37 protein-coding genes (1 of these 37 cut by a window edge) are annotated in these 43,229 nt (G+C 58.1%); 30 read left to right on the top strand and 7 right to left on the bottom strand.

Features of this window, described 5'->3' with window-relative positions:
- On the bottom strand, positions 1-562 hold the 5' portion of the coding sequence (locus ACR0I8_RS09405; RefSeq protein ID WP_170690615.1) for a prephenate dehydratase. It extends 272 nt beyond the left edge of the window; the window shows 562 of its 834 coding nt (coding positions 1-562); its start codon is at positions 560-562; the stop codon falls past the left edge of the window.
- Positions 563-682: 120 nt separating this feature from the next.
- On the opposite strand from ACR0I8_RS09405, the gene ACR0I8_RS09410 reads away from it, so the two are divergent.
- The 5 genes from ACR0I8_RS09410 (at position 683) to ACR0I8_RS09430 (ending at position 7,054) form a co-directional block, all read left to right on the top strand.
- Complete coding sequence (locus ACR0I8_RS09410; RefSeq protein WP_170471271.1) at positions 683-1,198, top strand: c-type cytochrome; 516 nt, start codon at positions 683-685, stop codon at positions 1,196-1,198.
- Between the two features lie 171 nt (positions 1,199-1,369).
- The gene (locus tag ACR0I8_RS09415) at positions 1,370-3,277 is read left to right on the top strand and encodes an extracellular solute-binding protein (RefSeq protein ID WP_170690613.1); all 1,908 of its coding nucleotides are present in this window, start codon (positions 1,370-1,372) and stop codon (positions 3,275-3,277) included.
- A gap of 1 nt (position 3,278) precedes the next feature.
- Complete coding sequence (locus tag ACR0I8_RS09420) at positions 3,279-4,373, top strand: microcin C ABC transporter permease YejB (RefSeq protein WP_170460207.1); 1,095 nt, start codon at positions 3,279-3,281, stop codon at positions 4,371-4,373.
- Complete coding sequence (locus ACR0I8_RS09425; protein WP_170552545.1) at positions 4,374-5,480, top strand: ABC transporter permease; 1,107 nt, start codon at positions 4,374-4,376, stop codon at positions 5,478-5,480.
- Positions 5,477-7,054, top strand: a complete 1,578-nt coding sequence (locus ACR0I8_RS09430; RefSeq protein WP_170690612.1) for an ABC transporter ATP-binding protein — start codon at positions 5,477-5,479, stop codon at positions 7,052-7,054. The genes ACR0I8_RS09425 and ACR0I8_RS09430 overlap by 4 nt, the downstream gene beginning before the upstream one ends.
- A 19-nt stretch (positions 7,055-7,073) precedes the next feature.
- Here ACR0I8_RS09430 and ACR0I8_RS09435 read toward each other — a convergent pair whose 3' ends face one another.
- Both ACR0I8_RS09435 and hemN read right to left on the bottom strand, forming a co-directional pair.
- Positions 7,074-9,002, bottom strand: a complete 1,929-nt coding sequence (locus tag ACR0I8_RS09435) for an elongation factor G (protein ID WP_170690610.1) — start codon at positions 9,000-9,002, stop codon at positions 7,074-7,076.
- A 214-nt stretch (positions 9,003-9,216) separates the two neighbouring features.
- Positions 9,217-10,572 carry an oxygen-independent coproporphyrinogen III oxidase gene (gene hemN, locus ACR0I8_RS09440; protein ID WP_170690608.1) on the bottom strand — a complete coding sequence of 452 codons (1,356 nt, stop codon included), beginning with the start codon at positions 10,570-10,572 and terminating at the stop codon, positions 9,217-9,219.
- 61 nt (positions 10,573-10,633) lie between these two features.
- On the opposite strand from hemN, the gene fnrL reads away from it, so the two are divergent.
- Positions 10,634-11,377, top strand: coding sequence for a transcriptional regulator FnrL (gene fnrL / locus ACR0I8_RS09445; RefSeq protein WP_170375417.1), 744 nt, complete (start codon positions 10,634-10,636; stop codon positions 11,375-11,377).
- 73 nt (positions 11,378-11,450) lie between these two features.
- Here fnrL and ACR0I8_RS09450 read toward each other — a convergent pair whose 3' ends face one another.
- Positions 11,451-12,290 carry a universal stress protein gene (locus ACR0I8_RS09450; RefSeq protein ID WP_170690606.1) on the bottom strand — a complete coding sequence of 280 codons (840 nt, stop codon included), beginning with the start codon at positions 12,288-12,290 and terminating at the stop codon, positions 11,451-11,453.
- A 193-nt stretch (positions 12,291-12,483) separates the two neighbouring features.
- Here ACR0I8_RS09450 and ccoN point away from each other — a divergent pair, with 193 nt between their 5' ends.
- The 11 genes from ccoN to nusG all read left to right on the top strand — a co-directional run bounded on the left by ccoN (position 12,484) and on the right by nusG (position 22,584).
- On the top strand, positions 12,484-14,091 hold the full coding sequence (gene ccoN, locus ACR0I8_RS09455) for a cytochrome-c oxidase, cbb3-type subunit I (protein WP_170690605.1): 1,608 nt from the start codon (positions 12,484-12,486) through the stop codon (positions 14,089-14,091).
- A 14-nt stretch (positions 14,092-14,105) separates the two neighbouring features.
- The gene (gene ccoO, locus ACR0I8_RS09460) at positions 14,106-14,834 is read left to right on the top strand and encodes a cytochrome-c oxidase, cbb3-type subunit II (RefSeq protein WP_170375411.1); all 729 of its coding nucleotides are present in this window, start codon (positions 14,106-14,108) and stop codon (positions 14,832-14,834) included.
- A gap of 11 nt (positions 14,835-14,845) precedes the next feature.
- Entirely contained in the window at positions 14,846-15,052 is a 207-nt protein-coding gene (locus tag ACR0I8_RS09465) for a cbb3-type cytochrome c oxidase subunit 3 (protein ID WP_170375409.1), read from the top strand.
- Positions 15,049-15,912, top strand: coding sequence for a cytochrome-c oxidase, cbb3-type subunit III (gene ccoP, locus ACR0I8_RS09470; protein ID WP_170690603.1), 864 nt, complete (start codon positions 15,049-15,051; stop codon positions 15,910-15,912). Before ACR0I8_RS09465 ends, ccoP begins: the two co-directional genes overlap by 4 nt.
- A gap of 415 nt (positions 15,913-16,327) precedes the next feature.
- Positions 16,328-17,206 (top strand): LysR family transcriptional regulator, encoded by an 879-nt coding sequence (locus ACR0I8_RS09475; protein ID WP_170690601.1) that lies wholly within the window; start codon positions 16,328-16,330, stop codon positions 17,204-17,206.
- A 99-nt stretch (positions 17,207-17,305) separates the two neighbouring features.
- Positions 17,306-18,733: a cytochrome c oxidase accessory protein CcoG gene (ccoG, locus tag ACR0I8_RS09480; protein WP_170690599.1), complete on the top strand. Its 1,428-nt coding sequence runs from the start codon at positions 17,306-17,308 to the stop codon at positions 18,731-18,733.
- A gap of 2 nt (positions 18,734-18,735) precedes the next feature.
- Positions 18,736-19,194 (top strand): FixH family protein, encoded by a 459-nt coding sequence (locus ACR0I8_RS09485; protein WP_170460237.1) that lies wholly within the window; start codon positions 18,736-18,738, stop codon positions 19,192-19,194.
- A 4-nt stretch (positions 19,195-19,198) separates the two neighbouring features.
- Positions 19,199-21,376 carry a heavy metal translocating P-type ATPase gene (locus ACR0I8_RS09490; protein ID WP_480703066.1) on the top strand — a complete coding sequence of 726 codons (2,178 nt, stop codon included), beginning with the start codon at positions 19,199-19,201 and terminating at the stop codon, positions 21,374-21,376.
- Between the two features lie 5 nt (positions 21,377-21,381).
- Entirely contained in the window at positions 21,382-21,540 is a 159-nt protein-coding gene (gene ccoS / locus ACR0I8_RS09495) for a cbb3-type cytochrome oxidase assembly protein CcoS (protein WP_170375394.1), read from the top strand.
- Positions 21,541-21,641: 101 nt separating this feature from the next.
- Positions 21,642-21,839, top strand: a complete 198-nt coding sequence (secE, locus tag ACR0I8_RS09500) for a preprotein translocase subunit SecE (RefSeq protein ID WP_170690596.1) — start codon at positions 21,642-21,644, stop codon at positions 21,837-21,839.
- A gap of 211 nt (positions 21,840-22,050) precedes the next feature.
- The gene (gene nusG / locus ACR0I8_RS09505; protein WP_117872965.1) at positions 22,051-22,584 is read left to right on the top strand and encodes a transcription termination/antitermination protein NusG; all 534 of its coding nucleotides are present in this window, start codon (positions 22,051-22,053) and stop codon (positions 22,582-22,584) included.
- Between the two features lie 35 nt (positions 22,585-22,619).
- On the opposite strand, the gene ACR0I8_RS09510 is transcribed toward nusG, so the two are convergent.
- Positions 22,620-22,997 (bottom strand): winged helix-turn-helix transcriptional regulator, encoded by a 378-nt coding sequence (locus ACR0I8_RS09510; RefSeq protein ID WP_170690595.1) that lies wholly within the window; start codon positions 22,995-22,997, stop codon positions 22,620-22,622.
- A 114-nt stretch (positions 22,998-23,111) separates the two neighbouring features.
- On the opposite strand from ACR0I8_RS09510, the gene ACR0I8_RS09515 reads away from it, so the two are divergent.
- From ACR0I8_RS09515 to rplA, 3 genes are all read left to right on the top strand, one after another.
- Positions 23,112-23,828 (top strand): glutathione binding-like protein, encoded by a 717-nt coding sequence (locus ACR0I8_RS09515; RefSeq protein ID WP_170690593.1) that lies wholly within the window; start codon positions 23,112-23,114, stop codon positions 23,826-23,828.
- Between the two features lie 254 nt (positions 23,829-24,082).
- Positions 24,083-24,532: a 50S ribosomal protein L11 gene (gene rplK, locus ACR0I8_RS09520; protein WP_113791694.1), complete on the top strand. Its 450-nt coding sequence runs from the start codon at positions 24,083-24,085 to the stop codon at positions 24,530-24,532.
- Between the two features lies 1 nt (position 24,533).
- Positions 24,534-25,232, top strand: coding sequence for a 50S ribosomal protein L1 (gene rplA, locus ACR0I8_RS09525; RefSeq protein WP_170375389.1), 699 nt, complete (start codon positions 24,534-24,536; stop codon positions 25,230-25,232).
- 66 nt (positions 25,233-25,298) lie between these two features.
- Here rplA and ACR0I8_RS09530 read toward each other — a convergent pair whose 3' ends face one another.
- Positions 25,299-26,258 (bottom strand): phosphotransferase, encoded by a 960-nt coding sequence (locus ACR0I8_RS09530; protein WP_170690591.1) that lies wholly within the window; start codon positions 26,256-26,258, stop codon positions 25,299-25,301.
- Between the two features lie 434 nt (positions 26,259-26,692).
- Here ACR0I8_RS09530 and rplJ point away from each other — a divergent pair, with 434 nt between their 5' ends.
- From rplJ to ACR0I8_RS09560, 6 genes are all read left to right on the top strand, one after another.
- Positions 26,693-27,211: a 50S ribosomal protein L10 gene (rplJ, locus tag ACR0I8_RS09535; RefSeq protein ID WP_170690590.1), complete on the top strand. Its 519-nt coding sequence runs from the start codon at positions 26,693-26,695 to the stop codon at positions 27,209-27,211.
- A 79-nt stretch (positions 27,212-27,290) separates the two neighbouring features.
- Positions 27,291-27,665 (top strand): 50S ribosomal protein L7/L12, encoded by a 375-nt coding sequence (gene rplL, locus ACR0I8_RS09540; protein ID WP_008204003.1) that lies wholly within the window; start codon positions 27,291-27,293, stop codon positions 27,663-27,665.
- 250 nt (positions 27,666-27,915) lie between these two features.
- On the top strand, positions 27,916-32,052 hold the full coding sequence (gene rpoB, locus ACR0I8_RS09545) for a DNA-directed RNA polymerase subunit beta (protein WP_170690588.1): 4,137 nt from the start codon (positions 27,916-27,918) through the stop codon (positions 32,050-32,052).
- Between the two features lie 50 nt (positions 32,053-32,102).
- Entirely contained in the window at positions 32,103-36,344 is a 4,242-nt protein-coding gene (gene rpoC / locus ACR0I8_RS09550) for a DNA-directed RNA polymerase subunit beta' (protein ID WP_170471243.1), read from the top strand.
- Positions 36,345-36,487: 143 nt separating this feature from the next.
- Positions 36,488-37,561 (top strand): pyridoxal-phosphate dependent enzyme, encoded by a 1,074-nt coding sequence (locus tag ACR0I8_RS09555; protein WP_170690586.1) that lies wholly within the window; start codon positions 36,488-36,490, stop codon positions 37,559-37,561.
- A gap of 128 nt (positions 37,562-37,689) precedes the next feature.
- Positions 37,690-38,559: a DMT family transporter gene (locus tag ACR0I8_RS09560; protein WP_170690585.1), complete on the top strand. Its 870-nt coding sequence runs from the start codon at positions 37,690-37,692 to the stop codon at positions 38,557-38,559.
- On the opposite strand, the gene ACR0I8_RS09565 is transcribed toward ACR0I8_RS09560, so the two are convergent.
- On the bottom strand, positions 38,544-39,359 hold the full coding sequence (locus ACR0I8_RS09565; protein ID WP_170690583.1) for a putative rhamnosyl transferase: 816 nt from the start codon (positions 39,357-39,359) through the stop codon (positions 38,544-38,546). The genes ACR0I8_RS09560 and ACR0I8_RS09565 overlap by 16 nt on opposite strands.
- 398 nt (positions 39,360-39,757) lie before the next feature.
- Between ACR0I8_RS09565 and rpsL the strand changes: the two genes are divergently transcribed.
- From rpsL to ACR0I8_RS09585, 4 genes are all read left to right on the top strand, one after another.
- Positions 39,758-40,129 (top strand): 30S ribosomal protein S12, encoded by a 372-nt coding sequence (gene rpsL, locus ACR0I8_RS09570; RefSeq protein WP_005621086.1) that lies wholly within the window; start codon positions 39,758-39,760, stop codon positions 40,127-40,129.
- 15 nt (positions 40,130-40,144) lie between these two features.
- The gene (gene rpsG, locus ACR0I8_RS09575) at positions 40,145-40,615 is read left to right on the top strand and encodes a 30S ribosomal protein S7 (RefSeq protein ID WP_039529242.1); all 471 of its coding nucleotides are present in this window, start codon (positions 40,145-40,147) and stop codon (positions 40,613-40,615) included.
- Between the two features lie 18 nt (positions 40,616-40,633).
- Entirely contained in the window at positions 40,634-42,751 is a 2,118-nt protein-coding gene (gene fusA, locus ACR0I8_RS09580) for an elongation factor G (protein WP_170375372.1), read from the top strand.
- Between the two features lie 60 nt (positions 42,752-42,811).
- Positions 42,812-43,229, top strand: a 418-nt coding sequence (locus tag ACR0I8_RS09585) for a GTP-binding protein (RefSeq protein WP_480703070.1), incomplete at its 3' end; no start/stop codon positions are given.

A 43,229-nucleotide genomic window follows, 5' to 3' on the forward strand; every position in this document is an offset into this window, starting at 1 on the left:
CGCCCCGACGCGACAGGTCGGCCTCGGGTGACATAACCAGAAAACGCGTGGTGTTGTCGCCATGATCCTCGATATGGCGGGCCAAGACGTTCAGGCCGTAGATCTCTCCGGCCAGTTCACTAGCCAGAGCGGCGGAATGGATTTCACCCGCCTCGGACACCTCACGCGCGGCGCGGGCGTTGTCGGGGCTGACGCGCCCATGAATACCGTGCTGGCGCAGGAAGCCCGCGCATTGGGGCAGCAGCACCAAATGGGAATGCGCCTCGGTGATGTCGTCCAGCGTCGCACCGGGCACGGCCAGCAGGTTGATGTGGACACGCACGAAGGCCTCATCAATGATTTGCAGACCACTATGCGGCAACAGCCGGTGGATATCGGCCACCCGCCCATAGGTCGTGTTTTCGACCGGCAGCATCGCCAGATCAGCCGCACCGGAACGAACTGATTCGATCACATCCTCGAAAGTACGGCAGGGCAGCGCCTCCATATCGGCGCGCGCGTTGCGGCAGGCCTCGTGGCTATAGGCGCCGGGTTCGCCTTGAAAGGCAATGCGTTTAGTCATTTGGTCGGTCCCGTGCAACAAGTTACAAAATTGGGCGTTTCGTCGCGGTGTCTATACCTTGCCTCTCGCAAGGGGAAGCCTTAGACACCTTTTCAGACAGCTGAAATGGACTAGCGATCAATGTTCGACACGATGACAGTTACCAAGGCCGCTGCGGGCCTGTTCGGCACGTTCCTTGTGCTGCTTCTTGCCAAATGGGGTGGTGACATCCTGTACCATTCGCATGGGGGCCATGGGGATGCACAGGCTGCCTACATCATCGAGACCGAAAGCTCGGGTGAAAGCGCCGATGGCGAAGAGGTGGTCTTTGAAGACCTGCTGGCCGCCGCAGACCCTGAAAAGGGCGCCAGAGTATTCCGCAAATGTACTGCTTGCCACAAGTTGGAAGACGGTGCGAACGGCACCGGACCCTACCTGTACGGCATTGTAGACCGGCCTGTTGCGTCGGCCAAAGGCTTCACCGGCTATTCGGCGGCGATGCAGGCGCATGGTGGCAACTGGACCCCCGAAGCGCTTGATGCCTTCGTTGAAAGACCCAACGCATATATCTCGGGTACATCCATGAGCTTTGCTGGCCTGAAAAAGCCTCAAGAACGCGCTGACCTGATTGCCTATCTGCAAACCATTGGCAACTGATTGCCATCACGTTTGCGAAAAAACCCAAAGCCGCTGCCTTGTGCAGCGGCTTTTTTTATGTCGAAAATCTTCACAAAGCGTTCACGCATTCTAAACTTGAATCAGCCAGGACTGGCGATTTAGCTGGCGGAACAAACATAGATGACGACAACAATCCAGAGGATGAGCCATATGAAACCCCTCCTGCCTGCTGCGCGCGACATGAGTATTCGGCATTGGGGGGTGGTCTTAGGGTTGGTCGCCGTGACGCTCGGATCAGCCGAGGTCGCCCAAGCAAATGATGAAAACGTTACAACCAGTCACGGGTACTCCTATTTTGGAAATCTGGACTACCCGGCGGACTATCCGCATCTGAATTACGTCAATCCCGACGCTCCCAAGGGCGGTGAGATGTCACTGGCAGCGTCTGGAACCTTTGACTCGCTGAACCCGTACTCACGAAAGGGTCGAAGCGGAGCGTTAACCACAATCCAATATGACCGCCTGTTTGAAAGCGCGGATGACAGCGTCGGTCAGTACTACGGTGTTCTGGCGGAAAGCCTCGAGTACGACGAAGGGCGTAACTACGTCATTTTCAACTTGCGCCCTGAGGCCATGTTCTGGGATGGAACACCGGTCACGGCTGAAGACGTTGTTTACAGCCACCGTTTGTTTATCGAGCAGGGCCTGCCGTCTTACGCGCAGGCTGTCGGGCGTATGGTCACCGGGGCTGAGGCGCTGGATGATCACACCGTGAGGTTCACTTTCAACCCAGAAGTCACACGCCGTAGCTTGATCGAAACCGTAGGATCGACGCCCGTTTTCTCGAAAGCGTGGTTTGAAGCTGACGAGTCGCGTCGCCTGGATGAACCTCGGCTGGAAGTGGCGGTCGGTTCGGGTCCATACAAGCTGGACAGTTATGACATCAATCGTCGTATCGTCTACAAACGCCGCGACGACTATTGGGGCAAAGACCTGCCATTCAACGTAGGCCGCAACAACTATGACACTATTCGCGTCGAGTATTTCGCTGACCAGACTGCCGCGTTCGAAGGTTTCAAGGCGGGCGAATATACGATGCGGATCGAGAGCGATCCCAAGCTCTGGGCGACAAGCTATGACTTCCCCAAGCTGACAGAGGGTTCGGTTGTGCGCGACGAAATCATGGATGGCAGCCCGCCGACGCCGTCTGGTTTTGTGTTCAATCTCGGCAAGCCCCAGTTCGCAGACAAGAATGTCCGCAAAGCGTTGGCTCTGGCGTTCAACTTCGAATGGGCAAACGAATCCCTGTTGTTTGGCTTGAATTCACCGCGCAACTCTTTTGTGCAAGGCACACCGCTTGAAGCGCAGGGCACCCCATCGGGCCCAGAGCTGGCCTTCTTGGAAACGCTTGGCGATGCCGTCCCAGCCGATTTTCTATCCGAGGATGTCGTCGTTGCTCATGAATCCAACCCAGCACGCCTGAACGACCGGCGCAACCTGCGCAAAGCGTCGAAGATGCTGGACGAGGCGGGCTGGCCCGTGGGCGAAGGCAACGTGCGTCGCAATACCGAAGGGCAAACACTGAAGGTGAATATCCCATACCCTTCGAACTTGCCGACATCGACGGCGACGATGATCGAAACCTATGTTCAGAATCTTCAGGCACTGGGTGTAGATGCATCTGCTGAAAAGGTTGATCCGGCACAATATACATTGCGTAGCCGAGAGCGCGACTACGACATGGTCTATTCCACGCGGTATGGTTCGTTCCTGTCGACCGGCGGCGGATTGAGCCAGATGTATGGGTCCGAAGAGGCAGCCTTTAGCCTGTTCAATCCCGCTGGCCTGGCAAGCCCGTTGGTCGACGCGATTATTGAAGCGTCTTTTGAAACCGACAATCAGGCTGATCAGGACGCAGCACTTATGGCTTTGGATCGTGCCCTGAGGTATGAGTTTTTCGTGATCCCCGTGGGATACATCGCGGACTACTGGACAGCCTATTACGACATGTACGAATACCCTGAGAACCTGCCGCCCTATTCGTTAGGTCATTTGGACCTTTGGTGGATCAACCCCGAGAAAGAAGCCGATTTGAAGGCAAAAGGCGCGCTGCGATAAAATGGGCGCCTATATTCTAAGACGCCTGCTTTTGGTCATTCCGACCTTGCTGGGCATAATGGTCGTCAACTTCACGCTGGTGCAGTTTGTTCCGGGTGGACCCGTTGAACAAATCATCGCTCAGATCGAAGGACAGGGCGATGTCTTTGCGGGCTTCGCCGGGGGTGGAGACGCCGGTGCCGGGTCCGAGCCTGCAGGCGGTGTCTTCGACGACAAATATGTGGGCGCGCGCGGCCTGCCTCCGGAGTTCATTGCCGAATTGGAAAAGGAATTCGGTTTCGACAAGCCGCCGCTTGAGCGTTTTCTTGGAATGATGGGCAACTATCTGACGCTCGATTTTGGCGAGAGCTATTTCCGGTCGATCAGCGTGATTGATTTGGTGCTGGAAAAGATGCCCGTGTCGATCTCGCTGGGTCTATGGTCGACGCTGATTGCCTATCTGGTTTCGATTCCGCTAGGCATCCGCAAAGCAGTCAAGGACGGGTCGCGGTTCGATACCGTGACGAGCGGCGCTATTATCGTGGCCTACGCGATCCCCGGTTTCCTATTTGCCATCCTGCTGCTGGTGCTGTTTGCGGGTGGATCCTACTGGCAGATCTTCCCGCTGCGAGGGCTGACCTCGGACAATTGGGACAGCCTGAGCCTTTTGGGCAAGATTGCCGACTATTTCTGGCATATCGCGCTGCCGATCATTGCCTTGACCATTTCGGCCTTTGCGACGCTGACGCTGCTGACCAAGAACTCGTTTCTGGATGAGATCAAGAAGCAATACGTCATGACTGCGCGCGCCAAGGGATTGGGGGAACGCAAGGTCCTCTATGGTCATGTCTTCCGCAACGCGATGCTGATCGTGATTGCGGGTTTCCCGGCGGTGTTCATTGGTGTCTTCTTCGGCGGCTCGATCATTATTGAAACGATCTTCTCGCTGGATGGTCTGGGTCGCCTCGGGTTCGAGGCCGCGGTGGCGCGGGACTATCCGGTGATCTTCGGCACTCTGTTCATCTTTGGTCTGATGGGGCTCGTTGTGGGTATCATCAGTGATCTGATGTATGTGCTGGTCGATCCGCGTATCGATTTCGAAAAGCGGGAGGGGTAAATGGCGCTGTCCCCTCTCAACCAGCGACGTTGGCGCAATTTCCGACGCAATGGCCGTGCCTTTTGGTCTCTGATCATCTTTTCGGTGCTGTTCGGTCTGTCCCTATTCGCCGAGTTCATTGCAAATGATAAACCGATCCTCGTGCAATATCGTGGTCAATTCTACACGCCGATTTTTAACTTCTATCCCGAAACTGAATTTGGCGGCGATTTCCAGACCGAGGCGATCTATCGCGACCCCGAGGTCCGCTGCTTGATCGACAGTGGCGGGATCGAGGACTGTTTCGACGACCCCGAAGGTATCATCGAGCAGATCGAGGCAGGGACTTATCAGGCCGAAGGGTTCGAGCGCGGCTGGGCGATCTGGCCGCTAATCCCTTATTCCTACAACACCAGTGTCGATCGCCCTGGTGCGGCCCCCTTGCCGCCGAATGGTCAGAACCTACTGGGGACGGATGATACCAAACGGGACGTGCTGGCGCGGGTGATTTATGGTTTCCGCCTGTCGATCCTGTTCACGCTGATGGTGACTGGTGTGGCCAGCCTGATCGGTATTTTCGCCGGGGCCATTCAGGGCTTCTTCGGTGGCTGGCTCGACCTGATTTTTCAACGGGTCATCGAGATATGGTCCGCGACCCCGTCGCTCTATGTCATCATCATTATGTTCGCCATTCTGGGCCGAAGTTTCTGGCTTCTGGTGGCTCTGATGATCCTGTTCAGTTGGACCGGACTTGTGGGCGTTGTGAGGGCCGAGTTTTTGCGGGCGCGAAATCTGGAATATGTGCGCGCCGCGCGGGCGCTGGGCGTGGGTAACATGACGATCATGTTCCGCCACATGCTGCCCAATGCGATGGTTGCGACGCTGACCTTCATGCCCTTCATCGTGACTGGCACGATTGGCGGGCTAGCCTCTTTAGATTTCCTTGGCTTTGGCTTGCCATCCTCAGCCCCGTCGCTGGGCGAACTTACTTTGCAGGCCAAACAGAACCTGCAAGCCCCGTGGCTGGCCTTCACCGCCTTTTTCACCTTCGCCATCATGCTGTCGCTGCTGGTCTTCATTTTCGAAGGCGTCCGCGATGCATTTGATCCCAGAAAGACCTTCTCATGAGCCTTTTGGATGTAAACAACCTCAAGGTCTCATTCCGCCAGGACGGCGAGGTATCAGCTGCGGTCAAAGGCGTCTCCTTCACCGTGGATCGGGGGGAAACGGTTGCTCTGGTGGGTGAGTCTGGTTCGGGAAAATCGGTGACGGCTTTGTCGACCGTGTCGCTGCTGGGCGACAGCGCCATGGTCGAAGGTTCGGTCAAATACGACGGGGCCGAGATGATCGGGGCGTCGGAGGACAAGCTGATGGAGGTGCGCGGCAACGATATCAGCTTCATTTTTCAGGAACCGATGACCTCGCTCAATCCCCTTCACACGATCCAGAAGCAGATGGCGGAATCGCTGGCTCTGCATCAGGGCTTGGCTGGGGATGCCGCGCGCGACAGAATTGTGGAGTTGCTGAACAAGGTTGGCATTCGCGACCCTGAGGATCGTCTGGATAGCTATCCGCACCAGCTTTCGGGCGGGCAGCGGCAGCGTGTGATGATCGCAATGGCGCTGGCCAACAAACCGGATGTTCTGATCGCGGATGAACCAACGACCGCCTTGGATGTGACCATTCAGGCGCAGATCCTCGAACTATTGGCCGAGCTGCAGAAATCTGAGAACATGGGGATGCTGTTCATCACCCATGATCTTGGCATTGTACGTCGGATCGCCGACCGGGTCTGTGTGATGAAAGACGGTGAGATTGTCGAAACCGGGATCACGGCTGAGATTTTTAACAACCCACAGCACCCTTACACGCGTAAATTGCTGGAGGCCGAGCCTTCGGGGCACCCCGACCCCGTAGACGCAGGTGCGGAAGAGGTCGCCCGAACCGACCACCTCAAGGTCTGGTTCCCGATTCAGCGCGGCTTTCTGAAACGCACGGTCGGCTATGTGAAGGCCGTCAACGATGCGACGTTCAGCGTGCGGGCCGGGGAAACCCTTGGGATTGTCGGCGAAAGTGGCTCGGGCAAGACGACGATGGCGCTGGCCATCATGCGGTTGATCGCGTCCGAGGGTGGGATCACCTTCCGCGATCAGGATGTTCGCCGCTGGTCCACGCGAGAGTTGCGGCGCCTGCGCAAGGACATGCAGATCGTGTTTCAGGACCCGTTCGGCAGCCTGAGCCCACGTATGACATGCCAGCAGATCATCTCCGAGGGACTCTCTATTCACAACGTCGACCCGCATCGCGCCCCGCGCGAGCTGGTTGCCGAGGTGATGACAGAGGTGGGCTTGGACCCGGCCTCAATGGACCGCTACCCGCATGAGTTTTCGGGCGGGCAGCGTCAGCGGATTGCGATTGCACGGGCAATGGTTTTGCGCCCGAAACTACTGGTTCTGGATGAGCCGACAAGCGCGCTGGACATGACGGTACAGGTTCAGATCGTTGATCTCCTGCGCGATCTGCAGCGGAAATACGGGCTGGCGTATCTGTTCATCAGCCACGACCTGAAAGTTGTGCGAGCGATGTCCCACAACGTCATCGTCATGCGTAACGGCGACGTGGTTGAGATGGGCGCATCCGAGGATTTGTTTGAAAATGCGCAAACAGATTACACCCGTGAACTTATTGCGGCGGCGGGCTAAGGCCCGCCTCGCGTTTCCCTCAAGCGCTGGCTTTCTCGCGATCGGCGGATTTGGGGACCGGTCCGCGCAACTCTTCATAGTGATCGAAGCTCAGATTGACCCACCCCGTTCCCCGCGTGGCACTGGCGAGAGTTCGGTGCAACTCATCTTGCGCCACGGCCGGAAGTTGGGCGTTGAAGATTTCCCAACCTGAGGCATTCGGATTGCCCTCGAACCCCAATACCTGCCCTTGCAGCGAACTGATCGTGGGAACCAGATCTCCGACGAAATCTGACGGCAGATGAATCTCGGCCGTGAGAATCGGCTGCAGTACCACGGGCTTGGCCTGCGGTAGTGCCTCACGCACTGCGTTCTTGCCCGCCGTCCGGAACGCGTAGTCCGAACTATCGACATTGTGGTGTTTGCCGTCGCTGAGGGTGATTTTGACATCCACAACCGGGAAGCCTTCGGGGCCTTGTACCAAAGCGTCTTTGGCCCCGTGCTCCACGGATGGGATGTAGTTCTTCGGTACCGCACCGCCCTTCACAACCTCTTCGAATTGAAAGCCCGAGCCACGGGGTAGAGGTGCCACCGAGATCACCACATCTGCAAACTGACCCGCCCCGCCTGATTGCTTGCGATGACGGTGGCGATGTTCGATGGGCGTGCGGATGGTTTCGCGATAGGCGGTCTCGACCGGGTCGGTTTCGATCTCGATCCCGAAATCCTCTAGCAGCTTTGCCGTCACGCGACGCATGTGTTGCGGACCCTGCGAACCCAGTACGGAATGACCGCTCAGCTCGTCTTGTTCCATATGCAACCCCGGGTCTATCTCGACCAAACGGCTCAGAGCGTTTGACAGGCGCACGTCGTCGCGCTCATGCGCGGGTGAGACGACCTGCCGGTGCGCAACTGGATGCGAAGACGCCCAGTCCGGAAGCGGTGTGGCCGACCGGCTGTCATAGATGTATCCGGGGTTCAGGTGATCAGACTTGACCGCAAGCCCGATCTGTCCGGCCTCCAACGCACCGATCTGTGTTTTGGCGTCCAGGCTCGTCAAATTGCCGACCGTTTCGCCTCCCAAAGCCTCGTGCGCTTTGACACCATCGCCCAGCCCACGCAGCACGGTGATCTTGCCGATATGTTTCTTCACGTCGGCAAAGCCAGCAATCGCGCGTGCATTGTCCGCAGCCTCATCTCGCCCGGCGGCGATATCGAACTCGGGCGCTTCGTGCCGCAGGGCTTTCATCAAGCGTGTGAGCCCATTGCCATGTTGCGCGGCCCCCAGGCAGGCCGGAATCAACTGGTGATTTTGCAGGACCTGAGCGGCCAGATCGTAAATTTCGGCGCTGGGGGGCTGCTTGTCTTCGATCAGTTGCTCCAGAAGATGGTCATCGAAATCCGAAAGCGTTTCCAGCAATTCAGTGCGGGCTTCCTGTTCGCGGTCCTCGACGGATTGAGGCAGTTCGATCAAGGCCGAGGGCTGGCCCTCTTGATATTTCCACGCACGTTCCGAGATCAGATCGACCGCGCCTATGATTGTATCGCCGTCACGGATCGGGACCTGCCGCAAGGCGATGTGATGGGTGCAATAGGTCTGCAAGGCCGCGATGATGTCGCGGATACGGCCGTTGGGGTTGTCCATTCTGTTGATGAACAGAAAGCAAGGAATGCCTGCCTCTTCCACGAGCCGCAGGTACGGCGCGCATAGTACGGCCGCATCGGGGTCTGGCGGGACGACGACCACGGCGGCGTCCGAGATCGCCATGGCTGGTCCCACATAGGCCAGCGCATCGCCGCCGCCATCAACGTCAACCGCGCACCACGGTTCGTCCAAATAAGAAAAACCGTGCAAATGCACGGTTCCGGAGATGTCGAATGTTGTCGGGCGCCCGTCGAGGCGGCTGATGGCCTCGACCAGAGTGGATTTGCCCGATTGACTGGGGCCTAGGACGGTGAAAACGCGCATATGTGCTGTCCCTCTTTCAGGTTGCAGAGTGGCTGCACGAAAGGGGCTGCCTTGCGCAAATGCGTTGGCATGGTTTGTCTGCGGAATTGCCTGCCTCGGGCCGTGGACTTGGTCGAAGACCCACGCCCCAAGTGTGGAGAAAACACCAGCCTTGCGTCAACCCCCCGTTCGGGATCGGCTTAGGCCCGCCGAAAACCGGGCCGCTTGCTCAAGGTCAGATCGCAGAGCTATGTCCGGCTTTGCTCAGGTCATAGGCATCGAAACTGCGCGCGATCATTCGGGTCAGAGCACGCGCCTCGGACGGGATGAACAGCCCGTCATTGGTGATGCGCAGCAGGCCGTCAAATCTTGCGTTCACCTCACCATACATCTTGTTCAGCTCTGCGCTGGATACATCATGGCTGCGCAGAATCTCGGCCGAGTCGACCCGGAAATCGCACATCAACGCTTCGATCAAGCGGGCGCGCAACACGTCCTGTCCCTTGAACGAATGCCCACGCGAGGTCGAGAACTGACCTTCACAAATTGCCTTGGTATGGGCCGAGGTCGCGGGGTTGTTCTGTGCGTAGCCCTGAGGAAAGCGCGAGATCGAGCTTGCTCCGACGCCGATCAGAACCTCGGCCTGATCGTCCGTATAGCCCTGGAAGTTGCGTTTCAGTTGGCCCGCTTTCAATGCTTTGGTCAGCCCGTCTTGTTGCGTCGCAAAGTGGTCGATTCCGATTTCGGCGTAATTGTCCCACATGAACAGGCGGCGGGCGGTGTCGAAAAGATCCAGACGCTGCTCGGGTGTTGGCAAAGCCTCGGACGGGATCAGTTGCTGCCGTTTCGCCATCCACGGCACATGGGCATAGCCATAAAGCGCGACGCGATCCGGGCTGAGCGACAGAAGCTTCTGCACGCTTTCAGTCATCCGCGCCTTGGTCTGATGCGGCAGGCCAAACAGGATATCGGCATTCAGGCTGGTGATCCCGCGCGCGCGGATCATATCCACCGCATCCCGCGTGGTATCGTAGCTTTGGATGCGCCCGATGGTTTTCTGGATCTCATCATCGAAATCCTGCACCCCGATCGAGGCGCGGTTCATGCCCGCGTCTGCGAGGACATCCAGACGCGCTTCGTCAATCTCATTCGGGTCGATCTCGACCGAGAACTCGGCATCCGGTCCCAGCGGCACGATATCCAGAATGTAGCGCGCCAGATCGCGCATCAGGTCGGCATTCAGCAGGGTTGGGGTGCCGCCGCCCCAATGCAGGCGGGATAGAACCACCCCCTCGGGCAGGCGCGCAGCCAATAGGTCCAGCTCGGCCTTCAGCACGTCGACATAGGCGACCACGGGGCTGTCGGTTTGCGTGCCTTGCGTGCGGCAGGCGCAGAACCAGCATAGACGCCGACAGAAGGGGACATGGACATAAAGCGAAATGGCGCTGCCGGGTTTAATCCGGGCGATCCAGTCACCAAAAAGATCAGCCCCCACGTCATTGCTGAAATGGGGGGCGGTCGGGTAGCTGGTGTAGCGAGGCACCTTCGCGTCAAAAAGTCCAAGCCTTGCCAATTGTGATTTATCTATCATGGAGATACCTTTAAGGGACCCAAGTCTTGGTTGCTTTGATAGAGATCAAGTAGGAAAGCGAATGTCAGTAGAGATAAAGTTTGATCATTCCAACTGTGACGAATGCCCGATTCGTCATCGGGCCGTCTGCGCCCGGTGTGATGCGGATGAGCTGCAGTCCCTTGAAGAGATTAAATATTATCGCAGTTTCGAAGCGGGTCAGACGATCATCTGGTCCGGCGATCAGATGAACTTTGTCGGCTCGGTCGTCTCGGGTATCGCGTCTCTGACCCAGACGATGGAGGACGGGCGGACCCAGATGGTGGGTCTGCTGCTGCCCAGTGATTTTGTCGGGCGACCGGGGCGTGATTCTGCGCCTTATGACGTTCAGGCCACCACAGATGTGGTGATGTGCTGCTTTCGCAAGAAGCCGTTCGAAGGGTTGTTGAGTGAGACCCCTCATATCGCGCATCGTCTTTTGCAGATGACATTGGATGAGCTGGACGCCGCGCGGGAATGGATGCTTGTTCTGGGCCGCAAGACGGCGCGGGAGAAGATCGCCAGCCTGCTTTCGATCATCGCGCGCAGGGATGCGTCGATTACGCAGAAAGGGCTGTCAGGCCCGCTCGTGTTTGACCTGCCGCTGACGCGTGAGGCGATGGCGGACTATTTGGGTCTAACGCTGGAAACGGTGAGCCGGCAGATATCGGCCCTGAAAAAGGACGGGGTTATCGTGCTGGAAGGCAAGCGCCACGTGACCATCCCTGATCTTGGTCGCCTTATGGAAGAGGCCGGAGACGACTCGGACGGAGGTTTCCTCGTTTAGACGCCACCCGCCAGTCACATACCAAAGCGATCGAGCCGCCCCGCAGGGCGGCTTTTTTTGGTTCAGGACGCGATCAGTGTGCCATGAAGACCGGTACAGCGGATTGTTCCAGCATGTTGCGCGTTGCACCGCCAAGGATCGCTTCGCGAAAGCGGGAATGGCCGTAGGCGCCCATGACAATCATATCTGATTCCGTATCCGTAGCGTGGCGGTTCAGAATGTCAGACACCCGTGTCATGGTTTTGCTGAGGACTTCGATATCGCACCTGACACCGTGCCGCGCGAGCATCTGGGACAGCATGCCACCTGGGTCAGAGCGGTCGGGCCCATGCCGTGGCGGGTCGATCACCACGATACGTGCCAGATCGGCATCTTTCAGAAATGGCAGGGCGCAGCGCACCGCACGCATAGCCTCGACGCTTTCGTTCCACGCGATCATGATGTTTTTAGGCTTCGAAACAGGTTGCCCCGCGTTCGGGACGACCATGACCGGAGCGTGACCTTCGAACATGGCGGCTTCGACAATCGGTTCCGCTTCGGCACCGCGCCCTTCGCCATAGGGGTGCGGTAGGACAACCAAATCCGAGAACCGTGCCCGATGGGCAACGTGGCGTCCAATGTCCGCGATCTGGGCGACTCCGTTTTCGGCCGACCACCGCACACCGGTTTTTCCCAGAAAATCCTCGGCATAGCTTAGCAGTTCATCGGCCTCGGCATTGGCCCGGCTGAGGGTTTCCTGAAGGATAAGTGCGTTCGCCCCGGCGTAGTAATACCCTGTCTGACTGCGATCGACGCCCAGGCACAGGGCCTCGGCATGACCATCCTGCGCTTCGGCCAATGCCGCTGCCTGAGACAACGCTGCCTGCGCATTCGTAGTTTCCGTCATGATGGTGAGAATTGATTTGTAAGCCATATCGACCTCGTCTTTCGAGCAGCCGATCCAATGCGACCAGCGCCCCTCCACTTGACAATGGGTGTCACAGAAAACAACGGATTGTCTTGACTCAGATCAAAGCGGCAGAGGGTGTTCTTCTACATTACGGTGGACAGTCAAAAAGGTTCTGTGCGGCACGTAAATCGCGCAGGGCAGGGTAAAGGGACGCAATATGTCGAATTACATCAAGCTGATCGTGCTTGGTCTGGTCGTGCTGTTTGCCGCGATCGGGTCCAATTATGCACGCGATTTGGCGTATCAGGTGCATGCGATACTGGTGATGATCATCGCCGGTGGTCTGTTCATCTGGACGCTTCGAAACACGGATGAGCCAGATATTCTTGTCGATCGCTCCGGCGAGTACATGGACGGCGTGATCCGCTACGGCGTGATCGCAACTGCCTTCTGGGGCGTGGTCGGGTTCCTGGCGGGAACTTTTATTGCGTTCCAGCTGGCATTTCCAACGCTCAACTTCGAATGGGCGCAAGGCTATCTGAACTTTGGGCGGTTGCGTCCGCTGCACACCTCAGCGGTGATTTTTGCCTTTGGGGGCAACGCTCTGATTGCGACCTCGTTCTACGTGGTGCAGCGCACCAGCGCGGCGCGTCTGTGGGGCGGAAACCTGGCATGGTTCGTGTTCTGGGGTTATCAGCTGTTCATCGTTCTGGCAGCAACCGGATATGTTCTGGGTGGCACGCAGTCCAAGGAATATGCCGAGCCTGAGTGGTATGTGGACCTGTGGCTGACCGTCGTCTGGGTCGCCTATCTGGCTGTCTATCTGGGCACGATCATCAAACGGAAAGAGCCGCATATCTATGTGGCCAACTGGTTCTACCTTGCCTTTATCGTGACCGTTGCGATGCTGCACCTGGTCAACAACATGACCATCCCGGTCAGTATCTGGGGTTCGAAATCGGTTATCGTCTGGTCGGGCGTACAGGATGCTATGATCCAGTGGTGGTATGGCCACAACGCTGTGGGCTTCTTCCTGACTGCGGGCTTCCTGGGCATGATGTACTACTTCATCCCGAAACAGGCCGAACGTCCAGTATTCTCGTACAAGCTGTCGATCATCCACTTCTGGGCGCTGATCTTCCTGTATATCTGGGCCGGTCCGCACCACCTGCACTATACCGCGCTTCCCGACTGGGCCTCGACGCTGGGCATGGTGTTCTCGATCGTGCTGTGGATGCCGTCTTGGGGTGGTATGATCAACGGTCTGATGACGCTCTCGGGCGCATGGGACAAGCTGCGCACCGACCCGATCATCCGTATGATGGTCATCTCGGTCGGCTTCTACGGTATGTCCACCTTTGAGGGTCCGATGATGTCGATCCGTGCGGTGAACTCGCTCAGCCACTACACCGACTGGACCATTGGTCACGTACATTCGGGCGCGCTGGGCTGGAACGGCATGATCACCTTTGGTGCGCTGTACTATCTGGTGCCTGTCCTGTGGAAGCGTGAGCGTCTGTACTCCTTGCAGATGGTCAGCTGGCACTTCTGGCTCGCGACGATCGGCATCGTTCTCTATGCCGCGTCGATGTGGGTCACCGGTATCATGGAAGGCCTGATGTGGCGCGAAGTGGATGCCAACGGCTTCTTGGTGAACTCGTTCGCTGACACCGTTGCCGCCAAGTTCCCGATGTATGTGGTTCGCGGTCTGGGTGGGGTTCTGTTCCTCGCTGGCTCGGTGATCATGTGCTACAACCTGTGGATGACTGTGCGCAAGGCGCCGGCTAAAGAGGCCAGCCTGACCGTCGCAGTCCCGGCTGAATAAAGGAGGCCGGAGCAATGGCAATTCTTGACAAACACAAAGTGCTTGAGACCAACGCGACCCTTCTGCTGATCTTCAGCTTTCTGGTCGTGACCATCGGTGGCATCGTTCAGATCACCCCGCTGTTCTATCTTGAGAACACTATCGAGAAGGTGGAGGGTATGCGCCCTTACACCCCTCTCGAGATGGCGGGCCGTGAGATTTACATCCGCGAAGGCTGCTATGTCTGCCACAGCCAGATGATCCGTCCCATGCGGGACGAGGTCGAACGCTATGGCCATTACTCGCTGGCGGCTGAGTCGATGTATGACCACCCGTTCCAGTGGGGATCCAAGCGGACCGGACCTGATCTGGCACGTGTCGGCGGCCGTTACTCGGACGATTGGCATGTTCGCCACCTGCGCGATGCGCAATCAGTGGTGCCGGAATCGGTGATGCCGAAATATGGCTTCCTCGAAAACCGCAAGATCGATGGCAAGTATATCGGCGACATCATGGCGGCAAATGCGGTGGTCGGTACACCTTACACCGACGAGATGCTGGAGAACGCGCAAGCTGACTTCCGCGCTCAGGCCGATCCCGACAGTGACTATGACGGGCTGCTGGAGCGTTACGGTGACAAGGTCAACGTCCGCAACTTCGATGGTCAATCCGACCTGACCGAAGCTGACGCGCTGATCGCCTATCTGCAAATGCTGGGCACGCTGGTCGACTTCTCGACCTTCACGCCTGACGCAAACCGCTGAGGGAGGGTGCAATGGAAGAATATACTCTCCTGAGGCAGTTCGCAGATAGCTGGATGTTGCTTCTGTTGTTCGCCTTCTTTGTTGGCATCATTGTCTGGGTGTTCCGCCCAGGCGCCAGCAAGGAATACAGCGACACCGCCAACATCCCTTTCCGGCACGTTGATGCACCCGCACCGCAGCAAGACCAACCCGCCACATCCGAGGAGGCGCGGAAATGACTAAGACACCTGAAAAACAGCCGGGTGACCCCAATACAACCGGTCACAGCTGGGACGGCATCGAAGAATTTGATAATCCGATGCCCCGCTGGTGGCTGTGGACCTTCTACGCCACGATCTTCTGGGGTGTAATTTACACGATCATGTATCCCGCATGGCCACTGGTTCAGTCGGCAACGGCAGGCGTCATGGGTTGGTCATCTCGGGCCGAAGTCCAGCAAGAGCTGGTCTCGTTCGAAGAGGCCAACGCTCCGTGGAATGCCAAGCTGGTGGACACCCCGCTTGAGGAGATTTCGGCTGATCCTGAGTTGCAGCAATATGCCGTCAACGCAGGCAGCGCTGTGTTCCGCACCTGGTGTGCACAGTGTCACGGCTCGGGCGCGCAGGGCGCGGCTGGCTTCCCGAACCTTCTGGATGATGCATGGCTGTGGGGTGGCACGATGGAGGATATCCATTTCACCGTCAGCTATGGGATCCGGAACGAGGAAAGCGACGATGCGCGCTATTCCGAGATGCCGGCCTTTGGTGAGCTCCTCGAAGGCGAAGAGATCACTCAGGTGGTTCAGTACGTGATGTCGCTGACCAATGCGCAGACCGATGATGCGGCCGCGCAGGCAGGCAAGGTTGTCTTCGAAGACAATTGTGCCGCCTGTCACGGCGAGGAAGGCAAAGGCGACGTCTTCCAGGGCGCGCCGAACCTGACGGATGCCATCTGGCTCTATGGCGGCAGCGAAGAGGCCCTGACTGAAACGGTGACCTACAGCCGTTTTGGCGTGATGCCCCCATGGGATACCCGCCTGACCGAGGCGCAGATCCGCGCCGTGACTGCCTATGTCCACCAACTGGGTGGCGGTCAGTAAGGCTATAAGAATACCTCGGGGCGGCTCGCTGCCCCTTGGTCCCGGCACCGGCTGTTCCATCTGTTCGCGCGTTTCCTGAACAGCCGGTGCCTATTTCCAAAACCATCATTTCCAGAACCATCATAGAGCCATTGGCCAATCCAGAACAGGCCGCGTTTCAAAGGTCCTCTAGATCGACCGTGCGCGGGTGTTTCCTCCACCAATGATGCTCGGGCAACCAGCGCGATTTGTTGCGGGTTGGTTTTGGTGCATCCCTGAGATTTGGCTCGTTGATCCGTGTCGCGGTCATGAACGATTTTGCAAAAACACTCAGCATGAGGCTTTCCTTTCGCGTTTTCTGTATGCGCCTAGGATGATGTTTCCCTGTACAGGATGCGAGCCAATTGCTATTTCTATATGTAAGTTGGGATTACATATGAACTGGTTGAAACTGCCTCCTCTCTCGTCCCTTCGCGCTTTTTCGGCTTTTGCTGAGAAGGGTGGTGTGGTGCAGGCCGGAGCGGCGCTGAATGTGAGTCACGCTGCCATAAGCCAGCAGTTGCGTGTGTTGGAGAAGCACATGGGCGTCGCTCTGGTCCGGCGCGATGGGAAGTCGCTCTCCCTGACACCCGAAGGCGCGCATCTGGCGCGTGCGGTGCAGCTTGGGTTCGGTTCAATCGGCGCTGCCGTGGAAGAGGTGATGAGCGCAGGCGGCGCCCGTCCGGTTCATGTGTCGCTGACACCAACCTTCGCCGCCTCGTGGTTGATGCCGCGACTGCCGGAATTTCAGGCCAAATACCCTGAAATCAGCCTGACGATCGATCCTTCTCCGCATTTGGTGGAACTCACGCCAGGCGGCGTCGATGTTGCGATCAGGTACGGGTCTGGTGGGTGGCCTGGTGTGGACTGCGAAATGTTGCTTGAAACCCCTTTTGTTGTCGTCGCGGCCCCCAGCCTGCTGGGCGGTCGATCAGATTGGACGCCGGAGGAGTTGAGCCAGCTGCCTTGGCTGGAAGAGTTCGGCACCACCGAGGCCTCGACCTGGCTGGCCAGACGTGGAGTGGATCATCCGCCTCAGGGGCGTCGCATCTCGCTGCCGGGGACCTTGCTGCTTGAAGGGCTGCGTGCGGGGCAGGGCGTCACAGCCACGGTGCGACATTTCGTCGAGCAGGACATCAAGGCGGGCCGCCTTGTAGAGCTCCATACCGAGCCTGAAAGCAGCGGATACCACGTTTTGACGGCAAAAACGCCTCTTAGACCGGCGGTAAAGACTTTTGTCAGCTGGTTAAGGCGGCAGGCGGGTGACGCACGGTAAAAGGTGTTTGTCCGATGCGCGTTTTGACCCATGTCAATGTTTGCGCGTCCATGATCTGGAAGAACACACTTCCATAAGACCCATCCTTGGAGCCAGCCAGTGAGCGATTCCGATCCCGCCCCCAGCTTGTATGCCGCCCGAGAACCTATCTTTCCTCGGCGTGTCTCAGGTCCGTTCCGGAACCTGAAATGGATTATCCTGATTGTGACCTTGGGGATCTACTACGTCACCCCTTGGATCAGATGGGACCGAGGGCCCAGCCTGCCGGATCAGGCTGTGTTGCTGGACCTGGCCAACCGCCGCTTCTATTTCTTCTGGATCGAGATCTGGCCGCACGAATTCTACTTTGTTGCGGGCCTTCTGATCATGGCCGGTCTTGGGCTTTTCCTGTTCACATCGGCCTTGGGCCGGGTGTGGTGTGGATATGCCTGCCCGCAGACCGTCTGGACCGACCTGTTCATTCTGGTCGAACGCTGGATCGAGGGCGACCGCAATGCCCGCTTACGCCTGCACCGGCAAGAGAAGATGGACCTCCGCAAGGCCCGTTTGCGTCTGACGAAATGGACCGCATGGTTCCTGATCGGCCTCGCAACCGGCGGAGCCTGGGTCTTCTACTTTGCCGACGCGCCAACCCTTCTGCATGATCTGGTGACCGGCGACGCACACCCGGTTGCCTACACGACCATGTTGATCCTGACCGGCACCACTTTCTTATTTGGTGGCTTCGCGCGCGAACAGATCTGCATCTATGCTTGCCCTTGGCCGCGCATTCAGGCCGCGATGATGGACGAGGACACTCTGGTCGTCGGCTACCGCGAATGGCGCGGTGAGCCGCGTGGCAAAGGCAAGCGCACGGCCGATTCCGAGTTGGGCGATTGCATCGACTGCATGGCCTGCGTGAATGTCTGCCCTGTTGGTATCGACATTCGCGATGGTCAGCAGTTGGAGTGCATCACCTGCGCCCTTTGCATCGACGCCTGCGACGACATGATGGCCAAGATCGGTAAACCGCGGGGTTTGATCGACTATATGGCGCTGAGTGATGAGGCGCATGAGCGCGCAGGTCAGCCACCTAAGAATATCTGGAAGCACATTCTGCGTCCGCGCACGATCATGTACACCGCGTTGTGGTCTCTGGTCGGTTTCGCGCTGCTGTTTGCCCTGTTCATCCGGTCCGATATCGACCTGACGGTCGCGCCTGTGCGCAATCCGACCTTTGTGACTATGTCGGACGGCACCATCCGCAACACCTACGACGTGCGCCTGCGCAACAAACATGGCGAAGAACGTCCGTTCAATCTGTCTCTGACCGGCGATCCGGCCATGTTACTGGAAATCGAAGGCGTTGACGGGCAAACTGTTACTGTGGCCCCCGATACCGCGCAACTGGTACGCGTCTACATTACGGCGGCGCCTGACACGGGGCCTGCGCGTGCGGATACTTCCGCCGTCCGGATCTGGGTTGAGGATATCGACAGCGGCGAACGCGCCTATAAAGACACAAGCTTCAACGGACGAGGGAACTGATCATGTCCGAGCGGAAATTCACCGGTAAACACGCCCTTGCGGTGTTCGTATGTGCCTTTGGTGTGATCATCACGGTGAACTTGATCCTGGCCTATAGCGCGGTCAAAACCTTCCCGGGGCTGGAGGTCAAAAACTCCTACGTTGCAAGTCAGGAGTTCAACGACCGTCTGAAGGAGCATCAGGCGTTGGGCTGGGAGGTGCGCGCAGAAAACACGGGCGGTCTGCTGATCCTGCACATCACCGATGCCACCGGCGCGCCGGTTCAGGTGGCTGAGTTGCAGGCCGTTGTGGGCCGTGCAACCCATGTGCGCGATGATTTCTCGCCCGATTTCACCTTTGACGGGCTTGCCTATGCAACGCCTGCGACGCTGGGCAAGGGGAACTGGAACATCCGTCTGGTCGCCCGCGATCATTCAGGGGCCGAGTTCGCTCAGCGGGTACCCCTGTACGTGAAAGGGTAGGGCGGTGACGGTTCAGCTATCCTCAGGTACGTCGGCTTGTCCGGGGTGTATCGCCGCCCCGGCGGAAGCTGCGCGGCCGATCCCTGAGGATGTTCAGATCGCGTTGTCTCTGCCCGGCATCCATTGCTCGGCTTGTATCGCCAATGTCGAGCGGGCTTTGAACGCCCATCCGGGGGTCGGGGACGCGCGCGTCAACCTGACCCTGAAACGTGCGATGATCAAAGCCGCGCCTGAAATGCGCGCTGCTGATCTGATACCGGTGTTGGAGCACGCGGGTTATGAGGCGCATGAGCTGGACGCTGGTGCCCTGTCGGCCACCAGTGCGAACAAGGCGGGGCGTGACCTGCTGATGCGCTTGGCGGTGGCCGGGTTTGCCTCGATGAACGTGATGCTGCTGTCGGTCTCGGTCTGGTCGGGGGCGACGGACGCGACGCGGGATATGTTCCACTGGATCTCTGCCGCAATCGCCCTGCCTGCGATAGCATTCTCGGCCCAGCCCTTCTTTGCCAACGCTTGGTCGGCCCTTCGCGTGCGTCGGCTGAACATGGATGTGCCGATCGTTCTGGCGATTCTGCTGGCGCTGGTGACGTCGCTTTGGGAAACAGCGCTGAGCGGCGAACACGCCTATTTCGACGCCGCGCTGACGCTAACCTTCTTTCTGCTGGCAGGTCGATACTCAGACTACCGCACCCGCGCCGCCGCGCGGTCCGCGGCTGAGGAGCTGACAGCGCTAGAGGTCCCTCGTGCCCTTCGGCTGATCGACGGCTCTGAAGAAGAAGTCGCTGTATCCGCCCTGGCCGTCGGAGACCTGATCCTTGTGCGGCCCGGAGGGCGGATGCCGGTGGATGGCCAGATTGTCTCAGGCCAGTCTGAATTGGACCGCTCCCTGCTGACGGGTGAGACCCTGCCTGTATTTGCTGAGGCAGGCCAGATCGTCAGCGCTGGCGAGGTCAACCTGACCGGCCCTCTGACCATCCGCGCCACGGCGGTTGGCGAAGATACATCCCTCCATCGTATGGCTGATCTCGTGGCCATCGCCGAATCCGGCCGGTCTAGATACACCTCGCTAGCGGACAAAGCGGCCAAGCTTTACGCCCCCGGCGTTCACATCCTGTCGGCGCTCAGCTTTGTGGGCTGGTACATCTATTCCGGCGACCTGCGCACGGCTCTGAACATCGCGGCAGCGGTGCTGATCATCACTTGCCCTTGCGCTCTGGGGCTGGCGGTTCCTGCGGTGACCACGGCGGCCTCGGGTCGGTTGTTCCGCAAGGGGATGCTGATAAAACACGCCACCGCGCTGGAGCGTCTGGCCGAGGTCGACACGGTCGTCTTCGACAAAACCGGCACTCTAACCTCCGGCGCGCCCGAGGTGATCAATCTGGGCTATCACACCACGGCCGATCTTGAGATCGCACTGGCTCTGGCTGAGGCATCGGCGCATCCCTTGTCGGTCGCTCTGGCCAAAGCGGCGCGTGAGGCCGGGATCAAACCCGCTAAGCTGCGCGATATCGCCGAGGTTCCGGGCTTTGGCACCGAAGCCCAGTATCGAAACCAGCGCGTGCGCCTTGGACGTGCGGCTTGGGTCGGTGCGGAACAAGGGGTCGAGACCTCTGCATGGCTGTCAGTTGGATCGAACGCGCCGGTGGCCTTCCGGTTTACCGATGCCTTGCGGCCGGGCGCGGCCGAGGCCGTCTCGGGCTTTGCCAAGGCCGGAAAGCAGGTGGTCCTGATTTCAGGCGATTCGACGGGGGCGGTGAAAGCACTGGCCGTGAAACTGGCGATCGAGAACTGGATTGCCGAAGCGCTGCCTCAGGACAAGGCGCAGCGCATTCAGGACCTCAGCGAGCGGGGCCACAAGGTCCTTATGGTGGGCGATGGCCTGAATGATACGGCAGCCCTCGCGGCAGCGCATGTGTCGATCTCGCCTGCCTCGGCCCTGGACGCGGCGCGCGTTGCGTCTGACATCGTACTTCTGGGAACTGACTTGTCCCCCATCGCGGATGCCTGCGACACAGCCGTCAAAGCCACGAAACGGATTCGCGAGAATTTCCGGATTGCCACGGTCTATAACGTGATTGCGGTGCCGTTGGCGGTGATCGGGCTAGCCACGCCATTAATCGCAGCGTTGGCGATGTCGACCTCGTCGATTACCGTATCTTTGAATGCCCTGCGGCTGAGGTAACTGTCATGGAAGTGCTCGCTTATCTGATCCCGATTTCCCTGTTTCTGGGCGGAATTGGCTTGGTTGCTTTTGTCTACACGGTCCGCTCGAACCAATACGAAGACCCCGAGGGCGATGCGCGCCGTATCCTCAGCGATGAATGGGATGACAAACCCAAGCAGTAGCTGGCTGAGGGTGCAAAATCACAGTTGATCCCAACCGCCCTTGAAATTGCCGCAATGCCCGGCTATGTCCGGCCTATCCGCTAGCAGAGAGAACCCGCCAAATGGCCACCACCAACCCGATCCAGTTCATTCAGCAAGTTCGAGCCGAAGTTTCCAAGGTCATCTGGCCGACCCGGCGCGAGGTGCTGTTGACCACGGTCATGGTGTTCATCATGGCTGCTCTGACCGCTGTTTTCTTTGCTCTGGTCGATCTGGGCATTCGTGGCGGTTTGCAACTGATCCTGGGCGCGTTCAGCTAACGCCCCTCAAGCGCGGAAACACCGCAGCCCCCCTTGCACAGCACGGAATCTCAGAGTACTTCACACGGGACTATTCGGAATGGGCGTGTGGCGATTCGGGCTGCGCGCCGCTTTTTATTCCGGAACACGCGGACAGGCCGCGACAGGATTTCAATACAGGGTGAACCCGCGATGCGGGGCTTGGCCCAAGACAAACAAGGACGACAGGTTCATGGCGAAACGGTGGTACTCGGTCAGCGTTCTTTCGAATTTCGAAAAGAAGATCGCAGAGCAGATCCGCACGTCGGTGGCTGAACAGGGTCTTGAGGACGATATCGACGAAGTACTGGTCCCCACCGAAGAGGTGATCGAAGTCCGTCGCGGCAAGAAAGTCACGACCGAGCGCCGGTTCATGCCCGGCTACGTGCTGGTTCACATGGAAATGTCGGATCAGGGCTATCACCTGATCAACTCGATCAACCGCGTCACCGGTTTCCTTGGTCCCCAAGGCCGCCCGATGCCGATGCGCGACGCCGAAGTGAACCAGATCCTGAACCGCGTTCAGGAAGGTGAAGAAGCGCCTAAGCTGATGATTAGCTTCGAGGTCGGCGAGAAGGTCAAGGTCAACGACGGCCCGTTCGAAGATTTCGACGGCATGGTCGAGGGCGTGGACGACGAGAACCAGAAGCTGAAAGTCTCGGTTTCGATCTTTGGTCGGGAAACGCCGGTCGAGCTGGACTTTACGCAGGTTACCAAGCAGGGCTGATTGCCCGGACCGGGCAACCTGAGTTGGTCCTGATATCAGTTTGCTTCGTCGGGCTTCTCGGCGGGCAGACTTTCGCTCCATTTGCGCAGTTCATCCAGAAAGCCAAGGGCGGTACGTCCGAAATCGGTTATCTCGTAGTCCACGGATAGTGGTCTCGTATCCAGCACGTTGCGGCGAACCAAGCCTTGTTGTTCAAGCTGTCGTAGCCGCTCTGTGATCATCTTTTTGCTGGCGCCACTGATCATCCTCGACAGGTTGTTGAAACGCACCGGGCCATCCTTGAGATGCCAAAGGATTGATCCTGTCCATTTACCCCCGATGATACGCATACCTTGTTCAATCGCGCAGGGTGCTTCGCATGCGTCTTTCACCGTTTTTCGGCCATGTTGATCTTGGTGAATATGCGCTTCCATCGGTGCATCCTTTGCCCTGACTAGGTTACAAAAAGTAAACTAGTTGATTTTTGATATTTAGTGCGCAGCTTTTGAAAGGTCCATTGGATTAACGATCTCTATTGGAGAACTTAAATGTCGCAACCTGCAATTCACCTCTACACCGCAGCAACTATGAACGGATATAAACCAGTCATTTTTCTGGAAGAGGCTGGTATCCCCTACGATCTGACCGCTATCGACTTTTCAAAACAGGAGCAGAAAACGCCTGAATACCTGTCGTTGAGCCCAAACGGGAAAATCCCGACAATTGTTGACCGCGATCAGGACCGCGCAATTTTCGAGAGCGGTGCGATCCTTTGGCACTTGGCCGAGAAATATGGGAAATTTCTTCCTGATGATCCGGAAAAGCGCTTGGACGTGATGCAATGGATGTTTTTCCAGGTTGGTCACGTCGGACCAATGATGGGGCAGGCCATGTACTTTCAACACATCGCAGCGCCGAACGGCCATACAGAGCCATTTTCGATCAAGCGCTATGTTGATGAATCGCGACGGCTGCTTGAAGTTCTCAACACCCGACTGGACGGCCGCCACTGGCTTGCCGCAGATGAGTATACAATCGCGGATATGATGACGTACCCTTGGGCGCGTGCCTATGTTTGGGCACGGGCGAGCGTTGAAGGTCTCCCGCATTTGCAGGCTTGGTTCGATCGCATTGACGCGCGCCCGGCGGTTCAAAGAGCGTTGACCATCCCGAAAAGCAACCCGCAGTTTTGGGACGTTAACGCAGATGCCAGTGCGTTTTCGAAAGAGAACGCCGCCCGATTTGCCAGCGATGTAAAGAAGTAGGGCATCCCCAATGCTGGTTCTGCGCGGCTTTGGGCTGTGCCGGTCTTGCTGCGCCTGGCAAGACTGCATCCAAAGTGGTCGTCGTTGAGAGCGCGTCGACCACTTGCCAACCCCGCCATTCCACTGTAGATGCCGCCTCTATCGTCTTCGGGCGAGATTCTCTCGTGGGAGGTTTCAGGGATCGCGATCCCGGATCGGACCACGCAACATAAACCGGGTGGGACGCGTCCTGCCTACGTTGAAAGGAAAGCCAAATGGCTAAGAAGCTTGCTGGTACAATGAAACTGCAGGTTCCTGCAGGTCAGGCGAACCCGTCGCCTCCAGTTGGTCCAGCGCTGGGTCAGCGCGGCATCAACATCATGGAATTCTGCAAGGCGTTCAACGCCAAGACCGCAGACATGGAGCAAGGTGCTCCTTGCCCGACCGTGATCACCTATTATCAGGACAAGTCCTTCACGATGGACATCAAGACGCCGCCCGCGTCTTATTACCTGAAAAAAGCGGCTGGTCTGAAGCCGGTTGGCAAGCGTAACCGTCCTCGTGGGGCCGAGAACCCAGGTCGTGAGACCGTGGCCACCGTGACCACCAAGCAGGTTCGCGAAATCGCCGAAGCCAAAATGAAAGATCTGAACGCCAACGACGTCGAAGGCGCAATGCAGATCATCCTGGGCTCGGCCCGCTCTATGGGCATCGAGGTGAAGTAAGATGGCAAAACTCGGTAAACGTACCCGCGCTGCGCGCGAAGCTGTCGCCGGCAAAGAAAACCTGTCGGTTGAAGAAGCAGTTGCCCTGGTAAAAGGCAACGCGACCTCGAAATTCGACGAGACCATCGAAATCGCGATGAACCTGGGCGTTGACACCCGTCACGCAGACCAGATGGTTCGTGGCGTCGTTGGCCTGCCGAACGGCACCGGTAAAGCGATGCGCGTTGCTGTTTTCGCTCGTGGCCCCAAGGCAGACGAAGCGAAAGAAGCAGGTGCAGATATCGTTGGCGCAGAAGACCTGATGGAAACCATCCAGGGCGGCACCATCGAGTTCGATCGCTGCATCGCGACCCCTGACATGATGCCGATCGTTGGCCGTCTGGGTAAAGTTCTGGGCCCGCGCAACCTGATGCCGAACCCCAAAGTTGGCACCGTGACCATGGACGTGAAAGCGGCCGTGGAAGCAGCCAAAGGTGGTGAAGTTCAGTTCAAAGCTGAGAAAGGTGGCGTTGTGCACGCCGGTGTTGGCAAAGCGTCCTTCGACGAAGCCAAGCTGGCGGAAAACGTCCGTGCCTTCATCTCGGCTGTTGCGAAAGCCAAGCCGTCGGGCGCCAAAGGCACCTACATGAAGAAGATCGCGCTGAGCTCGACCATGGGCCCGGGTGTGACTCTGGACGTGGCGGCTGCAGCAGGCGAATAAGCCTTAGCGCAGACGTAGCAATCCTTGAAACCCGAGTAGCGCAAGTTGCTCGGGTTTTTTGCTGCCTTAGCGAAAGGCCTGTTGCAGGCGCACTTGTAGCCGCTCTCGTTTGCGCAGTTCGAACTCGCTGCACGTGAAGTTGGGTTGCCAGAGACGCAACCAGTCCTTCAGCAATCGGCCCCGCAGGCAGCAATCGAGGATCTGAGTGTCGATCGGGTGGCGATACTGGCGGAAGAACATCTCCTTGTTGCGGGTCAGAACGCCGCTTCGATCGATGTCCCTATTGGCCCCGTCCCGGAAGATATCCGCCTTCAGAAAGTCGACGATATCATAGACGGCCAGCTTGTCGCGGGCCTCGGTGAAATCCAGCCCGATGGCGGTGCCTTGGCCCATGATCAAGTTCAGGCCGTGAAAATCCCCATGTGAAAACACGCGCAGGTCAGGGCAGTATTTCAAGGATGCGGCTTCGGCTAGAAATTCCTCGACCATGGGTTGGCTGATTTCCAAGATATGCGAGGGAACTTGGGTGGACTGCTCGCATATGCTGTCGATCATCCAACGCGGCCGAAACGCGTAGTCCGTGGCGTTTTGAACCCCGTGCAGGTCATGCAGCCACGACCCCGCACGGCGATAGACTTGTGCCACCTGGGCGTCGTCTTCGCTGTTGTAGATGATGTCTGTCGCGGTCGGACGCGCGACAAACTCGGTCACCATGAATGCGCCGCTTGGTGACATGTAGACGGGGCGAACGACCCGATTGTTTTTGGACCTCTTGAAGTGATCGGTCAGTTGCACCAGCAGATCGAACTCTTTGCGCAAGCGCCCTGTTTCCGGCGACAGTGTATCAAGTTTCAGCGCGTAGGAACGGTTCGAGGTTTCGACCTTCCACACCAGACGGCTATCGGGAAATGCATGGGATCGGCAGTGGAACCGGATCTGCGTGATGGGCGTGCACAGACAGTCCTGCGCCAACTCTTGGGCGCAGGCACTGGCCTTGTCGAATTCTTCCAGAGTAACCGCTGTCATTTTGCCTCAAGCCCGGAGTGTTTTCGGGCATTCATACCGGAGGTGACCGTAGCTGAAACCCACTGTCAATGACATTGCTGGCGTCTATTGACCGCTCTGCGGGTCGCCCCGCATACAAAGGGCGGTTCGGACCTGATGCCGCAAGTGCAAATAGGGGCAATTTACCCCTTGGAAACCCCCTCCATCTGCCCTAAGTAGGGCTGCGAAGTAAAGCGTGCGATTCGTCGTGCGCTTTATTTCGTTTCGTCCAAGACGGTGGGTGGTGCCAGATGGCCCTTAATTCCCTGCCTGAGACGGGTAAGACCAAAGAATTCTGAGGGTCCCACCCTCGGGCGCATTTTGGCCAATCCCGTAACAACGGACCTGAACGCTGGGGTTAACCCCTCGGCAAATATGAGCCGGGGTGAGTGATCGCCCCAAACTTGGAGAGAACTGTGGATAGAGCCCAGAAAGAGAAAGTGGTCGAGGAACTCGGCCAAATCTTCGAAAGCTCTGGCGTCGTAGTGGTTGCTCACTACGCCGGTCTGACAGTTGCCGAGATGCAGGACCTTCGCGCACGTGCTCGTGACGCGGGTGGCTCCGTGCGTGTTGCCAAGAACAGGCTCGCCAAAATCGCCCTTGAGGGTAAGCCGTGTGAAAGCATGGCCGACCTGCTGACAGGGATGACCGTTCTGACCTATTCCGAGGACCCTGTGGCAGCAGCCAAGGTGGCCGAGGACTTCGCCAAAGAGAACCAAAAGTTCGAAATCCTTGGCGGTGCAATGGGCGAGAACGCTCTGGACCGGGCTGGTGTTACAGCCGTGTCGAAAATGCCGTCGCGTGAAGAGCTTATTGCTACGATCGCTGGTATGCTTGGCGCGCCTGCTTCGAACATCGCCGGTGCAATTGGCGCACCTGCAAGCAACATCGCAAGCATCCTTTCCACCATCGAAGATAAGGCGGAAGCTGCGTAAGCGGTTGGCACTGAATGATCTGCGTAGGGGATACCCCCTGACGTTGGAACACACACTGTAAACGGAAAGAGCTGATAAAATGGCTGATCTGAAAGCACTCGCAGAAAGCATCGTGGGTCTGACCCTGCTGGAAGCACAAGAACTGAAAACCATCCTCAAAGACGAATACGGCATCGAGCCCGCAGCAGGCGGCGCAGTTGTCATGGCTGCTGGTGGCGACGCCGGCGGTGCAGCTGAGGAAGAAAAAACCGAATTCGACGTCGTTCTGAAGAACGCCGGCGCATCGAAAATCAACGTCATCAAAGAAGTTCGCGGCATCACCGGCCTGGGCCTGAAAGAAGCCAAGGAACTGGTCGAAGCCGGCGGCAAGATCAAAGAAGGCGTGGACAAAGCAGAAGCAGAAGACGTCAAAGCCAAGCTGGAAGCAGCTGGCGCCGAAGTCGAACTGGCCTAAGCTTAGTCTCTGGCGCATCGCTGATGTGCCGAAAAATTTGGCTGGGTCCGGAGAAATCCGGGTCCAGCCGAACCTGTCTTAGAAAGGGCCTCAATTCGTGGGGCGTTTTCTAAGACACGGTTTTCGGATCGGGAGGCCGCCTTCGGGACGGTGGCCACGAATTGATCCGGGCGTGTCGTCTCGAATGTGCAAGATGCCGGGGCCCGACGGTGTCTTTGCCCGCTGAGAACATCGAAAGGTGACATCTGACATGGCTCAAACGTTCCTTGGCCAGAAACGTCTTCGTAAATATTACGGCAAAATCCGCGAAGTGCTGGAGATGCCGAACCTCATTGAGGTACAGAAATCTTCTTATGATCTTTTCCTGCGCTCCGGCGATGCAGAACAGCCCACGGACGGCGAAGGCATCAACGGTGTGTTCCAGTCGGTTTTCCCGATCAAGGATTTCAACGAAACCTCCGTTCTGGAGTTCGTGAAATACGATCTGGAAAAACCGAAATACGACGTCGAAGAGTGCATGCAGCGCGACATGACCTACAGCGCACCGCTGAAGGTCACTCTGCGTCTGATCGTGTTTGATGTCGATGAGGACACCGGCGCGAAATCGGTCAAAGACATCAAAGAACAGGACGTATTCATGGGCGACATGCCCCTGATGACACCGAACGGGACGTTCATCGTGAACGGCACCGAGCGTGTGATCGTGTCCCAGATGCACCGCTCGCCCGGTGTGTTCTTTGACCACGACAAGGGCAAGACCCATTCCTCGGGCAAACTGCTGTTTGCCTGCCGCATCATCCCGTATCGCGGCAGCTGGCTGGACTTTGAGTTCGACGCCAAAGACATCGTCTTCGCCCGTATCGACCGTCGCCGCAAACTGCCTGTGACAACCCTGCTATATGCACTGGGTCTGGATCAGGAAGCGATCATGGACGCGTATTACAACACTGTGTCCTACAAGTTGGACAAGAAGAAGGGCTGGGTCACGCCGTTCTTCCCCGAGCGTGTACGCGGCACCCGTCCGACCTATGATCTGGTTGACGCCAAATCTGGTGAAGTGATTGCCGAAGCGGGCAAGAAAGTCACCCCGCGCGCGGTCAAAAAGCTGATCGACGAAGGCACTGTCACCGACCTGTTGGTTCCGTTCGATCACATCGTTGGCAAATACGTCGCCAAGGACATCATCAACGAAGAAACCGGTGCGATCTATGTCGAAGCCGGTGACGAGCTGACGCTGGAATATGACAAGGACGGCGATCTGATCGGCGGCACCGCGAAAGAGCTGATCGACGCGGGTATCACCGACATTCCGGTTCTGGACATCGACAACGTCAATGTTGGTCCGTACATGCGCAACACCATGGCGCAGGACAAGAACATGAACCGCGAAAGCGCGCTCATGGACATCTACCGCGTCATGCGTCCGGGTGAGCCGCCCACCGTCGAAGCCGCGTCGGCTCTGTTTGACACTCTGTTCTTCGATAGCGAGCGTTACGACCTGTCCGCAGTTGGCCGTGTGAAGATGAACATGCGTCTGGCTCTGGACGCGCCGGACACCCTGCGCACCCTGCGCCGCGAAGACATCGTGGCCTGCATCAAGGCACTGGTGGAACTGCGTGACGGCAAAGGCGACATCGACGATATCGACCACCTCGGCAACCGTCGTGTGCGTTCGGTTGGCGAGTTGATGGAAAACCAGTATCGCGTTGGCCTGCTGCGCATGGAACGCGCCATCAAAGAGCGTATGTCGTCGGTCGAGATCGACACTGTCATGCCGCAGGACCTGATCAATGCGAAACCTGCTGCGGCTGCTGTCCGCGAATTCTTCGGCTCGTCGCAGCTGTCGCAGTTCATGGACCAGACCAACCCACTGTCGGAAGTTACTCACAAACGCCGTCTCTCGGCGCTTGGCCCCGGTGGTCTGACGCGTGAGCGTGCAGGCTTTGAGGTGCGCGACGTACACCCGACCCACTATGGCCGGATGTGCCCGATTGAAACGCCGGAAGGTCCGAACATCGGTCTGATCAACTCGCTGGCCACATTCGCCCGCGTGAACAAGTATGGCTTCATCGAAACACCCTACCGCGTCGTCAAAGACGCAGAGGTGACCGATGAGGTTCACTACATGTCCGCGACCGAGGAAATGCGTCACACCGTGGCGCAGGCGAACGCGACGCTGGATGCTGATGGCAAGTTCATCAACGATCTGGTCTCGACCCGTCAGGCTGGTGACTACACCCTCGCCCCGCGCGAGAACGTGGACCTGATCGACGTGTCGCCGAAACAGCTGGTCTCGGTCGCCGCATCGCTGATCCCGTTCCTTGAAAATGACGACGCCAACCGCGCTCTGATGGGCTCGAACATGCAACGTCAGGCGGTTCCGCTGCTGCGCGCCGAAGCGCCGCTGGTCGGTACCGGGATCGAGGAAAAGGTCGCGATCGACTCGGGCGCTGCGATTCAGGCGAAACGCGCTGGTATCATCGACCAGGTCGATGCCCAGCGTATCGTTATCCGCGCGACTGAGGATCTGGAACTGGGCGACGCTGGCGTTGACATCTATCGTCTGCGTAAATTCCAGCGTTCGAACCAGAACACCTGCATCAACCAGCGTCCGCTGATCAAGGTGGGTGACACCGTCCAGAAGGGCGAGGTCATTGCTGATGGTCCGTCGACCGATATGGGTGAACTAGCCCTTGGTAAGAACGTGGTCGTCGCGTTCATGCCGTGGAACGGTTACAACTACGAAGACTCGATCCTGATCTCGGAACGTATCGCGCGTGACGACGTCTTTACCTCAGTCCATATCGAGGAATTCGAAGTCGCTGCCCGTGACACCAAACTGGGTCCGGAAGAGATCACCCGCGACATTCCGAACGTCGGTGAAGAAGCGCTGCGCAACCTCGACGAGGCGGGCATCGTTTACATCGGTGCGGATGTTGAGCCGGGCGATATTCTGGTCGGCAAGATCACTCCGAAGGGCGAAAGCCCGATGACCCCGGAAGAAAAGCTGCTGCGCGCCATCTTTGGTGAGAAAGCATCTGACGTGCGCGACACATCGCTGCGCGTGAAGCCGGGTGATTACGGTACGGTCGTTGAGGTCCGCGTCTTCAACCGTCACGGTGTGGAAAAAGACGAGCGTGCGCTTCAGATCGAGCGTGAGGAAGTCGAACGTCTGGCCCGTGACCGGGACGACGAGCTGGCGATCCTGGACCGCAACATCTATGCGCGTCTGCAGGGCCTGGTCCTGGGTAAAACCGCTGTCAAAGGCCCGAAAGGCGTCAAGCCGGGGTCGGCGATCACCGAGGACCTGCTGGAAACCCTGACCCGTGGTCAGTGGTGGCAGTTGGCGCTGGAAGGTGAACAGGATGCACAGATCGTTGAGGCTCTGAACGAGCAATACGAAGTGCAAAAGCGTGCTCTGGACGCCCGTTTCGAAGACAAGGTCGAGAAAGTCCGCCGTGGTGACGACTTGCCGCCGGGTGTGATGAAGATGGTCAAAGTCTTTATCGCCGTGAAGCGCAAGCTGCAGCCGGGCGATAAGATGGCCGGTCGTCACGGGAACAAAGGTGTGATCTCCAAGGTTGTTCCGATGGAAGACATGCCGTTCCTGGCCGATGGTACGCCGGTAGACTTCTGTCTGAACCCGCTTGGTGTGCCTTCGCGTATGAACGTTGGTCAGATCCTTGAAACCCACATGGGTTGGGCCGCACGCGGTCTGGGTCTGAACATCGACGACGCTCTGGGTGAATACCGCCGCTCTGGCGATCTGACCCCTGTTCGCGAAGCGATGAAGCTGGCCTATGGCGAGAATGTCTACGAAGAAGGCATCACCGGTCTGGACGAGGATGGCCTGATCGAGGCTGCGGGCAATGTGACCCGCGGTGTTCCGATCGCAACCCCTGTCTTCGACGGCGCCAAAGAGGCTGACGTCAACGACGCGCTGGTGCGTGCGGGCTTCTCTGAAAGCGGTCAGTCGGTTCTGTTCGACGGTCGTACCGGTGAGCAATTCGCGCGTCCGGTGACCGTGGGCATCAAGTACCTGCTGAAACTGCACCACCTGGTGGACGACAAGATCCACGCGCGTTCGACCGGTCCGTACAGCCTGGTTACCCAGCAGCCGCTGGGTGGTAAGGCGCAGTTCGGTGGTCAGCGCTTTGGTGAGATGGAGGTCTGGGCTCTGGAAGCTTACGGCGCCGCCTACACCCTGCAGGAGATGCTCACCGTGAAATCGGATGACGTCGCCGGCCGAACCAAGGTCTATGAGTCGATCGTCAAGGGCGAGGATAACTTTGAAGCGGGCGTACCGGAATCGTTCAACGTTCTGGTTAAAGAAGTCCGTGGCCTCGGCCTGAATATGGAACTCCTGGATGCGGAGGTTGAGGAGTAAGGGCGCTGCCCTTTCTCCCGTCCCCCCTTCCGCAAGATTTGAGGTAACAAATGAACCAGGAAATCACCAACAACCCGTTCAACCCGCTGACGCCCCCGAAGGTCTTTGACGAGATCAAGGTCTCGCTGGCGTCGCCCGAGCGGATCCTGTCTTGGTCCTATGGCGAGATCAAGAAACCCGAAACCATCAACTACCGGACGTTCAAGCCCGAACGTGACGGTCTGTTCTGCGCGCGTATCTTTGGCCCGATCAAAGACTACGAATGTCTGTGTGGCAAATATAAGCGGATGAAGTATCGTGGCGTTGTCTGCGAGAAATGCGGTGTGGAAGTCACCCTGCAGAAAGTCCGCCGCGAGCGTATGGGCCACATCGAACTGGCCGCGCCTGTTGCACATATCTGGTTCCTGAAATCGCTGCCGTCCCGCATCGGTCTGATGCTGGACATGACGCTGCGCGATCTGGAACGCGTTCTGTACTTTGAAAACTATGTCGTCATCGAGCCCGGTCTGACTGACCTGACCTATGGCCAGATGCTGACCGAAGAAGAGTACATGGACGCTCAGGATGCCTATGGCATGGACGCGTTCACCGCGAATATCGGTGCTGAAGCTATCCGTGAGATGCTGGCCCAGATCGATCTGGAAGCCGAAGCCGAGCAGCTGCGTGCTGATCTGGCCGAAGCAACCGGCGAGCTGAAGCCCAAGAAGATCATCAAGCGTCTGAAGGTTGTTGAGAGCTTCCTCGAGTCGGGCAACCGGCCCGAGTGGATGGTGATGACTGTGATCCCGGTCATTCCGCCAGAACTGCGTCCGCTGGTTCCGCTGGATGGTGGCCGTTTTGCGACCTCGGATCTGAACGATCTGTATCGCCGCGTCATCAACCGGAACAACCGTCTGAAGCGTCTGATCGAACTGCGCGCACCTGACATCATCGTCCGCAACGAAAAGCGGATGCTGCAGGAATCTGTTGACGCTCTGTTCGACAACGGCCGTCGCGGCCGCGTGATCACCGGCGCCAACAAGCGTCCGCTGAAATCGCTGTCGGACATGCTGAAAGGTAAGCAGGGTCGCTTCCGTCAGAACCTTCTGGGTAAGCGGGTCGACTTCTCGGGCCGCTCGGTCATCGTGACCGGTCCGGAACTCAAGCTGCATCAGTGTGGTCTACCCAAGAAGATGGCGCTGGAGCTGTTCAAGCCGTTCATCTACTCGCGCCTTGAAGCCAAGGGGCTGTCTTCGACCGTGAAGCAGGCGAAGAAACTAGTCGAAAAAGAGCGTCCCGAAGTTTGGGATATCCTCGACGAGGTGATCCGCGAACACCCTGTCATGCTGAACCGTGCGCCGACGCTGCACCGTCTTGGCATTCAGGCGTTCGAGCCGGTCCTGATCGAAGGTAAAGCCATCCAGCTGCACCCGCTGGTCTGTTCGGCCTTTAACGCCGACTTCGACGGTGACCAGATGGCCGTTCACGTCCCGCTGAGCCTTGAGGCCCAGCTGGAAGCCCGTGTTCTGATGATGTCGACGAACAACGTTCTGTCGCCTGCAAACGGCGCACCGATCATCGTTCCGTCGCAGGATATGATCCTGGGTCTCTACTATGTGACCCTGGAACGCGAAGGTATGCCGGGCGAAGGCAAGGTGTTCGGGTCGATCGACGAAGTTCAGCACGCTCTGGATTCCGGCGAAGTGCATCTGCACTCGAAAATCACCGCGCGGATCACGCAGATCGACGACGAAGGCAACGAAGTTCAGAAGCGCTATGAAACCACTCCGGGCCGTCTGCGTCTGGGTGCGTTGCTGCCGATGAACAACAAAGCGCCGTTCGATCTGGTCAACCGTCTACTGCGGAAGAAAGAAGTGCAGCAGGTGATCGACACCGTCTACCGCTATTGCGGTCAGAAAGAGTCGGTCATCTTCTGTGACCAGATCATGTCGATGGGCTTCAAAGAAGCCTTCAAGGCGGGCATCTCGTTCGGTAAGGACGACATGGTCATTCCGGACGACAAGTGGGGCATCGTTGATGACACCCGCGGTCAGGTGAAGGACTTTGAACAGCAGTACATGGACGGCCTGATCACTCAGGGCGAAAAGTACAACAAAGTTGTTGATGCCTGGTCGAAGTGTAACGACCGCGTCACCGAGGCTATGATGAGCACGATCTCGTCGTCGGATCGGGCAGAGGATGGCTCCGAGCAGGAACCGAACTCGGTCTACATGATGGCCCACTCCGGTGCGCGTGGCTCGGTTACTCAGATGAAGCAGCTGGGCGGTATGCGCGGCCTGATGGCCAAGCCGAACGGTGACATCATCGAGACGCCGATCATCTCGAACTTTAAAGAAGGTCTGACCGTTCTCGAGTACTTCAACTCGACCCACGGTGCCCGTAAGGGTCTGTCGGACACCGCTCTGAAGACGGCGAACTCGGGTTACCTGACCCGTCGTCTGGTGGACGTGGCACAAGACTGCATCGTTCGTGAGATCGACTGCGGCACCGAGCGTGCGATTACTGCCGAAGCCGCCGTTAACGACGGTGAGGTTGTTGCCTCGCTGGCCGAACGTGTGCTGGGCCGTGTGGCGGCTGACGATGTTCTGCGCCCGGGCACCGATGAGGTGATCGTGGCCGCAGGCCAGTTGATCGACGAGCGCATGGCAGACACCATCGACGAAGCCGGTGTTGCGTCGATGCGCATCCGCTCGCCTCTGACCTGTGAGTCCGAGGAAGGCGTCTGTGCAACCTGCTACGGTCGTGACCTTGCGCGTGGTACCATGGTGAACACAGGTGAAGCCGTCGGCATCATCGCCGCGCAGTCCATCGGTGAGCCCGGTACACAGCTGACCATGCGGACCTTCCACATCGGCGGTGTTGCGCAAGGTGGTCAGCAGTCGTTCCAGGAAGCCAACCAGGAAGGCGTTGTCGCGTTCGAGAACCCGCAGATCCTGGTCAATGCCGCAGGCGAAAGCCTGGTCATGGGCCGGAACATGAAGCTGGTGATCAACGACGAACACGGCGAAGAGCGTGCCAGCTTCAAGCTGGGCTACGGCTCTAAGCTGTTCGTCAAAGACGGCACCAAAGTGGCCCGTGGCGACAAGCTGTTCGAGTGGGATCCCTACACCCTGCCGATCATCGCCGAGAAAGCCGGTACTGCGAAATATGTTGACCTGGTTTCGGGCCTTGCTGTCCGCGACGAGACCGACGAAGCAACCGGTATGACCCAGAAGATCGTGATCGACTGGCGCGCGGCCCCCAAAGGCAGCGACCTCAAGCCCGAGATCATTCTGGTCGGCGAAGATGGCGAACCGGTCCGCAACGACGCGGGCAACCCGGTTCACTATCCGATGTCGGTGGATGCGATCCTGTCGGTCGAAGACGGTCAGAAGGTCGAAGCCGGTGACGTTGTTGCGCGTATCCCGCGTGAAGGTGCCAAGACCAAGGACATCACCGGTGGTCTGCCGCGTGTGGCCGAACTGTTCGAAGCGCGTCGTCCGAAAGATCACGCGATCATCGCAGAAGCCGATGGTTACGTGCGCTTCGGTCGCGACTACAAGAACAAGCGCCGCATCAGCATCGAACCGGCTGACGAGTCCATGGAGACCATCGAGTACATGGTACCCAAGGGCAAGCACATCCCGGTCGCCGAAGGGGACTTCATCCAGAAGGGTGAGTACCTGATGGACGGTAACCCGGCTCCGCATGACATCCTGTCCATCATGGGTGTCGAAGCGCTGGCGGATTACATGATCGACGAAGTGCAGGACGTGTATCGTCTGCAGGGCGTGAAGATCAACGACAAGCACATCGAGGTCATCGTGCGCCAGATGCTGCAGAAGTGGGAGATCCTGGATTCAGGCGACACCACCCTGCTGAAGGGCGAACATGTCGACAAGCAAGAGTTCGACGCGGCCAACGAGAAGACCATTGCCCGCGGTGGTCGTCCGGCACAGGGCGAGCCGATCCTTCTAGGGATCACCAAAGCCTCGCTGCAAACGCGTTCGTTCATCTCGGCGGCGTCGTTCCAGGAAACCACTCGTGTGCTGACCGAAGCTTCGGTTCAGGGCAAGAAGGACAAGCTGGTTGGCCTGAAAGAGAACGTCATCGTTGGTCGTCTGATCCCCGCCGGTACCGGTGGTGCAACTCAGGCCGTTCGCCATATCGCGCAGTCGCGTGACAACGTGGTCATCGAAGCCCGCCGGGAAGAGGCCGAAGCAGCCGCTGCTCTGGCCGCGCCTAGCTTTGACGACGACATGGTAGGGGATGAGCTGGACGTTCTGGTGGAAACACCGGAAAGCCGCGAGTAACCTTCGGATATGAGAGAAAGAAAAGGCCCTGCGATTTCGCGGGGCCTTTTTGTTTGCGCCCCCCGAAGCGCTCTTTCGCAAAGAAAATTATCAATGTGACCCGGTTTGTGGCATGGTTGCGCAAAGCAGAGGAGGGGGCCGCCATGACAACTCGGCAAACGCAAGGGCGCAAGCGCCTGTATGACAGCATTCTGGACACTGTCGGAGACACGCCCTGCGTGCGGATCAACAGAATCGCGCCCTCAAACGTAACAGTCTATGTGAAGTTCGAAGCGTTTAACCCGGCCAGTTCCGTCAAGGACCGACTGGCGCTGAACATCATCGAAGCGGCCGAGCGAGACGGTCGGCTGAAACCAGGTCAGACGGTGGTTGAGGCGACCTCGGGCAATACCGGGATTGGGCTGGCGATGGTCTGTGCGGCCAAGGGCTATCCTCTGGTTGTGACCATGGCCGACAGTTTTTCGGTCGAGCGGCGCAAGCTGATGCGGTTCCTGGGGGCCAAGGTTGTCCTGACTCCGCGCGCCCAGAAAGGGTTCGGCATGTATACCAAAGCCAAGGAGCTGGCCGAGCAGAATGGCTGGTTCCTCGCCAGTCAGTTTGAAACCGCGGCAAATGCCGACATTCATGAAAACACCACCGCGCGGGAGATTCTGGCGGATTTCGACGGGCAGAAGCTCGACTATTGGGTGACGGGTTATGGCACTGGCGGAACCGTCTCGGGCGTGGCGCGGGTTCTGAGGAAAGAACGCCCGGACACGAAGATTATCCTGACGGAACCTGCGAATGCGGCGATTGTCTCGTCGGGCTATGTGAACACCCGCAACGACACGCACCAGCCGACAGAAAGCCATCCGAACTTCGAGCCGCATCCGATCCAGGGCTGGACGCCTGATTTCATTCCCTGGGTCTTGCAGGAGGCCATAGATAACGGCTTCTATGATGAGTTGATCCCCGTGCCCGGCGTAGACGGTATTGCCTGGTCGCGCCGTCTGGCTGCGGAAGAGGGGATTTTCACCGGCGTATCGGGCGGGTCCACATTTGCGGTGGCGATGAAACTGGCTGAAACCGCGCCGGACGGATCGGTGATGCTAGTGATGCTCCCAGATACCGGCGAACGGTATCTTTCGACCCCGTTGTTTGAAGGGGTGGAAGAAGAGATGACGGATGAGGAGATCGCGATCTCTAAATCGACGCCATCAGCCCAGATGACGGACTGAAGCGACTGGAAAACAACCGGTTACAGTTGCTCTTCGTGAAAAAATTTTAGGATCGAGACGCGCGAATTGACTTTGCGTGAGATTGAAGCGTGAATACCGCCATTGTTTGAAGGCCGAGTATTGTTTGAATGAGTCCAAATGTTAAAGGCGCACTGCTGATGATGGCCAGCATGGCCGCGTTTACAGTGAATGACACGCTGGTCAAAATCGCGCTGCGAGAATTGCCCTTGTTTCAGTTGGTTGCGATCCGGGGGGCTTTGGCGACTCTGCTTGTTTACGGGTTGGCGCGCCATCTTGGGGCGTTGCATCTGAATTTTTCGCGGCATGACAAATGGTTGGTCTCAATTCGCTGTGTTGCCGAACTATCTGCGACGTTTTTCTTTCTGACTGCGCTCAAGAACATGCCGTTGGCGAATGTGACTGCGGTTCTTCAGGTGTTGCCGCTGACCGTGACCTTGGGGGCAGTTCTGTTCTTCTCGGAACATATCGGCTGGCGTCGCATCATGGCGATTGTTGTCGGGTTCATGGGCATGCTGCTGATCGTTCGGCCCGGCCCGGACGGGTTCAGCGTCTACGCGATCTATGCGTTGCTGGCCGTGGTCTCGGTGACGATCCGAGACTTGATCACCCGGCGCATGTCACCGCAGGTTCCATCACTGGTGGTGACCCTTGCCACTTCGCTGTCGATCTCGGTCGCGGCGGGTTTGGTGTCGACGTTTGAGGGCTGGGTCAACCTGTCCGGCGGCAATGCTGTTCTGGTGGCCTCGGCGGCTGTATTTGTCCTTATCGGATATCTATGCAGCGTGATGGTGATGCGAGAAGGCGAGGTCGGTTTTATCGCCCCTTTCCGATACTCCAGCCTGATTTGGGCCTTGGGGCTAGGCTGGGTTGTGTTTGGCGAATGGCCCGATGCGGTGACTTTGCTCGGCGCCGGGCTGGTTGTCGCCGCCGGTTTGTTTACCCTGTTCCGCGAAAGGACAACTCAGGGCGCGCCGTGAACCTGCCGGACGATGGTTTGATCAATGGCAAAACGGGCGATGAACTCTCCCTCAAGCTCGGGGGTGAGGGCCGAGAGTTCGCGGTCATAGTTGCGCGCCCCGCGTGAATCGTTGAACCCGTTGAGTGAACGCACCCACATCGGTGCATCGGTATAGCTGACGACGGGCATGAAGCGGCCCATGCGATGATGGGTAAAGCTGATGATCGTCTGTTTGCAGCCGCCTGCGATATGCATTCCAAGACCCACGCCCAAAAGCGGTTTATGCGTCGGTTTCGCTGTGATCCCATCGGCGTTGAGACGGGCAAAGAAGCCCTGATTGAAATCAATGCCGACAAAGGTGTTGCGCTCCATCAGGCCCTTGCTGTCGCGGGCGGATTCGCGCAGACGTTCAACGAAATCCACGGATACCGCGTCGTCATCGTCGTGGCGGAATTGGATGCAAGGCTGAGCCGGGTCTTTGCGGGCCGCGTTCAGGATATCTTTCATGATATGGCGATGCGATTTGTCGGCCCTAGGCGATTCCTGAACGATCCGGACCTGTTTCACATCTGCTGTCAGGTCGTGCAGCCGGTCATAGGCATCTTTCGGCAGGCAGTCTCCGATCACCACCAGCAGCTCGAAATCCTCGTCGGTGTGTTCGCGAAAACAGGGCAGGGTCGAGGATTCGAATAGCCGGAACCTCTCTTCCAGACGGGTGGGGCTGTAGAGGTGACGACGCCGATCATCCAGGGTTTCATGTTCGGTCTGAAAGCTGCCAAGGGCCGGAAAGGAAAAGCGGCAAAGGCCGATAACCTGCATTTGTCATCCATCGCAAATCTGTTCTGCGCGCACTATGCCGGGCGATGCCTGCACCCGCAACGCCAGAAGAGGCTGGCCCATGCTCGCAATCGTTGATATCACAGCGCAATCCGGCCAGTTTGGCGCACTGGGGTAAGTGCTGTTGACACTTGGGCCGACTCCCCCTATTACGCGCGTCATCTCGGTACCGGGGGCCGCCCCAAAACCGATTTCAGTAATGAACTGGTCAAGACCCGGACAATTTTGCAGTTCGCGTCCTCTGATAACCAACCGCGACGTTCACCTCGGAATGGGAACGCTCGCGGGTTTTGCGCTTGTGGACGCATAAGTGCAGCAAATTTAACCGCACGCAATGCGCGTGCATGTCATGTGTGTTGCAAAACGGGGAAGAAACCGGAATGCCAACTATTCAACAGCTGATCCGCAAGCCGCGGCAGCCCAAAGTAAAACGCTCGAAGTCCATGCACCTGGAGCAGTGCCCGCAGAAACGCGGCGTCTGCACACGTGTATATACCACCACACCGAAGAAGCCGAACTCGGCTATGCGTAAGGTTGCCAAGGTGCGCCTGACCAACGGGTTCGAGGTCATCTCGTACATCCCCGGTGAAAGCCACAACCTGCAGGAACACTCCGTTGTTCTGATCCGTGGCGGCCGTGTAAAAGACCTTCCCGGTGTGCGTTACCACATCCTGCGCGGTGTTCTGGATACTCAGGGCGTCAAAGACCGTAAGCAGCGTCGTTCGAAATACGGCGCGAAGCGTCCCAAGTAAGAAGGAGAGGCTGATATGTCACGTCGTCACGCCGCCGAAAAACGCGAAGTCCTGCCCGACGCCAAATTTGGCGACAAGGTACTGACCAAATTCATGAACAACCTGATGATCGACGGCAAGAAGTCGGTTGCAGAGCGCATCGTTTACAACGCGTTTGACCGCGTTGAGAACAAAATCAAGCGCGCACCTGTCGAAGTATTCCACGAAGCACTCGACAACATCAAACCGTCGGTCGAGGTTCGCTCGCGCCGCGTTGGTGGTGCAACCTATCAGGTTCCGGTCGAAGTGCGCCCCGAGCGCCGCGAAGCACTGGCCATCCGTTGGCTGATCACTGCTGCGCGTGGCCGCAACGAAAACACCATGGAAGAACGCCTCGCCGGCGAACTGCTGGACGCTGTACAGTCCCGCGGTACCGCCGTGAAGAAGCGCGAAGACACCCACAAGATGGCCGAGGCGAACAAAGCCTTCAGCCACTACCGTTGGTAATTCAGAGGCTTATCAAAAATGGCACGCGAATATCCGCTCGAACTATACCGTAACTTCGGTATCATGGCGCACATTGACGCAGGTAAGACCACCTGCTCGGAGCGTATCCTGTATTACACTGGTAAATCCCACAACATCGGTGAGGTGCACGATGGTGCAGCCACCATGGACTGGATGGAGCAGGAGCAGGAACGCGGCATCACCATCACTTCGGCTGCGACCACCACTTTCTGGGAGCGCACCGAGGACGGTCAGACCGCCGATACCCCCAAGCACCGCCTGAACATCATCGACACCCCCGGCCACGTTGACTTCACCATCGAGGTTGAGCGTTCGTTGGCGGTTCTCGACGGTGCCGTCTGCGTTCTGGACGCAAACGCAGGTGTTGAGCCCCAGACCGAAACCGTGTGGCGTCAGGCTGACCGCTACAAAGTTCCGCGTATGGTTTTCGTCAACAAAATGGACAAGATCGGCGCAGACTTCTTCAACTGCGTTCGCATGATCGAAGACCGCACCGGCGCACGCGCTGTTCCGGTTGGTATTCCGATCGGCGCCGAGTCCGAGCTGGAAGGTCTGATCGACCTGGTCACCATGGAAGAGTGGTTGTGGCAGGGTGAAGATCTGGGCGCAAGCTGGATCAAAGCTCCGATCCGCGACAGCCTGAAAGACATGGCTGACGAATGGCGCGGCAAGATGATCGAAGCGGCCGTCGAAATGGACGACGACGCGATGATGGAATACCTGGAAGGCAATGAGCCCGACGTTCCGACCCTGCGCGCCCTGCTGCGCAAAGGTACGCTGGACATCGCGTTCGTTCCGGTTCTGGGTGGTTCGGCGTTCAAGAACAAAGGCGTTCAGCCGCTGCTCAACGCTGTGATCGATTATCTGCCCAGCCCGCTGGACGTTGTCGATTACATGGGCTTCAAACCCGGCGACGAGGAAGAAGTTCGTGACATCGCACGTCGTGCAGACGACGAAATGGCCTTCTCGGGTCTGGCGTTCAAAATCATGAACGACCCCTTTGTTGGCTCGCTGACCTTCACCCGGATCTACTCGGGCACCATGAACAAGGGTGACTCGATCCTGAACTCGACCAAAGGTAAGAAAGAGCGCATCGGTCGTATGATGATGATGCACTCGAACAACCGGGAAGAGATCGAAGAAGCGTTTGCAGGCGACATCATCGCGCTGGCGGGTCTGAAAGACACCACCACCGGTGACACCCTGTGTGACGCGAAGGATCCGGTGGTTCTTGAAACCATGACCTTCCCCGATCCGGTGATCGAGATCGCGGTTGAGCCCAAAACCAAGGGCGACCAAGAGAAGATGTCCCAGGGTCTGGCCCGTCTGGCCGCCGAAGACCCGTCCTTCCGTGTGGAAACCGACCTGGAATCGGGTCAGACCATCATGAAGGGCATGGGTGAACTTCACCTGGACATCCTGGTTGACCGTCTGAAGCGTGAGTTCAAGGTTGAAGCGAACATCGGTGCTCCTCAGGTGGCCTATCGCGAAACCATCTCGATGCCGGTCGAGCACACCTACACCCACAAGAAACAGTCGGGTGGTTCGGGTCAGTTCGGTGAGGTTAAACTCGAGATCACTCCGACCGAGCCGGGCGAAGGTTATTCGTTCGAAAGCCGCATCGTTGGTGGTGCCGTTCCGAAGGAATACATCCCGGGTGTCGAAAAAGGCATCCAGTCGGTTATGGACAGCGGCCCTCTGGCTGGCTTCCCCGTGATCGACTTCAAGGTTGCCCTGCTGGACGGTAAGTTCCACGACGTTGACTCGAGCGTTCTGGCGTTCGAAATCGCGGCCCGTATGTGTATGCGTGAAGGCATGCGCAAAGCTGGCGCGAAACTGCTGGAACCGATCATGAAGGTCGAAGTGATCACCCCGGAAGAATACACCGGCGGTATCATCGGCGACCTGACCTCGCGTCGTGGCCAGGTGTCTGGTCAGGAACCGCGCGGCAACGCGATCGCAATCGACGCGTTCGTTCCGCTGGCGAACATGTTTGGCTACATCAACACTCTGCGTTCGATGTCGTCGGGCCGTGCCCAGTTCACCATGCAGTTCGACCACTACGATCCGGTTCCGCAGAACATCTCGGACGAGATCCAAGCGAAATACGCATAACCAAAGATTTGAGGGAGCGTGGGTATCACGCTCCCTTCATTACCGAAAAAGGAGGCCATCATGGCAAAGGAAAAGTTTGAGCGTACAAAACCGCACGTCAACATCGGCACGATTGGGCACGTTGACCATGGTAAGACGACGCTGACCGCAGCGATCACCAAGTATTTTGGTGACTTCAAAGCGTATGACCAAATTGACGGTGCGCCGGAAGAGAAAGCGCGCGGCATCACCATCTCGACCGCCCACGTGGAATACGAGACCGAGAACCGCCACTACGCGCACGTTGACTGCCCCGGTCACGCCGACTACGTCAAGAACATGATCACCGGTGCTGCTCAGATGGACGGCGCGATCCTGGTTGTGAACGCTGCTGACGGCCCGATGCCCCAGACCCGCGAGCACATCCTGCTGGGCCGCCAGGTTGGCATCCCGAAGATGGTCGTGTTCCTGAACAAAGTTGACCAGGTTGACGACGAAG

The sequence above is a fragment of the Ruegeria sp. BG9 genome (assembly GCF_056538305.1).

Excerpts from the sequence above, each read along its gene's own strand:
- ACR0I8_RS09485 (WP_170460237.1), top strand. The coding sequence starts at position 18,736 with ATGTCCGAGCGGAAATTCACCGGTAAACACGCCCTTGCGGTGTTCGTA.
- rplL (WP_008204003.1), top strand. The coding sequence starts at position 27,291 with ATGGCTGATCTGAAAGCACTCGCAGAAAGCATCGTGGGTCTGACCCTG.
- rpoC (WP_170471243.1), top strand. The coding sequence starts at position 32,103 with ATGAACCAGGAAATCACCAACAACCCGTTCAACCCGCTGACGCCCCCG.
- rpsG (WP_039529242.1), top strand. The coding sequence starts at position 40,145 with ATGTCACGTCGTCACGCCGCCGAAAAACGCGAAGTCCTGCCCGACGCC.
- ACR0I8_RS09450 (WP_170690606.1), bottom strand. The coding sequence starts at position 12,290 with ATGGCTTACAAATCAATTCTCACCATCATGACGGAAACTACGAATGCG.
- ccoN (WP_170690605.1), top strand. The coding sequence starts at position 12,484 with ATGTCGAATTACATCAAGCTGATCGTGCTTGGTCTGGTCGTGCTGTTT.
- ACR0I8_RS09425 (WP_170552545.1), top strand. The coding sequence starts at position 4,374 with ATGGCGCTGTCCCCTCTCAACCAGCGACGTTGGCGCAATTTCCGACGC.
- rpsL (WP_005621086.1), top strand. The coding sequence starts at position 39,758 with ATGCCAACTATTCAACAGCTGATCCGCAAGCCGCGGCAGCCCAAAGTA.
- ACR0I8_RS09430 (WP_170690612.1), top strand. The coding sequence starts at position 5,477 with ATGAGCCTTTTGGATGTAAACAACCTCAAGGTCTCATTCCGCCAGGAC.
- ACR0I8_RS09510 (WP_170690595.1), bottom strand. The coding sequence starts at position 22,997 with ATGGAAGCGCATATTCACCAAGATCAACATGGCCGAAAAACGGTGAAA.
- ACR0I8_RS09515 (WP_170690593.1), top strand. The coding sequence starts at position 23,112 with ATGTCGCAACCTGCAATTCACCTCTACACCGCAGCAACTATGAACGGA.
- rplA (WP_170375389.1), top strand. The coding sequence starts at position 24,534 with ATGGCAAAACTCGGTAAACGTACCCGCGCTGCGCGCGAAGCTGTCGCC.
- ACR0I8_RS09415 (WP_170690613.1), top strand. The coding sequence starts at position 1,370 with ATGAAACCCCTCCTGCCTGCTGCGCGCGACATGAGTATTCGGCATTGG.
- ccoP (WP_170690603.1), top strand. The coding sequence starts at position 15,049 with ATGACTAAGACACCTGAAAAACAGCCGGGTGACCCCAATACAACCGGT.
- ACR0I8_RS09465 (WP_170375409.1), top strand. The coding sequence starts at position 14,846 with ATGGAAGAATATACTCTCCTGAGGCAGTTCGCAGATAGCTGGATGTTG.
- fusA (WP_170375372.1), top strand. The coding sequence starts at position 40,634 with ATGGCACGCGAATATCCGCTCGAACTATACCGTAACTTCGGTATCATG.
- ccoO (WP_170375411.1), top strand. The coding sequence starts at position 14,106 with ATGGCAATTCTTGACAAACACAAAGTGCTTGAGACCAACGCGACCCTT.
- ACR0I8_RS09530 (WP_170690591.1), bottom strand. The coding sequence starts at position 26,258 with ATGACAGCGGTTACTCTGGAAGAATTCGACAAGGCCAGTGCCTGCGCC.
- rplK (WP_113791694.1), top strand. The coding sequence starts at position 24,083 with ATGGCTAAGAAGCTTGCTGGTACAATGAAACTGCAGGTTCCTGCAGGT.
- ACR0I8_RS09420 (WP_170460207.1), top strand. The coding sequence starts at position 3,279 with ATGGGCGCCTATATTCTAAGACGCCTGCTTTTGGTCATTCCGACCTTG.
- secE (WP_170690596.1), top strand. The coding sequence starts at position 21,642 with ATGGCCACCACCAACCCGATCCAGTTCATTCAGCAAGTTCGAGCCGAA.
- nusG (WP_117872965.1), top strand. The coding sequence starts at position 22,051 with ATGGCGAAACGGTGGTACTCGGTCAGCGTTCTTTCGAATTTCGAAAAG.
- ACR0I8_RS09410 (WP_170471271.1), top strand. The coding sequence starts at position 683 with ATGTTCGACACGATGACAGTTACCAAGGCCGCTGCGGGCCTGTTCGGC.
- ACR0I8_RS09475 (WP_170690601.1), top strand. The coding sequence starts at position 16,328 with ATGAACTGGTTGAAACTGCCTCCTCTCTCGTCCCTTCGCGCTTTTTCG.
- ACR0I8_RS09565 (WP_170690583.1), bottom strand. The coding sequence starts at position 39,359 with ATGCAGGTTATCGGCCTTTGCCGCTTTTCCTTTCCGGCCCTTGGCAGC.
- fnrL (WP_170375417.1), top strand. The coding sequence starts at position 10,634 with ATGTCAGTAGAGATAAAGTTTGATCATTCCAACTGTGACGAATGCCCG.
- ACR0I8_RS09560 (WP_170690585.1), top strand. The coding sequence starts at position 37,690 with ATGAGTCCAAATGTTAAAGGCGCACTGCTGATGATGGCCAGCATGGCC.
- hemN (WP_170690608.1), bottom strand. The coding sequence starts at position 10,572 with ATGATAGATAAATCACAATTGGCAAGGCTTGGACTTTTTGACGCGAAG.
- rpoB (WP_170690588.1), top strand. The coding sequence starts at position 27,916 with ATGGCTCAAACGTTCCTTGGCCAGAAACGTCTTCGTAAATATTACGGC.
- ACR0I8_RS09435 (WP_170690610.1), bottom strand. The coding sequence starts at position 9,002 with ATGCGCGTTTTCACCGTCCTAGGCCCCAGTCAATCGGGCAAATCCACT.
- ACR0I8_RS09555 (WP_170690586.1), top strand. The coding sequence starts at position 36,488 with ATGACAACTCGGCAAACGCAAGGGCGCAAGCGCCTGTATGACAGCATT.
- ccoS (WP_170375394.1), top strand. The coding sequence starts at position 21,382 with ATGGAAGTGCTCGCTTATCTGATCCCGATTTCCCTGTTTCTGGGCGGA.